Origin of the sequence: Mesorhizobium helmanticense (assembly GCF_003034915.1) — a bacterium.
Classification (GTDB): domain Bacteria; phylum Pseudomonadota; class Alphaproteobacteria; order Rhizobiales; family Rhizobiaceae; genus Mesorhizobium; species Mesorhizobium helmanticense.
In genome coordinates, this window is record NZ_PZJX01000024.1 from 167804 (window position 1) to 224628 (window position 56825).

General features: G+C 63.5%; 51 protein-coding genes and 1 pseudogene (2 of these 52 running past the window's edge). 24 read left to right on the forward strand and 28 right to left on the reverse strand.

The features are described 5' to 3' along the window. On the forward strand, positions 1 to 603 hold the final stretch of the coding sequence (locus tag C9427_RS10550) for an NAD(P)/FAD-dependent oxidoreductase (protein WP_107649108.1). The gene continues 744 nt to the left of window position 1, outside the view; 603 of the gene's 1347 nt are visible here — the last part of the coding sequence; its start codon lies beyond the left edge, outside the window; the stop codon is at positions 601 to 603. Positions 604 to 706: 103 nt separating this feature from the next. On the opposite strand, the gene C9427_RS10555 is transcribed toward C9427_RS10550, so the two are convergent. From C9427_RS10555 to C9427_RS10565, 3 genes are read right to left on the reverse strand one after another with little or no spacing between them, the layout of a single operon-like run. Then, the gene (locus C9427_RS10555; protein ID WP_107649109.1) at positions 707 to 2158 is read right to left on the reverse strand and encodes a S8 family serine peptidase; all 1452 of its coding nucleotides are present in this window, start codon (positions 2156 to 2158) and stop codon (positions 707 to 709) included. Beyond that, positions 2148 to 2816 (reverse strand): anti-sigma factor, encoded by a 669-nt coding sequence (locus C9427_RS10560; RefSeq protein WP_107649110.1) that lies wholly within the window; start codon positions 2814 to 2816, stop codon positions 2148 to 2150. Before C9427_RS10560 ends, C9427_RS10555 begins: the two co-directional genes overlap by 11 nt. After that, positions 2813 to 3379 carry a sigma-70 family RNA polymerase sigma factor gene (locus C9427_RS10565; protein ID WP_107649250.1) on the reverse strand — a complete coding sequence of 189 codons (567 nt, stop codon included), beginning with the start codon at positions 3377 to 3379 and terminating at the stop codon, positions 2813 to 2815. Before C9427_RS10565 ends, C9427_RS10560 begins: the two co-directional genes overlap by 4 nt. Before the next feature lie 257 nt (positions 3380 to 3636). Between C9427_RS10565 and C9427_RS10570 the strand changes: the two genes are divergently transcribed. Beyond that, positions 3637 to 4083, forward strand: a complete 447-nt coding sequence (locus C9427_RS10570; RefSeq protein ID WP_107649111.1) for an SRPBCC family protein — start codon at positions 3637 to 3639, stop codon at positions 4081 to 4083. Positions 4084 to 4165: 82 nt separating this feature from the next. Next, positions 4166 to 5170 (forward strand): zinc-dependent alcohol dehydrogenase family protein, encoded by a 1005-nt coding sequence (locus C9427_RS10575; protein ID WP_107649251.1) that lies wholly within the window; start codon positions 4166 to 4168, stop codon positions 5168 to 5170. A gap of 71 nt (positions 5171 to 5241) precedes the next feature. On the opposite strand, the gene C9427_RS10580 is transcribed toward C9427_RS10575, so the two are convergent. From C9427_RS10580 to C9427_RS10605, 6 genes are all read right to left on the reverse strand, one after another. Further along, positions 5242 to 6081, reverse strand: coding sequence for an alkaline phosphatase family protein (locus C9427_RS10580; RefSeq protein ID WP_107649112.1), 840 nt, complete (start codon positions 6079 to 6081; stop codon positions 5242 to 5244). Positions 6082 to 6168: 87 nt separating this feature from the next. Next, a complete protein-coding gene (locus tag C9427_RS10585; RefSeq protein WP_107649113.1) occupies positions 6169 to 7824 on the reverse strand; it encodes an ABC transporter ATP-binding protein in 1656 nt (551 codons plus the stop codon). Continuing rightward, complete coding sequence (locus C9427_RS10590; RefSeq protein ID WP_107649114.1) at positions 7824 to 8648, reverse strand: ABC transporter permease; 825 nt, start codon at positions 8646 to 8648, stop codon at positions 7824 to 7826. The genes C9427_RS10585 and C9427_RS10590 overlap by 1 nt, the downstream gene beginning before the upstream one ends. 10 nt (positions 8649 to 8658) lie before the next feature. Further along, positions 8659 to 9618, reverse strand: coding sequence for an ABC transporter permease (locus C9427_RS10595; protein WP_107649115.1), 960 nt, complete (start codon positions 9616 to 9618; stop codon positions 8659 to 8661). Positions 9619 to 9634: 16 nt separating this feature from the next. Then, entirely contained in the window at positions 9635 to 11221 is a 1587-nt protein-coding gene (locus C9427_RS10600) for an ABC transporter substrate-binding protein (RefSeq protein WP_107649116.1), read from the reverse strand. 154 nt (positions 11222 to 11375) lie between these two features. Further along, positions 11376 to 13361 carry a CocE/NonD family hydrolase gene (locus tag C9427_RS10605; protein ID WP_107649117.1) on the reverse strand — a complete coding sequence of 662 codons (1986 nt, stop codon included), beginning with the start codon at positions 13359 to 13361 and terminating at the stop codon, positions 11376 to 11378. 182 nt (positions 13362 to 13543) lie between these two features. Between C9427_RS10605 and C9427_RS10610 the strand changes: the two genes are divergently transcribed. Further along, a complete protein-coding gene (locus C9427_RS10610) occupies positions 13544 to 13798 on the forward strand; it encodes a BrnT family toxin (RefSeq protein WP_107649252.1) in 255 nt (84 codons plus the stop codon). Beyond that, positions 13785 to 14096 (forward strand): BrnA antitoxin family protein, encoded by a 312-nt coding sequence (locus C9427_RS10615; protein WP_107649118.1) that lies wholly within the window; start codon positions 13785 to 13787, stop codon positions 14094 to 14096. Before C9427_RS10610 ends, C9427_RS10615 begins: the two co-directional genes overlap by 14 nt. Positions 14097 to 14120: 24 nt before the next feature. On the opposite strand, the gene C9427_RS10620 is transcribed toward C9427_RS10615, so the two are convergent. Genes C9427_RS10620 through puuE form a run of 4 tightly spaced genes read right to left on the reverse strand, consistent with a single transcriptional unit; the run spans position 14121 to position 17513 of the window. After that, positions 14121 to 14714 (reverse strand): nucleoside deaminase, encoded by a 594-nt coding sequence (locus C9427_RS10620; RefSeq protein WP_107649119.1) that lies wholly within the window; start codon positions 14712 to 14714, stop codon positions 14121 to 14123. Then, positions 14714 to 15217, reverse strand: coding sequence for an ureidoglycolate lyase (locus tag C9427_RS10625; protein ID WP_107649120.1), 504 nt, complete (start codon positions 15215 to 15217; stop codon positions 14714 to 14716). The genes C9427_RS10620 and C9427_RS10625 overlap by 1 nt, the downstream gene beginning before the upstream one ends. Further along, entirely contained in the window at positions 15214 to 16077 is an 864-nt protein-coding gene (locus C9427_RS10630; protein WP_107649121.1) for a bifunctional allantoicase/(S)-ureidoglycine aminohydrolase, read from the reverse strand. Before C9427_RS10630 ends, C9427_RS10625 begins: the two co-directional genes overlap by 4 nt. A gap of 11 nt (positions 16078 to 16088) precedes the next feature. Next, the gene (puuE, locus tag C9427_RS10635; protein ID WP_107649122.1) at positions 16089 to 17513 is read right to left on the reverse strand and encodes an allantoinase PuuE; all 1425 of its coding nucleotides are present in this window, start codon (positions 17511 to 17513) and stop codon (positions 16089 to 16091) included. Positions 17514 to 17709: 196 nt separating this feature from the next. Between puuE and uraH the strand changes: the two genes are divergently transcribed. From uraH to xdhC, 4 genes are all read left to right on the forward strand, one after another. Beyond that, entirely contained in the window at positions 17710 to 18084 is a 375-nt protein-coding gene (gene uraH / locus C9427_RS10640) for a hydroxyisourate hydrolase (protein ID WP_107649123.1), read from the forward strand. A gap of 3 nt (positions 18085 to 18087) precedes the next feature. After that, positions 18088 to 19569 (forward strand): xanthine dehydrogenase small subunit, encoded by a 1482-nt coding sequence (xdhA, locus tag C9427_RS10645; RefSeq protein ID WP_107649124.1) that lies wholly within the window; start codon positions 18088 to 18090, stop codon positions 19567 to 19569. Further along, positions 19569 to 21920 carry a xanthine dehydrogenase molybdopterin binding subunit gene (xdhB, locus tag C9427_RS10650; protein WP_107649125.1) on the forward strand — a complete coding sequence of 784 codons (2352 nt, stop codon included), beginning with the start codon at positions 19569 to 19571 and terminating at the stop codon, positions 21918 to 21920. Before xdhA ends, xdhB begins: the two co-directional genes overlap by 1 nt. Before the next feature lie 61 nt (positions 21921 to 21981). After that, positions 21982 to 22965, forward strand: coding sequence for a xanthine dehydrogenase accessory protein XdhC (xdhC, locus tag C9427_RS10655; RefSeq protein WP_107649126.1), 984 nt, complete (start codon positions 21982 to 21984; stop codon positions 22963 to 22965). A gap of 69 nt (positions 22966 to 23034) precedes the next feature. Here the strand turns inward: xdhC and C9427_RS10660 are convergent, their stop codons facing one another. The 3 genes from C9427_RS10660 to C9427_RS10670 are packed head-to-tail and all read right to left on the reverse strand — an operon-like array spanning position 23035 to position 26239. Beyond that, a complete protein-coding gene (locus C9427_RS10660) occupies positions 23035 to 24300 on the reverse strand; it encodes an LLM class flavin-dependent oxidoreductase (protein ID WP_107649127.1) in 1266 nt (421 codons plus the stop codon). Then, positions 24297 to 25259 (reverse strand): LLM class flavin-dependent oxidoreductase, encoded by a 963-nt coding sequence (locus tag C9427_RS10665; protein ID WP_107649128.1) that lies wholly within the window; start codon positions 25257 to 25259, stop codon positions 24297 to 24299. Before C9427_RS10665 ends, C9427_RS10660 begins: the two co-directional genes overlap by 4 nt. 59 nt (positions 25260 to 25318) lie before the next feature. Then, complete coding sequence (locus C9427_RS10670; RefSeq protein ID WP_107649253.1) at positions 25319 to 26239, reverse strand: LysR family transcriptional regulator; 921 nt, start codon at positions 26237 to 26239, stop codon at positions 25319 to 25321. Between the two features lie 132 nt (positions 26240 to 26371). On the opposite strand from C9427_RS10670, the gene C9427_RS10675 reads away from it, so the two are divergent. The 4 genes from C9427_RS10675 to C9427_RS10690 all read left to right on the forward strand — a co-directional run bounded on the left by C9427_RS10675 (position 26372) and on the right by C9427_RS10690 (position 30762). Then, positions 26372 to 27589 carry a urate hydroxylase PuuD gene (locus C9427_RS10675; RefSeq protein WP_107649129.1) on the forward strand — a complete coding sequence of 406 codons (1218 nt, stop codon included), beginning with the start codon at positions 26372 to 26374 and terminating at the stop codon, positions 27587 to 27589. Position 27590: 1 nt separating this feature from the next. Next, positions 27591 to 28904: a guanine deaminase gene (guaD, locus tag C9427_RS10680; RefSeq protein WP_107649130.1), complete on the forward strand. Its 1314-nt coding sequence runs from the start codon at positions 27591 to 27593 to the stop codon at positions 28902 to 28904. A 92-nt stretch (positions 28905 to 28996) separates the two neighbouring features. Beyond that, positions 28997 to 29500, forward strand: a complete 504-nt coding sequence (locus C9427_RS10685) for a heme-degrading domain-containing protein (RefSeq protein WP_107649131.1) — start codon at positions 28997 to 28999, stop codon at positions 29498 to 29500. Further along, positions 29497 to 30762 carry a glycerate kinase type-2 family protein gene (locus C9427_RS10690; RefSeq protein ID WP_107649132.1) on the forward strand — a complete coding sequence of 422 codons (1266 nt, stop codon included), beginning with the start codon at positions 29497 to 29499 and terminating at the stop codon, positions 30760 to 30762. The genes C9427_RS10685 and C9427_RS10690 overlap by 4 nt, the downstream gene beginning before the upstream one ends. A 9-nt stretch (positions 30763 to 30771) precedes the next feature. On the opposite strand, the gene C9427_RS10695 is transcribed toward C9427_RS10690, so the two are convergent. From C9427_RS10695 to C9427_RS10710, 4 genes are all read right to left on the reverse strand, one after another. Further along, positions 30772 to 32256, reverse strand: a complete 1485-nt coding sequence (locus tag C9427_RS10695; protein ID WP_167434308.1) for a UdgX family uracil-DNA binding protein — start codon at positions 32254 to 32256, stop codon at positions 30772 to 30774. Positions 32257 to 32258: 2 nt separating this feature from the next. Further along, a complete protein-coding gene (locus C9427_RS10700; RefSeq protein ID WP_107649133.1) occupies positions 32259 to 33494 on the reverse strand; it encodes a putative DNA modification/repair radical SAM protein in 1236 nt (411 codons plus the stop codon). Positions 33495 to 33588: 94 nt separating this feature from the next. Continuing rightward, a complete protein-coding gene (locus C9427_RS10705) occupies positions 33589 to 35010 on the reverse strand; it encodes a glutamine synthetase family protein (protein WP_107649134.1) in 1422 nt (473 codons plus the stop codon). Between the two features lie 14 nt (positions 35011 to 35024). Then, positions 35025 to 36407 carry an aspartate aminotransferase family protein gene (locus C9427_RS10710; RefSeq protein ID WP_107649135.1) on the reverse strand — a complete coding sequence of 461 codons (1383 nt, stop codon included), beginning with the start codon at positions 36405 to 36407 and terminating at the stop codon, positions 35025 to 35027. Between the two features lie 163 nt (positions 36408 to 36570). Between C9427_RS10710 and C9427_RS10715 the strand changes: the two genes are divergently transcribed. Beyond that, positions 36571 to 37023, forward strand: coding sequence for a hypothetical protein (locus C9427_RS10715; protein WP_107649136.1), 453 nt, complete (start codon positions 36571 to 36573; stop codon positions 37021 to 37023). Positions 37024 to 37034: 11 nt separating this feature from the next. Here the strand turns inward: C9427_RS10715 and C9427_RS10720 are convergent, their stop codons facing one another. Both C9427_RS10720 and C9427_RS10725 read right to left on the reverse strand, forming a co-directional pair. Beyond that, positions 37035 to 38009, reverse strand: coding sequence for a WD40 repeat domain-containing protein (locus C9427_RS10720; protein ID WP_107649137.1), 975 nt, complete (start codon positions 38007 to 38009; stop codon positions 37035 to 37037). Between the two features lie 249 nt (positions 38010 to 38258). Continuing rightward, on the reverse strand, positions 38259 to 39326 hold the full coding sequence (locus tag C9427_RS10725; RefSeq protein WP_107649138.1) for a CobW family GTP-binding protein: 1068 nt from the start codon (positions 39324 to 39326) through the stop codon (positions 38259 to 38261). Positions 39327 to 39886: 560 nt separating this feature from the next. Here C9427_RS10725 and C9427_RS10735 point away from each other — a divergent pair. Next, complete coding sequence (locus C9427_RS10735; protein ID WP_008872554.1) at positions 39887 to 40357, forward strand: MarR family winged helix-turn-helix transcriptional regulator; 471 nt, start codon at positions 39887 to 39889, stop codon at positions 40355 to 40357. 39 nt (positions 40358 to 40396) lie between these two features. Here C9427_RS10735 and C9427_RS10740 read toward each other — a convergent pair whose 3' ends face one another. After that, positions 40397 to 41266, reverse strand: a complete 870-nt coding sequence (locus tag C9427_RS10740) for an AraC family transcriptional regulator (protein WP_107649255.1) — start codon at positions 41264 to 41266, stop codon at positions 40397 to 40399. Between the two features lie 29 nt (positions 41267 to 41295). Between C9427_RS10740 and C9427_RS10745 the strand changes: the two genes are divergently transcribed. The 5 genes and pseudogenes from C9427_RS10745 to C9427_RS34760 all read left to right on the forward strand — a co-directional run. Beyond that, the gene (locus C9427_RS10745; protein WP_107649139.1) at positions 41296 to 41703 is read left to right on the forward strand and encodes a DUF2000 family protein; all 408 of its coding nucleotides are present in this window, start codon (positions 41296 to 41298) and stop codon (positions 41701 to 41703) included. A 236-nt stretch (positions 41704 to 41939) separates the two neighbouring features. Beyond that, positions 41940 to 42824 (forward strand): DMT family transporter, encoded by an 885-nt coding sequence (locus tag C9427_RS10750; protein ID WP_107649140.1) that lies wholly within the window; start codon positions 41940 to 41942, stop codon positions 42822 to 42824. 66 nt (positions 42825 to 42890) lie between these two features. Then, positions 42891 to 43913, forward strand: coding sequence for a LacI family DNA-binding transcriptional regulator (locus C9427_RS10755; protein WP_097574511.1), 1023 nt, complete (start codon positions 42891 to 42893; stop codon positions 43911 to 43913). Beyond that, positions 43910 to 44893 carry a 2-hydroxyacid dehydrogenase gene (locus tag C9427_RS10760; RefSeq protein ID WP_107649141.1) on the forward strand — a complete coding sequence of 328 codons (984 nt, stop codon included), beginning with the start codon at positions 43910 to 43912 and terminating at the stop codon, positions 44891 to 44893. The genes C9427_RS10755 and C9427_RS10760 overlap by 4 nt, the downstream gene beginning before the upstream one ends. A gap of 31 nt (positions 44894 to 44924) precedes the next feature. Beyond that, positions 44925 to 45104, forward strand: a pseudogene (locus C9427_RS34760) (hypothetical protein); the annotation flags it as partial. Positions 45105 to 45112: 8 nt separating this feature from the next. On the opposite strand, the gene C9427_RS10770 reads toward C9427_RS34760, so the two are convergent. Continuing rightward, positions 45113 to 45886 (reverse strand): gamma-glutamyl-gamma-aminobutyrate hydrolase family protein, encoded by a 774-nt coding sequence (locus C9427_RS10770; RefSeq protein ID WP_107649142.1) that lies wholly within the window; start codon positions 45884 to 45886, stop codon positions 45113 to 45115. 358 nt (positions 45887 to 46244) lie between these two features. Between C9427_RS10770 and C9427_RS10775 the strand changes: the two genes are divergently transcribed. Beyond that, positions 46245 to 47354 (forward strand): TRAP transporter substrate-binding protein, encoded by a 1110-nt coding sequence (locus tag C9427_RS10775; RefSeq protein ID WP_107649143.1) that lies wholly within the window; start codon positions 46245 to 46247, stop codon positions 47352 to 47354. Positions 47355 to 47510: 156 nt separating this feature from the next. On the opposite strand, the gene C9427_RS10780 is transcribed toward C9427_RS10775, so the two are convergent. The 4 genes from C9427_RS10780 to C9427_RS10795 form a co-directional block, all read right to left on the reverse strand. Continuing rightward, positions 47511 to 48539 (reverse strand): zinc-dependent alcohol dehydrogenase family protein, encoded by a 1029-nt coding sequence (locus C9427_RS10780; RefSeq protein WP_167434316.1) that lies wholly within the window; start codon positions 48537 to 48539, stop codon positions 47511 to 47513. A gap of 19 nt (positions 48540 to 48558) precedes the next feature. Then, the gene (locus tag C9427_RS10785) at positions 48559 to 50343 is read right to left on the reverse strand and encodes a TRAP transporter large permease (protein WP_167434309.1); all 1785 of its coding nucleotides are present in this window, start codon (positions 50341 to 50343) and stop codon (positions 48559 to 48561) included. Beyond that, positions 50340 to 50945, reverse strand: coding sequence for a TRAP transporter small permease subunit (locus C9427_RS10790; RefSeq protein WP_107649144.1), 606 nt, complete (start codon positions 50943 to 50945; stop codon positions 50340 to 50342). The genes C9427_RS10785 and C9427_RS10790 overlap by 4 nt, the downstream gene beginning before the upstream one ends. Positions 50946 to 51200: 255 nt before the next feature. Then, a complete protein-coding gene (locus tag C9427_RS10795; protein WP_107649145.1) occupies positions 51201 to 52106 on the reverse strand; it encodes a branched-chain amino acid ABC transporter permease in 906 nt (301 codons plus the stop codon). A gap of 154 nt (positions 52107 to 52260) precedes the next feature. Here C9427_RS10795 and C9427_RS10800 point away from each other — a divergent pair, with 154 nt between their 5' ends. From C9427_RS10800 to C9427_RS10810, 3 genes are all read left to right on the forward strand, one after another. Further along, positions 52261 to 52872 (forward strand): CGNR zinc finger domain-containing protein, encoded by a 612-nt coding sequence (locus C9427_RS10800; protein ID WP_107649258.1) that lies wholly within the window; start codon positions 52261 to 52263, stop codon positions 52870 to 52872. Next, positions 52865 to 53404 (forward strand): hypothetical protein, encoded by a 540-nt coding sequence (locus C9427_RS10805; protein WP_107649146.1) that lies wholly within the window; start codon positions 52865 to 52867, stop codon positions 53402 to 53404. Before C9427_RS10800 ends, C9427_RS10805 begins: the two co-directional genes overlap by 8 nt. A 221-nt stretch (positions 53405 to 53625) precedes the next feature. Further along, positions 53626 to 56825 carry the 5' portion of an indolepyruvate ferredoxin oxidoreductase family protein gene (locus C9427_RS10810; RefSeq protein WP_107649147.1) on the forward strand. It continues 280 nt past the right edge of the window, so the window shows 3200 of its 3480 coding nt (coding positions 1-3200); it begins with the start codon at positions 53626 to 53628; the stop codon falls past the right edge of the window.

Below are 56825 nucleotides of genomic sequence, written 5' to 3' on the forward strand. Positions count from 1 at the left end.
CCTGAAATCTATTCAGGTGCGGCGGCTGACGACAACATCGCCTTCAGGCGCAGGCAGGATGGCGGATACACGCTCGCCCCGGCAGGCAGCAATTTGCTTTACCTGGGGCCTGACGCATTCCGACATGCCACCAAATACCTTCCTGCTCTCCGCGCCAATCCGTTTGGAACACGCTATTTTCCGTTCGCTCCGCCAGGCTACCCCGACGGCTGGTCGACGCCGCGCGAATGGGCACCGGATTCCCTGAGCCCTTTCGAGAGAATGCGGGTTCTCAATCCAGCCGCCCAGCCCGCAGGTCTCCGCTCGGTTGAGCGCAATTTCAGACGCCTTTTTCCGCAGTTCGAAACAGTTCGCTTGAAGGCCGGCTGGGGCGGCATGATTGACGCTATGCCCGACGTTGTCCCTGTCGTGGATCAGGTACGGGCGGTTAGCGGTCTTTTCGTCGCGACGGGAATGAGTGGTCACGGCTTCGGTATCGGTCCTGGAATCGGTCGTGTCGTCTCCGACATGATTCAAGGAAACGAAATTGGGCACGACCTCAGCCGCTTCCGACTGTCACGCTTCTATGATGGAAGTCCTGTCCGATTAGGTCCGGCCCTCTGAGCTGGTCGCGCGAAATCCATGTTCATGGCCATGCCAATGGGCGCCTGAATCCCACCCATCCAAGGGTGACTGCAATTTCGATTTTAATGCACGCTGCCCTCGATCATTCCTTCGCAGCTTCCGCAGCCCTGGTGTCCAGCAGCCCATAGCCGAAATCATTGTCGCGGCCCTCCGGCCCTAGATCCCTGGCGGTGTCGGCCAGCGCCTTCTCGATCTCGTCGGCCGAACGGTCGGGCGCGACATGGATTAGATTGGCAATCGCGCCTGTCACAATGGCTGCGGCAAACGAGGTGCCGGTGACCACATCCGAGCCGGCGCCGCTCGGCGCCACCATCTCGACGCCGGGGGCGGAGATGAAGACATAGGCGCCGCGATTGGCCTGCGGCATCAGCCCGTCCTTGGCGTCGGTGGCGGTCACCGCGATGACGCCGTCGAAGGCGGCCGGATAGCCATAGGGCGCCTTCGGCCCGTTATTCCCCGCGGCGGCGACCAGCACCATGCCGAGTGTCCTTGCATTGCGGCAGGCGATGCCGAGCAGGTCGTTCTTCGGGCCGACGAAGCTCATATTGATGATGCGCACATCCTGGCTTGCCGCCCAGTCCAACGCCGACAGGATGACGTCCATGGTCGACTTGCCGCCCTCGAAGGCGCGGGCATGGTAGATCTTGGCGCCCGGCGCCATGCCCTTCAGGGCACCGACGCCAGCGATCAGCCCGTCGATCGAAGTGCCGTGGTCGCGTTTCTCGGTCGGCACATCGGGCATGGCGTCGAACTGGTCGGCGATGACGCCGCTTAGTGCCGGATTGGTATCGTCGATGCCGGTGTCGATGACGGCGATGCGCACATTCTCGCCGCTAGCCGCTTTCGCGTCGAGCGCGATGCGCTCGAAGGCATAATTGACGATGCTGGCCGCCTGCTGCAGCGAATAGACATGGTTGGGTTCGCGCCGCAGGGTGCGGCCGTCGGCGGCAAGCTGCGCTAGCACGACGCCGACCGGCCGGCCGTCGGGAATGCCGAAGCGCACCAGCGTTGTGCCGAGCAGCCGCGACTGGCGCTCGGAGCGCACTTCGAGGCCGAACGAGGCGGCGATCTGCTGGACCGCGCCGGCATCGCCATCGACCGTCACCAGCACTTCGTCGGGCACGAAATCGCCGACGACGGCGCGCGGCGGCTCGGTCGCGACCAGATCGGTCGGCGAAACAATCGGACCGCCCGTTACGGCTGCCGGAATCACCGGCGCATCGGCGGGTGGCGTCGGCGATGGTAGAGCGCTCGCCGGATCGCGGCGCGGGTCGGGCGTCGGCAAGGGAGTGCCCGCCGCCGGATTGGGGAACAGGTCGACGATCAGCGCCGGAAGAAAGATGGCGCCTGTCGCGGTGGCACCGGCATCGGGCTTTTCGCCTGTGCCGTCCTCTGTGCAATCTGCGCCGGCCGCGTTCGTCCGGTCGAGGCAGTCGGTTTTCGTCTGCGGCTGGGTGCTCTGCGCAAAAACGGGCGTGGCGGCGATCGCCGCCAGCAGAAATCCAGCAAATCCGATGACCGCTCTAGCCGCCACTGGCCGGTTTCCTTCCCTCGATCACAGCATCCGCGAAAGGCTGGGCGGCAATAAGGCCGAGCACCTTGCCGTAGTCGGCGGCGGTCGTGGCCGGGATGGCGATGCGGAAGACGCCATCCGCGGTCGGCCCGCCTGATATTTTCAGCTCATTCTGGTCGAGAAAGGCCGAGATGTCGGACATCTTCGCGTCCGGCTTGAACTTGACCAGCGCGAACGGCATTTTCGCCAGATCGTCCTGCGCGCCGGCGATCTCGAAATCGCTGCCCTTGCCGCCGGGCGGCACAAGCGACTGCACCATGACCAGGGCAAGCAATGCCGCCGCCGCGGCCCAGGCGACGCCGGCGGGCACTGCCGTGAAGCGGGCCCACACCTGCGCCAGGAAGGACGATGCGGCTGGCTGGCGCGCCGGCCCAGCTTCGGCATCAAGCGCCTTGGCGAAGCGGCTCAGCGCATCGGCCGGCGGGCGGATTGCCTCATTGGCGGCGGCCGTGCCGGAGAATTCGGCTTCCGCCTCGCCCAGTGCCGCGAGTGCTGCCGGATCGCTCGCCAGCCATTCCTCGACGGCTTCGAGATCCGAGCCTTCCAGCGAGCCGTTCAGGTAGAACGGCAGCAGCGTTTCCATCTCGTCGCGGCGCGACATCTTTTCAGCGGCGCTCATGGCCAACCCCTGTCGTAACCGGCGGCCTTCAAGGCTTCGCCGAGTTTCTTGCGGGCATAGAACATCCTGGTCTTGACGGTGGCTACCGGTATACCGAGCACCTCGCCGATCTCGGCCACCGACTGTCCATGGTAATAGGCAAGGTCGATCACCGTGCGGTGTTCTTCCGGCAAGGCATCGACGAAGCTCCGCAAAGCGGCGCCCTTGTCTTGCTTCATGGTGACGACTTCCGGCGTATCGGCGCTGTCGGGCACCTGGGCCGCGTCATCGTCGTCGATCCAGTCCTCCTTCTTCTTGCGCAGGACCGACAGCGCCTTGAAGCGCGCAATGCCGAGCAGCCATGTCGAGACTTCCGAGCGTCCCTCGAAGCCGGGCGCCTGGCGCCAGAGTTCGAGGAAGACCTCGTTCGCGATATCGTCGGCCATCATTTCCGATCCCGTCTGGCGCGCCACGAAGCGGTAGACCCGCGCGTGGTGGCGCATGAACAGGAGCCGCACGGCGGCACGGTCGCCCTTCGCGACCCGGTCGACAAGCGCGCGATCGGTCTCCGTCGCCGCCGTCATGGCCGGTCGAGCCGCCTGGCTCCTGCTTGCTCTGTCGTTGATCGGCCCAAAAAGGTTCATCCTCCGCCAAGGAATTGCGAAAGCTAGCCGAAGAGTGGTGAGGTTGCCAGAGTGTACCGTTCTCCCCGTTTTTAGGGGTCTCGGATGGCGGCCGTCAGCAACGCAGGAATTCCCGACAGCTTTGTAACTCACCGGTCCGCTGCCGGGCGATTAAGGTCCAGATCGCAAACCACAACCCAGCTTGAAGGACCGATGTCATGACCAACAACAGCTTTACGACAACTATTCTCGTGGATCAGTCGCCGATGGCGGCGTTCGATGCGATCAACCGTCCACGCGACTGGTGGGGCAAGGAGATCGAAGGTCGCACCGACCGTCTCGGCGAGGAATGGACCTATCGCTACAAGGATATGCACGTCAGCAATCAGAAGACGACGGAGTTCATGCCTGGCCAAAGAGTCGTTTGGCACGTCGTCGATGCCCAGATGAATTTCCTCAACGACAAGAGCGAATGGAAGAACACAGACCTGATTTTCGACATCGCCCAGAAAGGCGACAAGACCGAAATCCGGTTCACCCATGCTGGCCTCGTTCCCGCGGTCGAGTGCTTCGACATTTGCACGAATGCCTGGACCGGCCTGATTGCCGACAGCCTGAAAGGGCTGATCGAGAACGAGCAAGGACTTCCCGACACCGTGGAATGAACTCATGCACATGGGCTTTGACCCAATTCGGCGATCCGCGGCGACCGCTCATGAGGCCTCGCGCGGTTGGAAGGAGCTTTTCATGAGACTGATTAGGCTGAAAGCGCCGGGAGGCCTGGAAAATCTCAAGCTGGTCGAGGAAGATGGTCCGCAACCAGGGCCGGGTGAGTTGCTGGTCAGGATCCGGGCGTGTTCGTTGAATTTCCACGACAGCATGGTGGTGCTGGGGAAGAAACCCTGCGCCGATGGCCGTATCCCGCTGTCCGATGGCGCTGGCGAGGTGATTGCGGTCTCGGACGATGTCGATGAGTTCAACGTCGGAGATGCCGTCGTCAGCACATACTGGCCCGATTGGCTGGCAGGCGATCCGGCGCCTGCCAACAAGAGGGGCGAATTGGGAGACGATGTCGACGGCTATGCCCGCGAGTATGTGTGCACGCCCTCACATGCTTTCACGAAAGCACCGGCAGGCTTCACGCACAGGGAGGCGGCAACGCTTACCTGTGCCGGGGTCACTGCCTGGAGAGCCCTGATGGTGTGCGGCCAGGTGAAGCCTGGGGATACGGTGCTGGTCCTTGGGACAGGCAGTGTCTCTCTGTTTGCGCTGCAATTCGCAAAACTTGCAGGTGCTCGTGTCGTCGCCACCTCTTCATCGCAAGAGAAGCTGGAAAGGCTTCAGCGGCTTGGAGCCGACATTGTCGTCAACTACAAGGCGATGCCGGATTGGGGCCAGAAGGTGCGGGATCTGATGAACGGACGCGGCGTCGATCACGTGATCGAGGTCGGCGGACCTGGCACCTTGGCGCAGTCGATAACAGCTTGCAGGATGGGCGGCCACATCGCCCTGATCGGCGTCCTGACCGGTTTTGCCGGACAAGTGTCGATCCCGGCACTGTTTTCCAATCAGATCAGGATCAGCGGTATCTCCATTGGCAGCAAGGCAGACCAGGAGGACATGATCCGGGCGATAGAGGCCAATCGTTTGAAGCCTGTTGTCGATCGCACTTTCCCGCTGCAGGGAATCACCGATGCTTTCAGCTACTACGGGTCCCAAAAGCACTTCGGTAAGGTTTGCCTCGACCTTTGACACGCCATGCGCGCGTCGCTGGTCATCTCTGGCTTCCGTTCGGCGTCGCGGATCGAAGGCAGCAGCCTCGATCAGTCAAGAAACGGCTTGGCCTTCATCGTCGCCGGCACCGGCACGCCGAGACGCTTCAGCACCGTCGGTGCGAGTTGCAGCTGGTCGAGCAATGTGTCGGCCTGAGAACCCTCGCCCGCCCCAAAATAATACAGCGCGAAATCCTGCATCTCGTCATCATGGCCGCCATGATGGCCACGATCCGTCTGGCCGTGATCGGCGGTGACGATCACCTCATAGCCGGCTTCTCGCCAGCCCGGCAGAAAGGCGGCCAGCATGCCGTCCATCGCATAGCAGGCATGGTCCATCTCATGGCAGTCATGGCCGAAGCGGTGACCCATCGAGTCCAGCGTGCAGGTGTGCAGGATGCCGTAGTCGATGCTGTGGCGCCTGGTCAGCATGGTCAGCGTCGCGAACAGGTCGACGTCGCTCGGCGTCATCTGGTTGCGCAGATTGTAGCCGGTCATGGTGTGGAAGCGGCCATGCGTGATCGGCCCGCCCGGCTCGTCGAACTCCATGTCCTCGACCAGATCGAACGGATAGGCCCGGAAGAATTCCGACCAGTAGGAATGGGTGACCGCGCCGGTCTTGCCGCCGGCCTTGGCAACTTCCGAAAAGATATCCGGTTGTTCGACACGGAACCGGTTCTCATTGGACAGGATGCCGTGCACTTGCGGCGCTACCCCGGTGTGGATCGAGGCGTAGCAACAGGCCGAGGTCGACGGCAGCACCGAGCGCATCTTCCAAACGCGCGCCTCGCCCGACTGCACCCAGCCTTCGAGATTGCCCATCAGCCGTCGCCAGTTCCGATAGGGCACGCCGTCAAGGATGATGAGCAGGAGTTTTGTATCGAGCGCCACGGTGGCTCCATGTGGGTCTTGCCAGAGAAATCAGCACCGGGAGCAAGCCAATCGGCAGCTCCGAATGTGCCGAGAGGAGCCTGGATCCTAGTTCCCCGCGCTCGCCATGCGTCGTCCCTTGATCGCCTTTTCCAGCCAGCCGATCTCCATTTCGGGAACGGAGGACAGGAGAAGGTCGGTATAGGCGTCGAAGGGCGGCGTCAGCACCTTGCTCTTGGCGCCATAGCGCACCACTTCGCCGCGATACATCACCGCGATCGAATCGGCGATCGACTTCACCGTCGCCAGGTCATGGGTGATGAACAGATACGCAACGCTTTCCTCCTTCTGCAGTTCGAGCAGTAGTTCGAGGATGCCATGGGCCACCAGCGGGTCGAGCGCCGAAGTCACCTCGTCGCAGATGATCAGTTTTGGCTTGGCGGCGAGCGAGCGGGCAATGCAGACGCGCTGCTTCTGGCCGCCGGAGAGCTCGGCCGGGTAGCGGTCGATGAAACCCTTGCCCATCTCGATCTTGTCGAGCAGGTCGGCGACGCGTTTGTCACGCTCGCGGCCGCGTATGCCGAAATAGAACTCCAGCGGTCGCCCGATGATGGTGCCGACGGTCTGGCGCGGATTCATCGCCACGTCGGCCATCTGGTAGATCATCTGCAGCTGGCGCAGATCCTCCTTTGGCCGGTCGGCAAGCTTGTTGGCAAGCGGCCTGCCATCGAAAGTGACGGTGCCTTCCTCGGGCGGCAAAAGCCCGGTGATGGCCCGCGCCAGCGTTGACTTGCCGGAACCGGACTCGCCAACGACGGCCAGCGTCTGGCCGGGATAGATGTCGACGGAAACGTTCTTCAGCACCTTGATATGGCTGCGGCCATAGGCGGCGGTAACGTTCTTGACCGACAGGAACGGCGTTGTGCCGGGTTGCTGCTCCTGGTGTTCGATCTCGTGCACCGACACCAGCGCATTGGTGTATTCCTGGCGCGGTTCCTTGATGATCTGGCGCGTGCCGCCCCATTCGACCAGCCGGCCATGGCGCAGCACCATGATCTCGTCCGACACCTGGGCGACGACGGCAAGGTCGTGGGTGATGTAGAGCGCCGCCACATGGGTATCGCGGATGGCATCCTTGATCGCCGCGAGAACGTCGATCTGCGTCGTCACGTCGAGCGCCGTGGTCGGCTCGTCGAAGACGATCAAATCGGGCTCCGAGCAGAGCGCCATCGCCGTCATCACGCGCTGAAGCTGACCGCCGGACACCTGATGCGGAAAGCGCTCGCCGATCGTTTCCGGGTTCGGCAGGCTGAGCTTCCTGAACAGGCCCACGGCGCGTTTCTCGGCCTCGGCTCGCGTCGCCGTGCCATGCAACAGCGTGGCTTCCACCACCTGGTCCATCAATCGATGCGCCGGGTTGAAGGCCGCCGCCGCCGATTGCGCGACGTAGCAGACCTCGCGGCCGCGCAATTTGCGAAAACCCTCCTTGCCGCCCTTCAGGATGTCGCGGCCATTGAGGATCACCTCGCCGCCGGTGATGCGCACGCCACCGCGGCCATAGCCCATCGACGACAGGCCGATCGTCGACTTGCCGGCGCCGGACTCGCCGATCAGGCCGAGCACCTTGCCTTTCTCGAGCGTCAGCGAGACGTCGTGGACCAGCACGATGTTCTTGGGCGCCTCGCCCGGCGGATAGACCGTGGCTTCGATGCGCAGATTGCGGATGTCGAGCAGGAGGCCGGATTTCGCTTTGCTGTCAGCCATCACCCGCGTCCTCCCTTCAGGCTCGTCGTGCGGTTGAGCACCCAGTCGGCGACCAGGTTGACCGAGATCGCAAGTGCCGCGATCGCTGCCGCCGGGATCAGGGCTGCCGCTATGCCGAAGACGATGCCGTCCTTGTTCTCCTTGACCATGCCGCCCCAGTCGGCGTCAGGCGGCTGCACGCCAAGGCCGAGGAAGGACAGCGTCGACAGGAACAGCACCGCATAGATGAAGCGCAGGCCGAGTTCCGAGACCAGCGGCGACAGCGCATTGGGCAGGATTTCGCGGAAGATGATCCATATCTCATTTTCGCCGCGCAGCTTGGCCGCCTCGACATAATCCATGACGTTGATGTCGACGGCGACGGCCCGTGAGAGGCGATAGACGCGGGTCGAATCGAGAATGCCCATGACCAAGATCAGCGTCACCAGATTGGTCGGCAGCACCGAGAGCACGACGAGAGCCATGATCAGCGTCGGGATCGACATCAGGAGATCGACAAGGCGCGACAGGAGTGTGTCGAACCAGCCGCCGAAAACCGCCGCCGCGAAACCGAGGATGGAGCCGAGCGAGAAAGACAGCGCGGTCGCCAGCACGGCGATGAACAAGGTAATGCGGGCGCCATAGATCATGCGCGACAAGAGATCGCGGCCGAGATTGTCGGTGCCCAGCCAATGGGTCGCCGACATCGGCTCCCAGACATCGCCGACGATCTCGCCATTGCCGTGCGGCGCGATCCATGGCGCGAAGATCGCCGCCAGCACGAACAGCGCCGTCAGCACGATGCCGATCAGCGCCGGGATGGGGATGCGTTTTATATCGAGCATGCCCGCCCCCTCACTTCGGATGTCTGAGACGCGGATTGGCGACGATCGCCGCTATGTCCGCAATGATGTTCAGGCTGATATAGACGGTGGCAAAGATCAGGCCGACCGCCTGCACCACCGGCACGTCGCGCTTGGTGACATGGTCGACGAGATATTGCCCCATGCCGGGGTAGACGAAGATAACCTCGACCACGACGACGCCGACGATCAGGTAGGCGAGGTTGAGCATGACGACATTGATGATTGGCGCAATGGCGTTGGGAAAGGCATGCTTGCGGATGACATTGAAGGCTGAAAGCCCCTTCAACTCCGCCGTCTCGACATAGGCCGACTGCATCACGTTGAGGATCGCGGCGCGCGTCATGCGCATCATATGGGCGAGCACCACCAGCGTCAGCGCCGCGGCCGGCAGCGCTATCGCCTGCATGCGCTCGCCGAAGGGCATGCCGTCATAAACGGTCGAGATGCCGGGAAAGATCTGCCACTTCACCGCGAAGAAATAGACGAGCACGTAGCCGATGAAGAATTCGGGAAACGAGGTCGAGGCGAGCGCCAGGCCAGAGATCAGCTTGTCGACCCAGCCGTTGCGGTAGCGCACGGCGATCAGGCCGAGGATGATCGCCAGCGGCACGGCCACGATCGCCGCCCAGAAGGCGAGGAACAGCGTGTTCCACAACCGTCCCTTGATCGATGTCGCAATGTCCTGGCCGCTCGACATGGCGGTGCCGAGATCGCCGGTCAAGACGCCGCCAAGCCATTGGAAGTACCTGACATAAGCCGGCTGGTTCAGCCCCAGTTGCTCGCGCAGATTGGCGAGCGACTCCGGCGTCGCCGACTGTCCGAGAATGGCTTGCGCGACGTCGCCCGGCAGGATCTGGGTGCCGGCGAAGATCAGGACCGAAACGGCCAACAGGAGAAGGATGCCCAGCGCAACGCGCTGGGCCACCAGTTTCACGATGGGTGAGGACATATCCGCAAGGCCAGGCTCAGGCTTCGAGCCAGCACTTCGCCAAAGCGTAGCCGTTCATCAGTTCCTGATGAGGGTCGTCGACCCAGCCGCCGACCTTGGCACCCGTCGCGTCGATGAACTGGTTGAACATCGGCAGGATCAGGCCGCCCTCGTCGCGCACCATGACAGCCATGTCGTGGTACATCTGCTTGCGCTTGGTCTCGTCGAGCTCGGCGCGCGCCGCCAGCACCATCTTGTCGAAGTCCGGACGCTTGAACCGCGTGTCGTTCCAGTCGGCCGACGACAGATAGGCGGTCGAATACATCTGGTCCTGGGTCGAGCGGCCGCCCCAGTAGGAGGCGCAGAAGGGCTGCTTGTTCCAGACCTCGTTCCAGTAGCCGTCACCGGGTTCGCGCTTGAGCTCGATCTTGATGCCGGCCTTGGCGGCGCTCTGCTGGAAGAGCTGGGAGGCGTCGACAGCGCCGGGGAAGGCGACGTCCGAGGTCCTGAGCAGCACGGTGCCGTCGTGACCCGACTTCTTGTAGTGGAACTTGGCCTTGTCTGGATCGTATTTGCGCTGCTCGATCTCGCTGAACAGCGGATAGGACGCGTTGATCGGGAAGTCGTTGCCGAGCGAGCCGTAGCCACGCAGGATCTTGTCCAGCATCTCCTCGCGGTCGATCGCCAGCTTCAGCGCGGTGCGCAGGTCGTTGTTGTCGAAGGGCGCGGTGTCGCAATGCATGATGAAGACGTAGTGGCCGGGGCCGGCATGGTTGCGGATGGTCACGCCCGGCAGACGCTTGATCAGGTCGACGATCTTCGGCTCGACGCGGTTGATCATGTTGACCTGGCCGCCCTGCAGGGCTGACGTGCGCGCCGTGGCATCATTGATGACGATGACTTCGATCTGGTCGGCATGGCCCATCTTGTCGCCCTGCCAGTAATTGGCGAAGCGCTCGCCGCCATGGCGCACGCCAGGCTCGTTGGTCACGATCTTGTACGGGCCGGCGCCGATGCCGGCATCGGGCTTGTCCTTGCCGCCGTTCGGCTGGACGATCAGGTGGTAGTCGCTGAGCAGGTAGGGAAGGTCGGCGTTCGCCTCCTTCAAGGTCAGCACGACTTCCTTGCCGCTGGCCTTGATGGTCTCGATGCCTTTCATGTAGCCGAGCGCGCCGGACTTCGACTTCTCGTCTGAATGGCGTTCGAGCGTGGCGGCCACGTCCTCGGCGGTCACCGTCTTGCCATTGTGGAACTCGACGCCGTCGCGGATCTTGAGCGTCCACACCTTGGCGTCGTCCGACGAGCCGATCTCCTCGGCGATGCGGTTCTCGAGCTTGCCCTCGGGCGATAGCTCGACGATCATTTCGCCCCAGCATTTGCCGAACGCGAACGGCACCTGCGTCATCATCAGCGCCGGGTCGAGGCTGTTGGTGGATTCGCCGCCGACAAGGCCGGCCTTCAGTGTGCCGCCCTTGACCGGACCGGCTGCGCGGGCTGCGCTTGAAAGCAGTGAATTGGCGAAGCTGGCGGAGACGCCGAGCGCGGCGGCGCGGCCGAGAAAGTCACGACGGCTGAGCTTGCCGAACGCGACGCGCCGGCTGAGATAGTCCAGTTCATTCGACATGTTGAGTTCCTCACTCTGTTGGTACGACCTTACGGTCGTTTTTCTTGTTTCTTGTGAGGAGAATAATGACCGCAAGGGAAAGCGGTAAGCAAGACCGAATGCGACATGCCGTGGCGTAAATCGTACGTCGCAATTGGACCAACCCGATAAGCGCTCAGACAAGGCTGCGCGGTATTTTCTCCTCGGAATCGCGCTCGAAAACCAGGGTTTCGCCCTCATAGGCCTCGATTCTGGCACTCACGACAAAGTTTTGCGCGTCAGAGCGCATTTCGGCGGATGTTTCGGTGCGCACCGACCATCCATTTCGCGACAGGGTCTGCGTCCAGTGGGTCTTGCCCGATGCTGACAAGGGATCGTCAGGATGGATCGTCCAGGTCTCGCGGGCGGTGCTGCCATTGGCAAGGCCGTGGGCGAGATCGCGCACTTCGCCGAAATCGTCTGTGATGGAGAGCGTGACGATCCCTGTCTTCTCGTCGCGATCGACATGGCGCTCGGAATTGGCGGGCCGAACCGTTTCGGTTGCCCAGGGCGAAGCACCTTCGGGGGGCGGGAAACTGACTTCATCGCCCTTCGCCAACGGGCGCAGCGGCAGCATCAGCGTCGCCGCCGACAGGTCAAGGCTTGCAGGCTCTGGCGAGGGCCAGATCATCGGCCAATAGGCGTTGGAGACGGCAATGCGCAGCCGGTGGCCGGCCGGCACGCGGTAGCCGCATTGGTCGAGCACGACCCGCGCCGAGACGGTCTCGCCTGGCACCAGCGCCTCGGGGAATTCATGTGAATTGCGATGCGTCAGGTTGAGCACCCCGTAGGAGATCAGCTCCGAAGCGCCGTCGGGATGCACGTCGCACAGCCGCACGGCGATGTTCGCCTGGCGCCGATCCGAGGCAACCCTGACCAGAACCTCCGGCGCGCCTAGAATGTCGATCGCTTCTCTCAGCGCCGGCTGGTCGAAACACACCGACAGCGCATCGTCGGGCCGCTGGTCGCCGGGCAGTTCCGGGCCGAAGGTGAAGGGGAAATATTCGCCGCCGGCAAGGCCGCAGTTCTGCGGCGAAGCGACGATGGCCGGCTTGTTGCCTGCGGGGATGAGCTCGATCTTCCGCGTCTTGATGGCGGGCGACGGCCATTCCTGTTCCGCAACCCAGCGGCCCGGCCGCTCCGGATGCCAGCGCGCCGGGCGCACGCTATCCATCACATAGGCCCGGTAGGCCGGGTCGGCCTCGACGCCGGTGTCGATGCCTTTCAGCCAGCGATCCCACCAGCCCAAGGCCTCCTGCAGGAAACCGATGGCCGGCGTGGGTGCCGCGTAATGCGGGTATTTGTGGATCCAGGGACCGACGATGCCCTTGACCGGCGCCTCGATGTTGGTCACGAGGTGGGAAATCGTGTTGCGGTAGCCGTCATGCCAGCCGCCGATCGACAGCACCGCCGCCTTGACGGCGGAAAAATCCTCGCAGATCGACCCGCGCTTCCAATAGGCGTCGCGATGCTGGTGCTTCAGCCACAGCGGCATCAGGAAAGGCTGGTTCTCCAGCCGGGTCAGCCACAAATCGCGCCATCTGTTATCGCCGGCGAGCAGCGGGTCCGGCGGCCGCGACGAATAGGACAGCATGGTCGAGGCCCAGCCGAAATTTTCGATCAACAGGCAGCCGCCCTTGTAATGGATGTCGTCGGCATAGCGGTCGACGGTCGAGCAGATGCTGATCACCGCCTTCAGCGCCGGCGGCTGCTTGGCCGCCACCTGAAGGCAGTTGAAGCCGCCCCAGGAGATGCCCATCATGCCGACATTGCCGTTGCACCAGGGCTGGGCCGCTGCCCAGGCGATGACATCGCAGGCGTCCTGCAATTCCTGCTCGGAATATTCGTCGTCCATCAGCCCTTCGGAATCGCCATTGCCGCGCATGTCGACGCGGATCGAGGCGTAGCCATGGCCGGCAAAATAGGGGTGCGTCAGCTGATCGCGAAAGATCGTGCCGTCGCGCTTGCGGTAGGGTAGATGTTCGAGGATCGCCGGCACCGGATCGTCGCCGGCATCTTCCGGCATCCACACCCGCGCCGACAACCGGCAGCCGTCCGGCATGACGATGCCCATATCGGGAAATTCGACGACCTTGCGGGGAAATTCGGTGACGGTTTTCATGCGGGTCTCTCCAGGATGTCAGTGACGCATGAAGCGCGCATGTCATGAAGTCAAACCGGCGACGGTCTGTGTCGCCGCGACGACGATTTGGCTGTGCCACGCTCGACGTCCATCTTGCGCCGTTCCGTTAATTTATGTATTACGTTTATTCACTTGGATCCGGCGAACTAAGGATGTCTCGCCTGAGAATCGTCTGGGATGAGCCGAAGCGTGTGACTAACCTCGAAAATCGGGGTCTCGACTTTGCCAAACTCGATATTGAGTTTTTCGCGACCGCGACCGTCCTCCCAGCCAAAGCCGGTCGGCTCAAAGCGATTGGCGAATTCAAGGAGACCGTTCTCGCCGTTGTTTTCAAGCCGCTTGGTTCCGAAGCGATTTCGGTGATCTCGATGCGTCGTGCCAGCCGAAAGGAAAGGTCAGTCTATGAGCAATCCTAAATCTCCCATTCGACCGCTCACCGATGAGGAGGAAGCGGAAATTCAAAAACAAATTGCTGCTGATCCCGACGACGCAGAGGCGACCGACGAACAACTGGCGCAAGCCAGGCCTTTCGCGGAAGTGCTTCCGGAACTTTTCGAGAGCATCAGGCGTGCGCGTGGCCGGCCGGCCGTGGAGAAGCCCAAGCAAGTTGTGTCCATACGCCTGGATCAGGATGTCGTCAGCAAATTCAAGGCCACAGGCAAAGGCTGGCAGGCCAGGATAAATGAGGTGCTGAAGAAGGCGAAGGTAGGTTAGGCGACGGCCAACATCCGAACTGCGTCAATTCAGCGGAATGTCGTTCTCGGCCTTGCTCGCCTGATAGGCGCCGGACAGCTCGTCATAGAGCGCGGAGATTGTCCCGATCCGCCCTTCCAACCGCAGGCGCTCGGCCTCCGGCAGCGCCCGAACCATCCTGCGGATGGAAAAACTCTTCCAATAGGCGTTCTCGGCATTGTAGCCGCCGGGGTCGAGGGTGAAGACCTCCTTCAGGATCTTCAGATCGTGCGGAATGGCGAAGCTGTCGCGCGAATCCTCGTGGCTGAAAAGGTAGTAGAAATTGTCGAAGCCGGTCCAGGTGATCGCCGACAGGCAGAGCGAGCAAGGCTCGTGGGTGGCAAGGAAAATGGCGTCCTTGGTGTCGACACGCTCGGCCTTGGGCATCTCGTAGAAGCGCTTCAGGCAATGCACCTCGCCGTGCCAGAGCGGGTTTTCGATCTCGTTGTTGGTTTCGGCCAGCACCAGCGAACGATCGTCCTTCCTCAGGATCGCCGCTCCGAACAGCTTGTTGCCATGGGCGACGCCATCGGCTGTCTTCGGCACGATGTCGTGCTCGATGACGTCGAGCAGGCGGTTGATCAGCGATATGTCGGTCACTATGCAATCCTGTCGGGAAGATGGATTTCGTAAGGGTGCGAGAAATGACACTCTTCGAGGTTGGAGCCGTCGCCGCCACGATCGACGATCAGGAAATCCTGGGGCTCACCGATCGGCGTCAGCACACTGTGCCAGAGGTTGCGCCGATAGTTGATGCCTTGCCCGGGCGCGGTGATGAAGGCGTGCGGCTCGCCTGGGCCATCCTTGCCGTCCTGGCAGACCACGACCAGGAAAGGGCGCGGCGACAGCGGGATGAAGGCCTGGCTGCCGAAGGGATGGCGCTCGACCATGGTCAGCTTCAGCGGCAAATCATAGGGCGTGCCACGCACCATGGAGATCAGCACGCGGGCATTCGGCCCCCGGGCCTCGGCGGTGGCGAGATCGTGGTAGCGCTCGGCCTTGCCGCCATTGATCGGGTAGTGGTTGTCGCCGCCCATGTCGATGACGTCGCCGAATTCGGCGAAGCTTTCGCGGGTCAGCGGCCGGGCGACGATGCGGGTCATCGCGCGCGACCGCCGATGCCCGCCCCGCCAAGCTTGGCGTGCCGGTTGACGTCCTTGTAGAGCAGATAGCGGAACTTGCCTGGACCGCCGGCATAGCAGGCCTGCGGGCAGAAGGCGCGCAGCCACATATAGTCGCCGGCCTCGACCTCGACCCAGTCCTGGTTGAGGCGGTAGACCGCCTTGCCTTCCAGCACATAGAGGCCGTGCTCCATGACATGGGTCTCGGCGAAGGGGATGACCGCGCCCGGCTCCAGCGTGACGATGGTGACATGCATGTCATGGCGCATGTCTTCAGGATCGACGAAGCGCGTCGTCGCCCAGCGCCCCTCGGTGCCGGGCATCGGGCTCGGTGCAACATCCTGCTCGTTGGTGAAGAAGGCTTGCGGCGTATCGATGCCGTCAACCGCCTCATAGGCCTTGCGCACCCAGTGGAAGCGCACAGCCGCCCCGCTCTCATTGCGGACGGTCCAGCCGCTGGCCGGCGGCAGGAAAGCATAGCCGCCCGGCCTCAAGTTATGCTTTTTGCCGGCAAGCGAAACGCTGAGCTCGCCCTCGACCACGAACAGCACGGCTTCGGCGCCGGCATCCAGTTCCGGCCGGTCGCTGCCGCCGCCGGGAGCGATCTCGACGATGTATTGCGAAAAGGTCTCGGCAAAGCCGGACAGCGGGCGCGCGATGATCCACACCCGGGTCTTGTCCCAGAACGGCAGGGCGCTGGTGACGATGTCCTGCATCACCCCCCTGGGAATGACGGCATAGGCCTCGGTAAAGACGGCGCGGCCGGTCAACAGCTCGCTCTGGCCGGGATGGCCGCCATGCGGCGCGTAGTAGGTTCGCTCGGGCGTCTTGATCGTATCCATGGGTTTCAAACCTATTGCGGCAGCATGTCTCTCAGCCGAAGCAGCGCGATGCGCTCGACCTGTTTGCAGGCGGTGTCGAATTCGGCGCCGCGGCTGTTGCCGATGCGCGCCTCGAACTCCGCCAGGATTTCTTCCTTGGTCTTGCCTTTCACCGCGATGATGAAGGGGAAGCCGAAGGTCGCGACGTAAGCGGCGTTGAGCTTGGAAAACAACTCGCGCTCCTTGTCGGTCAGCGCATCGAGCCCGGCGGACGCCTGCTCTTTCGTCGACTCTGCCGTCAGCCGCCTGGCCTTTGCCAGTTTGCCGGCAAGGTCGGGATGGGCGTTGAGCACGGACAGCCGCTCGGCCTCCGTCGCCGCGCGGAAGACCCGGCAGAGCGCATTATGCAGGCCTCCGGCACTGTCATGCGCCGCGCCTAGTTCCAATTCGTAGGCGCGCTCGGCAATCCACGGTGAATGCTCGAATACGCCGCCAAAGGCCTGGACGAAGGCCTCGAATTCCATTTTCGAAGGACGCAACGCCGGCGGCTGGTATGGGTGTGTCTCTTGCCAATGCTTGGCGATGTCGATGCGCCGCGCCAGCCAGACCTTGTCGTGCGATTTGACATAGTCGACGAAGCGCTTCAGCGCCGCGACCCGCCCCGGCCGGCCGACGAGCCGGCAGTGCAGCCCGATATTCATCATGCGCGGCCGCCCTTCTTTGCCCTCGGCATAGAGCGTGTCGAAACTATCCCTGAGATAGGCAAAGAACTGGTCGCCGGAGTTGAAGCCTTGCGGCGTGGCGAAACGCATGTCGTTGGCGTCGAGCGTATAGGGGATGACGAGCTGCGGTTTCTTGGCGCCATCATGCTCGAGCCAGTAGGGCAGCTCGTCGTCATAAGTATCCGACACATAATCGAAGCCGCCCTCCTCGGCCACCAGCCGCACCGTATTGACTGAGGTGCGGCCGGTATACCAGCCGGTCGGGCGCGCGCCGGTCACCTCGTAGTGCAGCTTGATCGCCTCTTCGAGGTCGCGGCACTCGTCTTCCGGCGCATGGTCTCGGTAGTCGATCCATTTCAGCCCGTGCGAAGCGATCTCCCAGCCGGCCTCCTGCATTGCGGCGACCTGGTCCGGCGAGCGTGCCAAAGCGGTGGCGACGCCGTAACAGGTCACCGGCACTTGCGCCTCGGCGAACAGGCGATGGAGCCGCCAGAAACCGGCGCGGGCGCCATATTCGTAGATCGATTCCATGTTCCAGTGGCGCTGGCCGAGCCAGGGGGCCGCACCGACGATCTCGGACAGGAAGGCTTCCGAGGCCTTGTCGCCATGCAGCACGCAGTTCTCGCCGCCCTCCTCGTAATTGACGACGAACTGCACCGCCACATGCGCGCCGCCGGGCCATTTCGGATCGGGCGGATTGGCTCCGTAGCCGCGCATGTCCCGTTCGTAACGCATTGTCGCTCCTGCCGGATGGTCGAGGTGAAGATATCGAAAGGAGCGCCCGCGCATTCCCCCGAAAATTTTTGAAAGTGCTTTTTGCCGCGATCCGCTCGACCGGGACTTATGCATGGCCTTTAATGGGCGCACAATTCATCACTATGTTCGATTGTACCGGGCCAATTCGTTCATATCGGAAACAGGAGACGGCTAGGTGGCAGAAACGTCGAAAGCCGATGGCGGGCGTCTGACGACCCATGTCCTCGACACCGCGACCGGCCGACCGGCGGCAGGCCTGTCGATTGCGCTCTACCGTCTCGACGGCGCCACGCGCACCCATCTGAAGACGGTGGTCACCAATAATGACGGCCGCTGCGACGCGCCTTTGCTTGCCGGCGCCGATTTCCGCACCGGTGAATACGAACTGGTCTTCGCCGCCGGCGACTATCTGCGCCGGCAGGGAACAAAGCTGCCGGAACCGGCCTTTCTCGACAGGGTGCCGATCCGCTTCGGTATGGCCGAACCGGTGCACTATCATGTGCCGTTGCTGATCTCGCCCTACGGCTATTCGACCTACAGGGGGAGCTGAAACATGGCCAGGCTCAAGACCCGTAACGAGATCCGCTTCATCCTGAACGGTGAGGATGTGGCGCTGACGACTGTCGCGCCTGACACGACCTTGCTTGACTGGCTGCGGCTCAACCGCTCGCTGCGCGGCACCAAGGAGGGCTGCGCCGAAGGCGATTGCGGCGCTTGCACCGTGCTGGTCGGGCGGCTTTCCGCCGGCAGGCTGGTCTATGAAAGCGTCAATGCCTGCATTCGTTTCCTCGGCTCGCTCGACGGCACCCATGTCGTCACCGTCGAGCATTTGCGCGGCGAGGCTGGCAAATTGCACCCCGTGCAGCAGGCGATGGTCGATTTCCACGGCTCGCAATGCGGCTTCTGCACGCCGGGCTTTGTCATGTCGCTCTATGCGCTCTGGATGAAATCGCCGGCGCCATCGGATGCGGCAATAGAAAAGGCGTTGCAGGGCAATCTCTGCCGCTGCACCGGCTATGAAGCGATCGTGCGCGCGGCACGCGCCATCTCCAGCTACGGCAAGGCGGCCAAGGATCCGTTGGCGGCGGAGCGCAAGGCAATCATCACCAGGCTTACGGCAATGAAGGACGGTGCGCGCGTCGAGATCGGTGCCGGCAAGCAGCGGATGGTCGTGCCGGCCAATGCCGACGATCTGGCAAGCGTGCTCGACAAGGAGCCAGGCGCCACCATCGTTGCCGGCTCGACCGATGTCGGGCTGTGGGTCACCAAGCATATGCGCGACATCTCGCCGGCGGTCTTCATCAACAATCTCGACGGGCTGTGCACGATTTCCGAGAACAAGGGCGTGATATCGATCGGCGCCGGCGTCACCTACAGCGACGCCTTCGTGCTGCTGTCAAAGCGCATCCCGGCGCTTGGGCCGCTGTTCGACCGCATCGGCGGCGAGCAGGTGCGCAACATGGGCACGATCGGTGGTAACATTGCCAACGGCTCGCCGATCGGCGACACGCCGCCGCCGCTGATCGCGCTCGGAGCGCGGCTCACGCTGCGGCGGGGCAAGAAGCGGCGGACGATCCCGCTCGAGGATTTCTTCATCGCCTATGGCAAGCAGGACCGGCTATCAGGCGAATTCGTCGAGGCCGTGCATGTGCCGGTGCCGGCCAAGGGCACAAAGTTTGCCGTCTACAAGCTCACCAAGCGCCGCGACGAGGACATCACCGCGGCCCTCGGCGCATTCCTGCTGACACTAGCCAGGGATGGTACGGTGGCCGATATCCGCATCGCCTATGGCGGCATGGCGGCAACGCCGAAGCGCGCTTCCGCGGTCGAGAAGACGCTGCTCGGCAAGCCCTGGACCGAGGAGATGGTGCAGGCGGCGATAGCCGAATACGCCAACGACTTCACACCGCTTACCGACATGCGGGCCTCCGCCGAATACCGGGCGCTGGCGGCGAGGAACCTTTTGCTGCGTTTCTTCGCCGAAACCAGCGGCACCAAGGCGCCGATCCAGGTGACGCGGTACGAGGCAGCCTGATGAACAAGCACGCGACCCCCGACCTCAAGGCGCAGAAGATCAAGGGCGGCGTCGCCACCGACCAGCGCCATGATTCCGCGCACAAGCATGTCAGCGGCACGGCCGTCTATATCGACGACATGCCGGAGCCGGCAGGCACGCTGCATGGCTGCCTCGGCCTTTCCAATGCAACGCATGCCACCATCACGAAAATGGACCTGTCGGCGGTGCGCGCCGCACCCGGCGTGGTCGACGTGCTGACGGCCAGGGATGTTCCCGGCGAAAACGACATTTCGCCGACCGGCCGCCATGACGAGCCGGTGCTTGCTGACGGCGAGGTGCAATTCCATGGCCAGCCGATCTTCTGTGTCATCGCCGAGACGCGTGAACAGGCGCGCCGCGCCACCAGGCTGGCCAAGGTCGAGTACAAGGAATTGCCTTTCGTCACCGACATCGGCGAGCTCGATCCCCGCAAGGACAAGCTGGTTACGCCGCCGCTGACGCTCAGGCGCGGCGATGCCGCCGCGGCGATCACGGCGGCGCCGCGCCGGCTCAAGGGGCAGATGCGCATTGGCGGCCAGGAGCATTTCTATCTCGAAGGCCATATCGCCATGGCCATTCCCGGCGAGGACCAGGACGTCACCATCTATTCCTCGACCCAGCATCCGAGCGAAGTCCAGCATATGGTCAGCCACGCGCTCGGCGTGCAGAGCAATGCCATCACCGTGGAAATCCGCCGCATGGGCGGCGGCTTCGGCGGCAAGGAAACGCAAGGCAACCAGTTCGCCGCACTCGCGGCGATCGCTGCGAAACGGCACCACCGCGCGGTAAAAATCCGCCCCGACCGCGACGATGACATGATCGCAACCGGCAAGCGCCACGACTTCCTCGTCGACTACGAGGTCGGCTTCGATGACGAGGGCAACATATCAGGCGTCGACTTCATGTTCGCGGCGCGCTGCGGCTTCTCGTCGGACCTGTCCGGCCCGGTCACCGACCGCGCGCTGTTCCACTGCGACAACACCTATTTCTGGCCGGCGGTGCATGCGCAATCGGCGCCGCTCTACACCAACACCGTGTCGAACACCGCCTTTCGCGGCTTCGGTGGCCCGCAAGGCATGGTCGGCGCCGAGCGTGTCATCGACGAGGTCGCCTTTGCCGTCGGCAAGGACCCGCTCGAGATCCGCAAGCAGAATTTCTACGGCACCTCGGATCGCAACATCACGCCCTATCACCAGACGGTCGAGGACAACATCATCCATCGCATCGTCGCCGAGCTGGAGGCCAGCTCGCATTATGCACGTCGTCGCCGGACCATCGAAGCCTTCAATGCGAACAGCCGCTGGGTTAAACGCGGGCTGGCGCTGACGCCGGTCAAGTTCGGCATTTCCTTCACCGCCACGCATTACAATCAGGCTGGCGCGCTGGTGCATGTCTACACCGACGGTTCGGTGCATCTGAACCATGGCGGTACCGAGATGGGGCAGGGTCTCTACCTCAAGGTCGCGCAAGTGGTGGCGGAAGAGTTCCAGATCGATCTCGACCAGGTCAAGATCACCGCAACGACGACCGGCAAGGTACCGAACACCTCGGCCACCGCTGCCTCGTCCGGCTCCGATCTCAACGGCATGGCGGCGCAGAACGGCGCCCGCCAGATCAAGGACCGGCTGACCGAGTTCGCCGCCGAAGAATACCAGGTGCCGCGCGACCAGGTGCTGTTCCTGCCCAACCGGGTACGCATCGGCAATCAGGAGATCGCCTTCGCCGACCTCGTCAAGCAGGCCTATATGGCCCGCATCCAGCTTTCGGCGGCGGGTTTCTACAAGACGCCGAAAATCCACTGGAACCGCGACAAGGGCCAAGGCCGTCCCTTCTATTATTTCGCCTATGGCGCCTCCTGCTCGGAAGTCTCGGTCGACACGCTGACCGGCGAATATGTGGTCGAGCGCACCGATATTCTGCACGAGACCGGCCGCTCGCTGAACCGCGCCATCGACCTCGGCCAGATCGAGGGCGGCTTCATCCAGGGCATGGGCTGGCTGACGACGGAGGAACTCTGGTGGGACGCCAAGGGCCGGCTGCGCACCCATGCGCCGTCGACCTACAAGATCCCCTTGGCCTCCGACCGGCCCAAGATATTCAACGTCACGCTGGCCGACTGGCCGGAGGCGCATGAACCGACCGTGCATCGCTCCAAGGCCGTCGGCGAGCCGCCGTTCCCGCTCGGCATGTCGGTGCTGCATGCGCTGTCGGACGCGGTGGCCAGCGTTGCCGATCACAAGATATGCCCGCGCCTCGACGCACCGGCGACGCCGGAACGGGTACTGATGGCGATCGAGCGACTGAAAGCGGAGGCCAAGGCGAGGACCTGATCCGGTCAAACGTGCAAATCCAGCCTGAAAAGCCTATATTTCCCCTTCGGGAACGTGAGCCATGAACTCGAAAGTGCAAAGCCTGAAAGACTTCCTTGCTGGGCAAGGTCGCCTTGCGCTGGTCGAGGTCGCCGGCACAAAAGGCTCGACGCCGCGCGAGAAGGGCGCCTTCATGCTGGTCTCGGCATCGGCGATATCAGGCACGATCGGCGGCGGCCAGCTCGAATACATGGCGATCGACAAGGCACGGCAGCTCCTTTTCTCCCCCCTCGAGGGGGAGATGGCCGCGAAGCGGCCAGAGGGGGTCGTCTCAGAAGGCACCGCCAAAGCGTCGAGCGCTGCCGCGGCGACCCCACCCGACGGCTTCGTCGCCACCCTCCCCTCAAGGGGGAGGGATAGCCGCGCCACGCTCGAGGTTCCGCTCGGGCCGGAGATCGGCCAGTGCTGCGGTGGACGTGTCGAAGTGCTGATCCGGCTCGTCGATGCGGCGCTGGCGCGGGAACTTGTCACAGCGGCCGAAACCGAGGAGGCCAACCTGCCGCACGTCTACCTCTTCGGCGGCGGCCATGTCGGCCAGGCGCTGGCGTCGGCGGCGGCCCTGCTGCCGGTGCATGTCGTCGTTATCGAGACGCGGGCCGAGGCGCTGGAGGGCATGCCGGAAACGGTCGAAACAAGGCTGGCGCCGATGCCCGAAGCGGTCGTGCGCGAAGCGCCGGCGGGAGCCGCCTTCGCCATCCTAACCCATGACCACGCGCTGGATTTCCTGATCGTCGCCGAGGCGCTGAAGCGCGGCGACACCGCCTATGTCGGCATGATCGGCTCGAAGACCAAGAAGGCGACCTTCAAAAACTGGTTCCTGAAGTCGGCGGAAGGCACCGAGGCGGAGTTCGCCCGTCTCGTCTCGCCGATCGGCGGCGATGCCGTCAAGGACAAGCGCCCGCAGGTGATCGCAGCACTTGCCGCCGCCGAGATGATGAAGGCATTGGTTTTCCACACGACATCAAGGCCAGGCCCGGCTTTTCGCGGGAAAGCGATGGCCGAGTAACCTCAACTATTTAACCGGCGTCGTTTCCCCAAGCGAAGGGCAAGAACGTCGGTGCGTGCAGAGCTTGCCCTATGCTGGTCGTTTCAGACCGAGATTCTCGCGCAGAGTGCGGCCTTCATACTCCGTGCGGAACAGCCCGCGCCGCTGCAGTTCCGGCACGACGAGCGCGGCAAAGGCGTCGAGTTCGCCCGGGAACCAGGACGGCATGACGTTGAATCCGTCGGCAGCGCCGCCTTCGAACCGTGCCTGCAACTCGTCCGCGACCTGCGCGGCTGTCCCGACGATGCGCCAGTGGCCGCGTGCGCCGGCGAAATGACGGGCAAGCTGGCGGATGGAAAGACCGTCGCGGCGTGATTGCTCGACAACCAGCGCCTGTCGGCTTTTCATGCCCTCTGTCTCAGGCAACTCCGGCATCGGTCCGTCAATCGGATAGCGTCCGAGATCGGAGATGCTGAGATAGCTGGAGAGCAGCGCGACGCCGACATCGTCGGGGATCAGCTCCTGCAGTTCCTCATATTTCTCGCGGGCTTCCGCTTCCGTTTCGGCCACCACCGGGGAAACGCCCGGCATGATCTTGATGTCGTCCGGCTCGCGCTCATAAGCCGCCAGCCGCCCCTTGAGATCGTCGTAGAAGGCCTTGGCTTCCTCGAAAGTCTGCGCCGCTGTGAACACCACATCGGCGGTGCGGGCGGCGAGGTCGCGGCCGACGTCCGAGGCGCCGGCCTGAACCATCACCGGCGCGCCTTGCGGCGAGCGCGGCAGATCAAGCGCGTCCCTTACCGAAAAGCTCTGGCCGTCATGGTTGAAACCATCCGCGCCCGTGCCGCGCCAGAGGCCGGTAACGACCTCGGCGAATTCCCGCGCCTGCTCGTAGCGGTCGGCATGGGGCTTGAGGCCCGTCGAGCCGAAATTGGCGGCTTCGATGGGGCTGGCCGAGGTGACCAGGTTCCAGCCCGCCCGCCCGCCACTCAGATGGTCGAGCGACAGGAAAGTCCGCGCCAGCCCGTAGGGCTCGTTGTAGCTGGTCGACGCCGTGGAGACGAGGCCGATGCGTTCGGTCTGGACCGCGAGCGCCGAAAGCAGGCTGATCGGTTCGAAGCCGATCGAGCGCGAGGTCTGGCTGGCTATGCCGACATTGGCTTCGCGCAGGCCGGCGGCGTCCTCGCAGAAGATCATATCGAACTTCGCCGCCTCCGCCGTGCGCGCCAGCTGGATGTAGTGGTCGATGTCGACACCCGCCGTCACATGCGCCTTGGGATGGCGCCAGGCGGCGATATGGTGGCCGGTTGCCCACAGGAAGAGGCCGAGCTTCATCTGGCGTGAGGTGTCGGTCATCGGTCGCCTCCGGCAAGTCCGAGATGCGAGCGCAGCGTCGCGCCACAATAGCCCTGTCGAAACACGCCGCGGCGACGCAGGTCCGGCAGCACGCGGTCGACGAAATCGCGGAGCGCCGAAGGCAGAGGCGGCATCAGGATGTTGAACCCGTCGCAGCTTTCCGTCCGGAAAAATGCATCGAGCCTGTCGACGACGACATCGCCCCCGATAGTGATCAGCAGCTTGACCGCCTCCGGTTCACGTCCGCAGGCCACGACACGGCGCTTCAGATCGTCGTGGCGCAGCTTGACGTCCTCCGCCGCTCCTTCGTCCAGCAGGATGACATCGGCGGTGCGGGCGGCGAAATCGAGGTCGGCCTCCCACAGGCCGGATAGCACGAGCACCGGCCTGTCCTGCGGTGAGCGCGCCACATTGAGCGGCCCGCGCACCGAGAAAAACTCGCCCTTGTGGTCGAGCAGATGCATCTTTTCCGGGTCGTGGAACCGGCCATCGCTTTTGTCGAACAACAGCGCGTCCGCCTCCCAGCCATTCCACAAACCCTGAACGACGCCAATATATTCACCTGTGCGGCGACGAAAATCGACAGGGGAAAACCCGTCCGGCCGGCTGAAATTGGCCGCCTCGCGCGGATCCTGGGCCATGGTCGCACTCCAACCGGCCCGGCCGTGGCTGATGATGTCGAGCGAAGCAAAACGGCGCGCCAGATTATAGGGCTGGTGGGCGGCCGTCGATGCCGTTGCGACGAGGCCGATCCTGCTTGTCACCGTCGCCAGGGCGGCCAGCAAGGTCGTTGCTTCGAACGGGCTTCTCGATCCGCCTTTGCCAGGCACGCGATCGGCAAGGACAACCATGTCCAGCCCAGCCGCTTCCAGCTGCCGGACAAAGCCGGCTATGTAGCTGAAATCCGGACCGGCCTGTCCGGGCGCGGAAGTGATGTTGAGCGAAACGGCGAGATGCATGACGCGAACCTAAGTCCGCCTTCGCGCAAGGCAAGCCCATAGAGTGGGCCAGCTGCCCTTCACTTGCCGGCCAGAATATCCTTGATCAGCCGCTGGCAGCGCTCAGCCATGAAGTCGAGCAGCAGCCGCACCTTAGGGTCCTGCAGCTTCTTGTGCGGGTAGACGGCGGCGAACTGCACCGGCGTCGGCGGCGCATTGGCCAGGATCACCTTCAGCCGCCGGTCGCGGATGAACGGCTCGACCTCGAAACGCGGCTTGTTGATGATGCCGCGGCCCGACAGCGCCCAGCCGGTCAGCACATCGCCATCGTCGGTGTCGTAGGGACCGTGCACCTCGAATTTCCGCGGGCCGTCCGCGGTCTGCAGCGTCCACACATATTCGCGCGCGCCGGAATAGCGCAGCATCAGGCAGTCGTGCTTCTTGCCGATAAGCTCCTGCGGCTCGGCTGGTTCGCCGCGCGCCTCCAGATATTTCGGCGCCGCCACCAGCACCCGTTCGCATTCCATGATGCCGCGCATCCTGAGGCTGGAATCCTCGATGATTCCCAGCCGGAAGGCGACGTCGATGCCTTCCTTCATGATATCGACATTGTGATCGGAAAGCCTGAGCCGTACCTCGATATCCGGGTATTTGTCGTGAAAATCGGGAATGCCCGATGCTACCAGCCGGCGGCCAAGACCCAAGGGCGCCGTGACGCGAATGGTACCGCGCGGCTGGCCGGACAGTGCCGACACAGCGGCTTCCGCCTCGGTGATCGCTTCCAGCACCTGCTTGGCGCCCGAGTAAAAAACCGTGCCGTGCTCGGTCGGCATCAATTGCCTGGTCGTGCGGTTGAACAGCCTGACGCCGAGGTGTTTCTCCAGCTCCTTGATGCGGTTGGAGGCAACCGCCGGCGAGATGCGCATATCGCGGCCCGCCGCCGACAGATTGCCGAGTTCGACGACGCGAACGAAAACGGCGATGTTGTCGAGATAGGCCATATGGAACATCTTCGCCGGTTTGCGGTGATCAGCCTAGTATTTTCCATTTTTTTTTGAAAGTCATCGTGCGCCTCGCCCCTTTCCGTTTGCGCTCCACACCGTAAAGTCAGCCAATCGGCAGGGACGACTTCAATGATGGATTTCGCGATTTTCTGGGACTGGCTGAGTTTCGCCGTGCGCTGGCTGCACGTCGTCACCGGCATCGCCTGGATCGGCTCGTCCTTCTATTTCGTCGCGCTCGATCTCGGCCTGCGCCAGCGTCCGGGCATGCCTGCCGGCGCCTTTGGCGAGGAGTGGCAGGTGCATGGCGGCGGCTTCTACCACATCCAGAAATATCTGGTGGCGCCGGCCGAAATGCCCGAGCACCTGACCTGGTTCAAATGGGAGTCCTACGCCACCTGGCTGTCGGGCTTCGCCATGCTGTGCGTCGTCTACTACGCCGGCGCCGACCTGTTCCTTATCGATCCGAATGTGTTGCCCATGTCGGTGCCCACGGGCATCCTGTTGTCACTGGCGACCATCGGCGTCGGCTGGGTGGTCTACGATCTGCTGTGCCGCTCGCCGCTCGGCAAGAGCGACACCGGCCTGATGCTGGTGCTCTACGGCGTGCTGGTGTTCATCGCCTGGGGGCTTACCCATCTGTTCACCGGCCGCGCTGCCTTCCTGCATCTCGGCGCCATCACCGCCACGATCATGTCGGCCAATGTCTTCATGGTCATCATCCCCAACCAGAAGATCGTCGTCGCCGACCTGATCGCCGGTCGAAAGCCCGATCCGAAATATGGCAAGATCGCCAAGCAGCGCTCGCTGCACAACAACTACCTGACGCTGCCCGTTTTGTTCCTGATGCTGTCGAACCACTATCCGCTGGCATTTGCTACTGAGTTCAACTGGGTCATCGCCTCACTGGTGTTCATCATCGGCGTGCTGATCCGGCACTATTTCAACACCGTCCATGCGCGCAAAGGCAACCCGACCTGGACCTGGCTCGCCGCCGCCATCCTGTTCGTCATCATCATCTGGTTGTCGACGGCGCCGAAGGTGCTGACTGGCGAGCCCAAGGCATCGGCAGCGGCGCAAGTCTACATCGCATCGGCGCATTTCCCCGCCGTGCGCGACACCGTGCTTGGTCGCTGTTCGATGTGCCACACGCAGGAGCCGGTCTATGAAGGTGTCTACCACACGCCGAAAGGGGTGATGCTGGATACCGATGCGGCCATAGCCGAGCATGCCCGCGAAATCTATTTGCAGGCCGGCCGCAGCCACGCCATGCCACCTGCCAATGTCACAGAGATCAGCGACAAGGAGCGGGCGCTGCTGGTGACCTGGTTCGAAGGCGCGGGAAAATAGCATGATTTCCATACTTTTGCGCGGCCGCACGCTGTCCTTCCTGCGCTGGCCCGAGACCATCGACGATCATTCCGCCTGGCGCTACGAGGACGATGGCGGCCTGCTCATCCGCGACGGCCGGATCGTCGCTGCCGGCGCCTATGCCGAGGTCGAGAAACAGGCCGGCCAAGGGGTCAAAAAAATCGACCACAGGCCGCATTTGCTGTTGCCGGGCTTCATCGATGCGCATGTGCATTTTCCGCAGATGCAGGTCATCGCATCCCATGGCGCCGAGCTGCTCGACTGGCTGAACACCTATACTTTTCCCGAGGAAACGAAATTCCGGAACGCCCAGCATGGCCGCCGCATCGCCAGGCTGTTCCTCGACGAGATGGTGCGCCATGGCACGACGACGGTCGCCGCCTATTGCTCGGTGCACAAGGCTTCGGCCGAGGCTTTCTTTGCCGAATCGCATCACCGCAACATGCTAAACATCGCCGGCAAGGTGATGATGGACCGTAACGCGCCTGAAGGCGTGCTCGACACGCCGCAATCGGGCTATGACGACACCAAGGCGCTGATCGAGGAATGGCATGGCAAGGGGCGCCAACTTTATGCCATCACGCCGCGCTTCGCCATCACCTCGTCGCCCGAGCAGTTGGAGATGGCGGGCACGCTCTGCCGCGAACATCCCGATCTGCATATGCAGACGCATTTGTCGGAAAACCACGCCGAGATCGCCTTTACCCGAGAACTTTACCCGCAATTGCGCGACTACACCGACGTCTACGAACATTACGGACTGCTTGGGAAAAAGAGTCTGCTTGGCCACTGCATCCATCTGTCGGAACGCGAGGCCGATGCGATTTCGGATGCGGGGTCGATTGCGGTCTTCTGCCCGACGTCGAACCTGTTCCTCGGCTCCGGCCTGTTCGACTATCAGCGCCACCGCAGGCGTGACAAGGCACTCCGCATCGCCGCCGCCACCGATGTCGGCGGCGGCACCAACTACTCGATGCTGCGCACCATGGATGAGGGCTACAAGGTCATCGCGCTGAACGGCGAGAAGCTCAACCCGTTCCAGTCCTTCTGGCAGCTCACCCGCGGCAACGCCGAGGCGCTGTCGGTCTTGGAAAAGGTCGGTACGCTGGACCAGGACACCGACGCCGACATCGTCGTGCTCGACGCGCGCGCCACTCCGGCGATGCGGCTCAGGATGGAAACCATTGAGACTCTGGCGGAGGAACTGTTTCTGCTGCAGACGCTGGGCGACGACCGCGCCGTGCGCGAGGTCTATGTCGCGGGCCGGGCGGCGAAGAGCGACATGGCGACTTAGCGCGCTCCCTACTGATCGCCTGGCACTACTCATCGCTTGACCGGGCGGCAGCCATCGGTCAAAGCGTGCAGCGAAATTGACAGGGGAACGACATGGCCGTTGCGGATGACATCGCTCTGATCAAGAAACAGGAAGCCACGCTCGTCTTTCCGGCCTTCGACGAGGCCGTCGCCTTCAAGATCGGCTCGGCGATCCGCGATCGGGCGCTCAGGCAAGACCTGCCCATCATCGTCGATATCAGAACCTTCGACCGGCCGCTGTTCTATGCCGCCATGCCTGGCTCCAACGCCTCCAATCCGGATTGGGCGCGGCGCAAGATCAATGTGGTGCGACGCTACCTCAGAAGCACCTATCGCATGGTTCTGGAGCAGCAGCGCCCCGAGCGCAGCTTCAAGGTCGGCGAAGGGCTGGATATTGCAGATTATGTGCTTGCCGGCGGCGGTTTTCCCATAAATGTCAAGGGCGCCGGCGTCATCGGCGTGATCGCCGTCTCCGGTCTGCCGGAGCGCGAGGACCATGGCGTTGTCATCGACGCATTGTGCGAGCATCTCGGCATTGACGGGCGCGATTTGGCATTGCCGCCGGAAGCAAAATGACAGAGATCGACCCCAAACTTTTCCTCACCGCCATCTTCAACGCCGCTGTCGCCGCCGCCGATCCCGAGCGAACCATAAGGGATCATTTGCCGGCAAAACCAAAGGGGCGCACCCTCGTCATTGGCGCTGGCAAGGGTTCGGCGCAGATGGCGGCGGCTTTCGAGAAAGTCTGGGATGGGCCGATAGACGGGCTGGTCGTCACCCGCTACGGCTATGGCGCGAGATGCGAGCGTATCGAGATCATCGAAGCGGCGCATCCAGTGCCGGACACCGCAGGCCTGGAAGCCTCGCGTCGGCTGCTGGCGAAGGTCCAGGGCTTGACCGAGGACGACCTGGTCGTGGCGCTGATTTCGGGTGGCGGCTCGGCGCTGCTGCCTTCGCCAGCAGACGGCCTGACGCTGGCCGACGAGATTGCCGTCAACGAAGCGCTGCTCGCCTCCGGCGCGCCAATCGCGGCGATGAACACCATTCGCAAGCATATTTCCACCATCAAGGGTGGCAGGCTGGCGGCGGTGGCATATCCAGCCAGGGTTGTATCGCTGGTCGTTTCCGACATTCCCGGCGACAATCCGGCGCTGGTTGCCTCCGGCCCGACCGTGCCGGATGCCGGCAGCCGCGAAGACGCCCTGGCCTCGATATCGGCCTATGGCATGAAACTGCCGGCCTCCGTCATGACGCATATCAATTCGCCGGCTGCCGAAGCGCCCCGCGCCGACGATCCGCGCTTCGCGCGCAATGAAGTGCATTTGATCGCCTCGGCCGGTGTCTCGCTGGAGGCGGCGGCAGGGGAAGCCAGACGCCAGGGCATCGAGGCGGTCATCCTGTCCGATTCCATCGAGGGCGAAGCGCGCGAGGTCGGCGGCGTCCATGCCGCCATCGCTCGAGAGGTGGCGACGCGCAACCGGCCATTTCCGAAGCCGGTGCTGATCCTGTCCGGCGGCGAGACCACGGTGACACTGCGGGCAAAGGGTAAGGGCGGCCGCAACTCGGAGTTCCTGCTTGCCTTCGCCATCGGCATCAGTGGCGCACAAGGCATCCATGCACTAGCTGCCGACACCGACGGCATCGACGGCTCGGAGGACAATGCCGGCGCCTTTGCCGACGGCTCCACGGTTTCACGCATGCGGGCGGCGGGCGTCGACGCCAAGGCCATGCTTGCCTCCAACAATGCCTGGACCGCCTTCAATGCCGTAGGCGATCTGTTCGTACCCGGTCCGACCGGGACGAATGTGAATGATCTCCGGGCGATACTGATCAGGTAGTTCGTCCCCTCAGGCGGCCATCAGCCTCTTCACCCGCTTCATATCCTGCAAGAAGCGCTCACGTTCGGCTTCCTTGTCGGCCGGCTCACGGATGCGCAGGATGAAGGACGGGTGGATAGTGATGAACACGCGCAGGCCATCCTCGCGCTGCATCACCTCGCCACGCATTTTTGTCACCGGCACCGCGTTGCCGAGCAGTGATTGCGCCGCCGTTGCGCCGAGGGCCACCACCAGATCCGGCTTGATCAGCTGCAATTCCCTGTCGATCCACCAGCGGCAGGCCCGCACCTCGCCAGCATTCGGCTTGGAGTGGATGCGGCGCTTGCCGCGCGGCTCGAACTTGAAATGCTTGACCGCGTTGGTGACATAGACTTTCTGACGGTCGACACCTGCGTCGTCTAGGATGGCGTCGAAGACCTTGCCCGCCGGGCCGACGAACGGTTTGCCGGCAAGATCCTCCTGATCGCCCGGCTGTTCGCCGACGAAAACCACCTTGGCGTCATCAGGTCCTTCGCCGAACACGGTCTGCGTCGCGTTGCGCCAGAGCGGGCAGCGCCGGCAACCCTCAGCCGCCTCGCGCAATTCGGAAATCGAGCTTGCGTCATCATCCTCGGGTGCCTTGTCTGGCTCGCGCCTTGGCCAGTGCTTGGCCTGAATCTTGGCGTGGTGCGGCGCCGGCGTGGTTGGCATTCTGGCAATCATATCCTTGGCGACCTTGTCCGCTCCCGCGATCAGCTCTGGAATGAGCGAGGCCTCGGGAAGGTTCCGCCAATATTTCTTCGGCATCTCCTTCTGCATCGCTTTCACCTTCAGCCGTGCCGGATTGAAGATGTTTTCGAAATAGGTACGCCACAGCGCCTCGGTATCGTCCTGCGCCGGCGCATCGCCCTTGGTCGCACCTGGCCCGATCGCCAGCCTTTCACCGTCCCAGTCGGCGGAAGCATGCGGCGTCAGAATGGTCCAGCGCATGCCGGTGAAGCGCTTGACGAAGAAAGCCGCGTTGCGCTCGACGATGAAATGATCGGGCTCGAACCAGGCGACATAGCGCTCATCGGTACCCTCGCCGATGCTTCGGAAGCGAACAAAGGCGCGCATCTTGTGGATGTCGCGACGCACCGCCTTTTCCATGGTCTCGAGGCGCCTTGTATCGCCATCCGACGCGATGGCAAGCAGCTTCGGCTCCAAGCGGAGCCGCCACACAAAGCGGTATAGGAAAGCGAAACGGCCGGGGTCGGAGTGGCAGAAGGCCGTTTCCGCCCGTTCGATGAATTCGCGCGGCACGACAAGCCGCGCCTCCGAAGGAACAGCCGGTAAACTGTTCTGGCGCTGAGCGGAGCCTGTTGTGACCTGCCAACTGATGTCCTCAGGCCGGGTCCCGCTCAGCGCCAGTTGCCGTGCCGCGTCGCGCCATCCGGCGAAATCGGTCTGGCTGTCGAGCCACACAATATGCGGGGCAAGATCGAGCTCGTCGGTTCGGATGGTGGGTCTCTGCATGGTCAAAACAACGAGAGCTGTTCGCAGGAACGCACGATCTTGTCGCGCAGGCCCTGTTTGTCTGTGAGTGCGCCCGGCGACCAGCCCTCAGCGATGATGAATGGCCTTAGCTTGGCGATCGAATGGCACAGGCGCCCGACATCCTCGAGCCGGAGCCGCCGGTGGTGGCGGGTCGCCAGGATTTTAGCGATCACCTTCGTGCCGAGACCTGGAATGCGTAGCAGCGCCTCGCGGTCGGCGCTATTGATGTCGACTGGAAACCGTCCGCGATTGCGCAGCGCCCAGGCGAGCTTTGGGTCGATGGCAAGGTCGAGCATGCCATCGCTGCTCCCCGCCAGGATTTCCGGCTGTGAAAATCCATAGAAGCGTATCAGCCAGTCGGCCTGGTAAAGCCGGTGTTCGCGCATCAGCGCCGGTTTCTGCAAGGGCAGGGATGATGACGAATCCGGGATCGGACTGAAGGCGGAATAGTAGACGCGCCGCAGATGGTAGCTGCCGTACAGCCGCGCGCTGGCCTGCAGGATGCCGTCGTCGGAGGTCTTGTCGGCGCCGATGATCATCTGCGTCGACTGGCCGCCCGGCGCAAAGCGCTCGCGCTTTTTGGTCCTTAGCGTCGGCTCGGCTTTTTCTTCCATCTTCCGGCGCAGCCTGGCCATGGAGAGTCGGATCGTTTCCGGCTTCTTTTCCGGCGCCAGTTTCCTCACGCCTTCGTCTGTCGGCAGCTCGACATTGATCGACAGCCGGTCGGCATAAAGACCTGCCTTTTCGATCAGTTCCGGCGAACTTTCGGGAATGGTCTTGAGGTGGATGTAGCCGGAGAATTTCTCGTCAAGCCTGAGCCGCCGCGCCACCTCCACCATCTCGCCCATCGTTTCGTCCGGTGAGCGGATGACGCCCGAGGACAGGAACAGGCCTTCGATGTAGTTGCGCCGGTAGAAATCCATCGTCAGCCTCACCACCTCGTCGATAGTGAAGCGGGCGCGGCGCACATTCGAGGACGAGCGGTTTATGCAGTAGCTGCAGTCATAGATGCAGAAGTTGGTAAGCAGAATCTTCAGCAGCGAAATACAGCGGCCGTCCGGCGCGTAGGAATGGCAGATGCCCATGCCTTCGGTGGAACCGATGCCACCGGATTTCAGCGAATCGCGCTTGGCCGACCCGGACGAAGCGCAGGAGGCGTCGTACTTGGCTGCATCAGACAGGATTGCAAGCTTTTCGCGGACAGGAAGCGCTGACATATGTTCATGGTATGTTCTAAAGCGCGGCTACGCAATCACATTTGACATAGGGCGCGAAAAGTGATCGCTACCCGTCCAGTCAGGTCGTCCGGAACTACACTTCGTGCAGATAGAGATGATAATCCAATTCGCTGACCGTGCGTGCCACGCGCAGATATTCGGACTGCTTGATCGCCACGAAGGTCCGGTGGAGGTCTTCGCCGAGCGCGCCCTTCAGGAAGCTTGATGCCCGTGCCGCCTCGATCGCGGCGCGCCAGTCGACCGGCATGCTGGTCTGGGTTTCGGACGACTCATAGCCGTTGCCGGTGGTTTCGGGGCCGGGATCGAGGCCTTCATCCAGCCCCTTGACGATGCCTGCCAGCACCGTCGCCGCCACCAGATAGGGATTGGCGTCGACGCCCGACGGCCGGTGCTCGATGCGCCGGTTCTTGGCGTCACCCGCCGGCACGCGCAGCGCCACCGAACGGTTGTTGACGCCCCAGGTCGGCGCCACCGGGGCGTAGGATTGCGAAACGAAGCGTCGCCATGAATTGGCGTGCGGCGCAAACACCAGCATCGATTCCGCCATGGTCTGGATGAGACCACCGAGGCCCTGCAGCAACGGCAGCGACCAGCTTTCGCCGCCGGCTTCGGCAAAGACGTTGCGGCCCTGCTTGTCCTGCAGCGAGACGTGGAAATGCATGCCGGAGCCGGCATATTTCTCGATCGGCTTGGCCATGAAGCAAGCGGTGACGCCGTGACGGCGCGCTTGTGCCCGCACCAGCCGCTTCAGCATGACGAGGTCGTCGGCCGCCCGCATCACATCCTTGCGGTAGTTGAGCGTCAATTCGTACTGGCCCGGTGCATATTCGGAAATAACCGTCTCGGCCGGAATGCCTTGCGTCTTCGCTGCGGCATAGATGTCGGAAAACAGTGGCTCCATGCCGTGCAGATGGTCGACGGAATAGACTTCCGTCTTGGCCGAGCGCCGGCCGTCAAGCACGGCATGCGCCGGCTGCACTTTACCGTCGCCATCGCGGTCGTTGGCGAGCAGGAAGAATTCGAGCTCGAAGGCGCCGGCCGGATAGAGGCCTTTGGCCGCCAGTATGTCGACCTGCCTGGCCAGCGCCAGCCGTGGATCCGACGACATCGGCTGGCCGTCGAGATGGTACATGGCCATCAGCACCTGGCCGCGTGGCGGCTGTGTGCCGTAGAGCGGCACCAGCGTGCCGGGGATCGGCCAGGCCCTGAGATCGCCGTCGCCGGTCGTCCAGATCAGCCCGGTCTCGTGCACGTCCTCGCCGGTGATATCGAGGCCGAGGATCGAGATCGGCATATGCCGGCCGCCTTCGAAGATGCTCATCAGCTCGTGCCGGCGCACGATCTTGCCGCGGCCGACACCGTTGGCGTCGGTCAGCACGATATCGAAGGCTTCGATTTCCGGATGTGCGTCAAGAAAGGCTTTCGCTTCGGCGGGCGTGGAACCCGAAGGCGAGGTGATGATGGAACTCAAGTCCGGCTTGCGTGCTTCTCTCATGCCGCAAGCTTGTCTCACGCCGTGAGCCTTGCCGCAACTGCCGCGAAGGCGGTGATCAGCCGGTTCACCTGGGCCGCACTCGTCGCCGGCGAGATCAGCATCATGTTGTGGAAGGGCGCAATCAGCACGCCGCGATTGACCAGCGCGACATGGATCGCCGCTTCGAGCTCGGGCGCGTGCGCCGCCTCCGCTTCGCCGCCATTTCTCAGCGGGCCGGGCGCGCAGATGAACTCGACACGGGCGCCGACACGCCCGACATGCCAGGGCAGGCGGTAGCGATCGATGACGGCGGTCAGTCCGGCGTCGAGCCGCCGCGCCAAATGATCCATATGGCTGTAGGCCGCGTCGGTCATCACCTCTTCCAGCGTGGCGCGCATCACTGCGAATTGTAGCGGATTGCCCGACAGCGTCGTACCCATGCCTGAATAGCCGGGCTCCTTGGTCCTGACATAATCGGCATAGCGTGTGGCGACGTCTTCGCTCATCCCCCAGACGCTCGCCGGAACGCCGCCGGCGATTGGCTTGCCCAGCACAAACAGGTCCGGCTCCAGCCCGTACGCCTTGGTGTAGCCGCCGGGACCGGTCGAGATCGTGTGGGTCTCGTCGATCAGAAGCAGCGTACCAGCCGCACTTGTGAGCCGCCGCAGCGCATCGTGGAAGCCGCGTTCTGGCAGCACCATGCAGGAATTGGTCAGCACCGGCTCGGTGATGACGCAGGCGATATCCCTGGTCCGGAGCGCGGCCTCGAGCGCCGGCAGGTCGTTGAACTCGATGATTTCGGTCGCCCTTGTCAGGTCGCGAAATTCACCGGCCAGTCCGGGCCGGTTGGCCGGCTTGCCGTCGACCAGGCGCACCATGGTCTCGTCGACGGAGCCGTGATAGCAGCCGTTGAAGACCAGGATCTTCTCGCGGCCGGTGACGGCGCGGGCAACGCGCAGCGCAAAGCGGTTGGCGTCGGTCGCCGTCGTGGCGATCTGCCAGCAAGGCAGGCCGAAGCGCTGTTGCAGCAGCGGGCCGATGGCAAGCGCATCTTCGGACGGCAGCATATAGGTCAGGCCACGTCCGGCCTGCGCGCGGATGGCGCGGGCGACCGGCGCCGGCGAATGGCCGAACATCGAGCCGGTGTCGCCAAGGCAGAAATCATCCAGCCGGTTGCCGTCGATATCGGTGATCGTGGCGCCTTTGGCGCTTTCGACCAGGATTGGAAACGGCGTCGGCCAGTCGTTCATCCAGTGCATCGGCACCCCGCCGAAGAAGCCGGGCAGGCCGTTGCCGACCTTAGCTGCCGATTTCGGCCGCGCCTGGCGGAAGACTGCAGCCTCTACCTTGCGCAGCTCAGCGATGCGGGCGGCGCTGATGCCGCCGGCCGCGGTCTTCGAATGATCGATCGTATCCATGAGGGTTCTCTTTCGTGCGTCATTCTAGCCAGTTGGCATCCGGTACCGCAATTGGGCGCGCGGCCCTGCAATAGTTCAGCGACCACGGTGAAGAGAACTGATGCTTGACCCCGGATCGTCTTCCGGCGTCAATGGGACAGGGTTCGTGGCTTGGGGGTAGAAAATGCGGGGAATCATCTGCGTAACAGTGCTGCTGTCGTCGGTCGGCACGGCCTTCGCGAGCGGCGGCATCTGGTGTTCCGCCGACGATACGGCCGTGGAATTTCAGGTCGAGGCCGGCGTTACAAGGGGCATGGGCGGGCCGACCTTCAATTTTCGCGGCGATCTCGAAGTCAAGGCGCGGCCGGCCGGCGACAGTCTGCGCAAGACGGTCTTTGAGGATTCAAACCTGGCGCAATACTGGCTCGACGGCAAGGAATTGCGGCTGAACATCTACCGCGAGCACCAGGTCGCAGACACCTACAATCATGTCGAACTGGCAATCCTGACCAAGACCAGCGACGAGGGCGTCTATGACGGCCAATATACGCTGGCTATCTATGACGCCGCGGCGGACGCGGACAAGGATGGCAAGCCGGTTGAACTCAAAGGCAAGGTATCCTGTGGAGCCGAATGACTTTTCTCGAACTAGGCGGAGATATCGATGACGCCGCAGTCGCCGGCGGCGCTGCCGAAGACGACGCGACGCTCTTGCTTGTCCCACATCATCGCGGTGATGGCGCCCTTGCCTGGCCGGCGCAGCAGCACTTCCTTGGCGTCGGCAAAGCGCACCGCCATCACCATGCCGTCGTCATAGCCGATGGCGACCACATCCTGGCTTGGATGGCAAGCGACTGATGTCACCATGGCGTTGCCGCGCGTGCCGAGCTCCAGCGGCGCCTTGCCCATCGGTCCGTCCTTGCTCGAAAACGGCCAGACGATCGCCGCCGGCGCGCCCGAGCTCGCCAGCCATTTGCCTTTGGCGCTCCACGACAGGCTTTTGACCTTGCCGGGGTAACCGCTCATGCGCATGTGCTTGCCGTCGGCGAGCTTCCAGCCATGCAGCGCGTTCTCCTGCATGGTGGTGACGAGGAAGGCGCCGTCCGGCGAGAAGGTGATGCCGGTATGGGCGCCGGCCCATTCGAGTTCCACTGGTTTGCCCTCTGCCGCGGGAAAATGCAGCGTCGCGCCATTGTAGCGGGCAACGCCGAAACGCATGCCCTTGGGCGAAAAGGCCAACCCCTCGACCGAGCGCGGATGCGCAAACTCCTTCGTCTTGCCATCGGCGAAGCGCACATAGGCAGTTTTGCCCGAGGCGAACGCTATGGCGCCTTGCGGCCCGGCGGCAACGCTGGTGATCCATTTCCTGCCGGCGCTCGCCAGTTCCGCCACCTCGCCGCCGGCTTTGACGGCAAACACCTTGCCGTCCTCGCCACCGGTGATCAGCCGGTCGTTGGCCCCATCATGGAAGGCGGCGAGCAGCCCGTCATTGGCCGGCACGGTTTTGTGGCCATGGTCGAGCCGGTGGATAGCGCCGTCGGCCAGCGCGAAATGCGGCACGTCGCCGAGGAAGACGGCGGCGATGCAGTGGCCTTCGAGATCAAGCGGAGCGACGGTGGGCATGCGAACTGGTCCATTCGAGATTGTTGCCTTGCCGGCCGTCTACGCCAGCGCGGCTAGGTGCGCTCCACCTTCTCCCCTTGTGGGAGAAGGTGGATTGGCGCGCAGCGCCAAGACGGTTGAGGGGTGTTGGACGGATCGCCGCCGGTGCCAAGCTGGAACACCCCTCATCCGACCGAGCTTCGCTCGGCCACCTTCTCCCACAAGGGGAGAAGGAAGAAGGGGCAGCGCTAACGTTATAAGGTTCGGAAATCAAGCCGCCTGGCAGGCCTCGAAACTCTTCTTCAGCCGCTCGCCGTCGAGTTCGCGGCCGATGAACACCAGCCGGCTCTCATGTTTCTCGCCATCCTTCCAGGCGCGCTGGTGGTCGCCCTCGATGATCATGTGCACGCCCTGGATGACATAGCGCTCGTCGTCGCCCTTGAGCGCGATGATGCCCTTCAGCCGCAGGATGTTCGGGCCTTCCATCTGGGTGATCTTCTCGATCCAAGGGAAGAATTTCTTCGGGTCCATCTCGCCGCCGCGCAGCGACACCGACTGCACCGTCACGTCATGGATGTCGGAAGCGTGGGCGTGATGGTGGTGCCCGTCATGATCATGGTGGTGGTGATCATGGCCATCGTGATCGTGATGGTCGTGATCATGATGATCGTGTTCATCATGCGCCTCGAGGAAATGCGGGTCGTTCTCCAGCGCCCGGGCAAGATCGAAGGCGCCACGATCGAGAACCTCCGACAGCGCCACGCCGGCGCGCGTCGTGCGGTGGATTCTGGCCGCCGGGTTGATGGCGCGGATCGTCGCCTCGACCTTGGCGAGCTCTTCCGGCGTTACCAGGTCGGTCTTGTTGAGCACGACGACATCGGCAAAGGCGATCTGGTCCTCGGCTTCCCGGGAATCTTTCAGCCGCAGCGGCAAATGCTTGGCGTCGACCAGCGCCACCACTGCGTCGAGCCTGGTCTTGGAGCGCACGTCGTCGTCCATGAAGAAGGTCTGCGCCACCGGCACGGGATCGGCGAGGCCCGTCGTTTCGACCACGATGGCATCGAAGCGGCCGGGCCGGCGCATCAGACCTTCGACGACACGGATCAGGTCGCCGCGCACTGTGCAGCAGACGCAACCATTGTTCATCTCGTAGATTTCCTCGTCGGATTCCACGATCAGCTCATTGTCGATGCCGATCTCGCCGAACTCGTTGACGATGACGGCATAGCGCTTGCCATGGTTTTCCGAGAGGATGCGATTGAGCAGCGTCGTCTTGCCGGCGCCGAGATAGCCGGTGAGAACGGTTACGGGTATCTGCGTCGTCTGTGCATCGCTCATGTTTGGGCCTCGAAAAGAGATTGTCGGTTCCATATAGGGTGTGTGCCTGGCTTTTGCACGCGGCAAACCGACAGCTAAACGGATCGCCGGCCCAAACGGATCGTATCGCGGCCGCGCCATCCATATCCATTTCAAGGCCTTCCCGACGAACGATCGGTGATGACCGGCCAGATGTTCTTTCCCGACGGCTTGAGCGATCAGATCCTTGCGATCGTCTCGCCCTACAACGACCGAATGCGCGAGACGGCGTAGCGCGACGGGCCGGACCCTTGTCGCAGGCCGTTTTGCGCGAGGCGGCGGATGCCTGTCAGGCCCCGCTGGTCGCGACGGTGAAGGCCGGCTGAGCTCCATCTGGGAGCCGCCCATGCTCAAGGGAAGGTCCTGCCGCCCAAGAAGTCGTTTGTCATCTAACTGAAATAAACATCTGGCATCACCACGGCGGACATCGCAATGCTTGCCGGCAAAGCTGTTTCTCGGCGCCGGATTCTTTTGATCGTCGATTGCCAACCGGCCGGCAGCTTCTATGCTGCTTGCACCGGTTCGGCCGAAGAGGGATGACCATGGCCAAAGCGGACAAGACTGCGACAATGAGCCGGCTGCATTCGGCGGCGCGGCTGGCGCGAACGGCACTCGCCGCGCGGCTTCTGGCGCACGGCTTCTATGCCGGGCAGGACCAGATCATGCTGGCGCTCGATCGCGAGGACGGCCAGACGCCCGGCAATCTCGCCGGCCGCCTCGGCGTGCGCCCGCCGACCATCACCAAGACCATCAACCGGCTGCAGGCGCAGGGCTTCCTGGAAAAGCGCGCCTCGGTGAACGATGCCCGTCAGGCGCATATCTTCCTCACCGATACCGGCCGCGAAATCATTCACGCCATCGAGAAATCGGTGAAAAAGACCGAAAAGCAGGCGCTGAAAGGCCTCGACAAGAAGGACCAGAAGGCGCTGTTCAAATTGCTCGCCCGCATCGAGGCCAATCTTTCCAACGAGGAGATGGTGCTCCTCGACGACGACACCGACCTCGACGACTGATCGAGGGCCTGCTGTCTGCACACTTTTGGGCGACCTGCATTAGCTCGCCATTGGCGATCGGCGGATCAGCGCCGACCAACGTCCCGGTGTGACGCCGAACGCCTTCTTGAAATGCCTGATAAAATGGCTCTGGTCGCTGAAACCGGCGGCGATGGCGATCTCCGCCAGCGGCTCGTTCGCCTCGATCATCCGACGCGCCCGTTGCAGGCGCCGCATGAGCAGGAAACGGTGCGGGCTGGTCGAGAAGGTGGCACGGAAGTGCCGTGACAGCCTGTAGCGGTCGAGCCCGGTGATCGCCTCCAGCTCCTCCGAGCGTACAGTGCGCCCGGCATTCTCCTCCAGATAGTCGCGCGCCAGGCTGGCGGCGCGCCAGGCCGTCTTTGCCATAGGCTTAGCCGGCTGGCCGGCGTGCCGCGCAAGGCATTTCGCGAGCTGCGCCATGAAATCGGCGACGAACAGCTCATCCAGTTCCCGGTCCAGCGGTGCCAGCGCCGAAAGCAGCGTCGTGCAGAAAGCGTGGTCGCTCACCACGGCCTCCCTGACGAAAGGCAGTGACGCGCCGCCGAGGCAGTCCAGCATCAGCGATGGCTCGAGATAGAGCATCCGGTAGCGCAAACCATCCTCGGTGCCGGCGCCGCCATCGTGCAATTCGTCGGGATGGAGCACGATGACCTGGCCAGGCAGGCTGTGCCGCATCGCGCCGCGATAGCGGAAGCGCTGCACGCCGGAGAGCGTCACCCCGATCGCATAGGTGTCGTGGCGGTGGAGATCGAAAGCGCTGCCATGGAACCGCGCCTCGATGCGCTCCATGCCGGCGGCGCCGGGCGCCGAGACGATGCAATCTTCGGCCGTGTTGGCGCACAAACGTTCAAGACCCTGGCGGGCCTGCTGGCCTAGATCGTGCGGCATCGCTTCAATCATGTTCTGGTGACTGTCTCATGTTCGATACGAAATTTGCAATCGTGCTCAGGGATGACCTTCCCGTCTGGCAGAAGCTCAATGTCACTGCTTTCTTGACCAGCGGCATCGTCGCACAATTTCCCGAGATCATCGGCGAGCCCTACCGGGACCGCACCGGCAATCTCTACAACCCGCTCTCGATCCAGCCGGTCATTGTGCTTTCGGCCGACCAGCCGACGCTTGCCGCGATCCACCGGCGGGCGCTGGAGCGCGCCGTGACGACGTCGCTCTATGTCGAGGAGATGTTCTCGACAGGCCACGATGTCGCCAACCGCGCCGTCTTTGCCGAATTCACGCCCGACGACGCCAAAGTCGTCGGCATCGCATTGCGCGCCGACAAGAAGCTGGTCGACAAGATCACCAAGGGCGCCCGCATGCACGCTTAGTACGTGCCCTTGGGCTTGACCTGAGGGGGGTGGAGCAAGGACTTGCAGCACATGAACTAAGCCTGTTGGCAGCTATTGTTGTGCCAGTTCCCTTTGCCTCGGCATCAGGCGACAATTGGCTTGCCGGCAGGTCACAATTGCCGCAAAGGTGAGGCTCTACCTCAGTACCCGGCCTGAAATTGAGTCCTTCCCCAAAACAAGACGAAAGCGCGACGCCTCCGGCGGCGATTCTCTGCATGCTTTCGGTCTATGTATTCTTCACCTTCCTCGACACGAGCAGCAAATATCTTGTCCTTGCCGGCGTCTCGGCGCTGATCGTCGCCTGGGTTCGCTTTGCCGTCCATGTCCTGCTGGTCGGCGCGTTTTTGCGCGGATGGCGCGAGCCGGCGCGCTTCCGCCCCGCCAACCTGCCGGCGCAGGTCGTGCGCGGTCTGTTCCTGTTCGGCTCGACGATTTTCAACGTTCTGGCGCTGCAGACCCTGCAGCTCGCGGAAACCACGTCGATCTATTTCTTCGGGCCGATGGTGATCACCGCACTCGCCGGTCCGCTGCTCGGCGAATGGGCGGGCTGGCGCCGCTGGCTGGCGATCCTGACGGGCTTCGTCGGGGTTCTCATCATCACCCGTCCCGGCGTTGGCGCCTTCGGCATCGGGCATGTCTTCGCCATCTGCTCGATACTGTCGAACTGTTTCTACGTCATCATGACGCGTCGCCTGGCGGCGACCGAAACCGCGGAGAGCCTCATCCTTTTTTCGGCGCTGGCGCCGGCCGTTGTGCTTTTGCCCCTGCTGCCATTCTCATTTTCCCTGCCCCATGACGGCTGGCATTGGTTCATCCTGCTGATGCTCGGCGTCTTCGGCGGCATCGGCCACTGGCTCCTGGTGCAGGCCTATCGGCTCGCGACCACCACGGCGCTCGCCCCCTATCCCTATTCGCAGATGATCTGGATGATCATTTCCGGCTGGCTCGTCTTCAACCAGTTTCCCGACCGCTGGACGCTCATTGGCGCCGCCGTCATCGTCGCCAGCGGCCTCTATATCGTCCATCGCGAACACCGGCTTCGCCTGCGCAATCACGCAGCACTGGACGCGGAGGCGGAAACGCTGGCGAAAAAACTTTGATTTGCTGCCGATCGATGGCATAAGGCCGCCTTTAAACAGTTTAAAAAACGATCGGGGAGCGAAGGGCTGGCACAGAAGATCAAGCTTTCGACGATCGCGGATGCGCTGGGCGTGTCCACGGCGACGGTTTCGCTGGCGCTGCGCGACAGCCCGCTGGTCGCCGGCGCCACCCGCGACCGCATCAAGGAGCACGCCCGCGCCATCGGCTATATCTACAACCGCCGCGCCGCCAGCCTGCGCACCTCGCGCTCGGGCATTGTCGGCGTCGTCGTCCACGACATCATGAACCCCTTCTTCGCCGAGATCCTGCGCTCGATCGAAAGCGAGCTCGACCGCAGCCGGCAAACCTTCATCCTGTCGAACCATTACGACCAGCTCGAAAAGCAGCGCACCTTCATCGACACGCTTTTGCAGCTCGGCGCCGACGGCGTCATCATGTCGCCAGCCATCGGCACGCCGGCCGCCGACATTCTGATGGCCGAGGAAAACGGCCTGCCGGCGGTGCTGATCGCGCGCACCGTCGAGGGCGCCGACGTGCCGGTGTTTCGCGGCGACGACGCCTATGGCACCGGGCTTGCCACCAACCATCTGATCTCGCTCGGCCACAAGCGCATCGCCATGATCGGCGGCACCGACCAGACCTCGACCGGCCGCGATCGCTACCAGGGTTATGTCAACGCCATGGAGGCGGCCGGGCTGGAGGTCAGGCCGTCCTGGCGCATTGCCGGCCCGCGCACCAAGCAGGCCGGCTTCGAGGCAGCAGGCCAGTTCCTGGCATTGAAGGACAAGCCGACCGCCGCCTGCTGCTGGAACGACCTCGTCGCCATCGGCCTGATGAACGGCATTGCGCGCGCCGGGCTGGTGCCCGGCATTGACATCTCCGTCACCGGCTACGACGATCTCGAGGAAGCGGCGATCGCCACCCCGGCGCTGACCACCGTCTGGAACGGCCAGCGCGAGGTCGGCCGCCGCGCCGCCAGCGCCTTGCTCGACAAGCTCAACGGACAGACGGTGCGGCCGTCGCAGGAACTGATCAAGCCGGAACTGCATGTGCGCCAGTCGACCGGCAAGCCGGTGGAGCGTGCATGACAAAGACCGAACAATCGCTGCCCGTCGCCATTCTGGTGCCGGGCCAATTCAACGACCATGCCGCTGGCCGCATCGACCGGACGTTGCGGCAGGTCAAGATCGAACGCGCCGACCCCTCGCTGGTCACCGATGATATGCGCCGGACGGTGCGCGGCATCGCCTCGTTCGGCGGCATCAATGCTGCCTTCATCGACGCGCTGCCAAACCTCGAGATCATCGCCAATTTCGGCGTCGGCTATGATTCGGTCGACACCCGCCATGCCGCGCAGCGCGGCATCATGGTCACCAACACGCCCGACGTGTTGACCGAGGAGGTCGCCGACACGGCGATCGGGCTTCTGATAAACACCATCCGCGAATTGCCGCGCGCCGAAACCTGGCTGCGCGACGGCAGTTGGGTGCGCGAGGGCAACTATCCCTTGAGCCGGCTGACCTTGCGCGGCCGCGCGATTGGCATTTTCGGCATGGGCCGGATCGGCCTCGCCATTGCCCGGCGGCTGGAGGCTTTTGCGCTGCCGATCGCCTATCACAACCGGCGCCGGGTTGAAGGCCTGTCCTATGACTATCACCCGACGCTGAAAGGCCTGGCCAGCGCGGTCGACACGCTGATCTCGGTGGCGCCAGGCGGCGCCTCGACCGAAAAGGCGGTCAATGCCGAAATCCTTCAAGCGCTCGGCCCGAACGGCGTTTTCATCAATATCGGCCGTGGCAGCACTGTGGACGAGGCAGCACTTGCCGCGACACTCGCCAACAAAACCATCGCCGCCGCCGGGCTCGATGTCTTCGCCGACGAACCGAACGTGCCTCAGCCGCTGCTCGACGCGCCCAACATGTCGCTGTTGCCGCATGTCGGCTCGGCTTCCGAGCACACCCGCCGCGCCATGGCGGATCTGTGCGTCGACAATCTGGTGTCCTGGTTCTCGCAAGGACGGGCGCTCACCCCCGTGCCGGAGACTGAAAAGGTCAAGGCGCGGCGCTGAGCAGGGGCCTGCCACACCTGTTAACGCTGGCCGCCGAATTTTACCCGGCATCGAGCGTGCGAAATTCTGGCGAGAGCAGGATGACGGCACAGTCATCTTCAGCACCGATGGCATCGACCCGATCGTCACTTTCTCGGTCGCCGACGGCGATGGCTACGAATCCTACGAGCCGGCCTTGCCGCTACTGTCGCTGGCCGCCACCGCTCCCTGATTTCTGGCTTACTCAGCCGCCGCCCTTGCACCGGCTCTCGCCGTCGCGTGCAGGCGCGCCGCGTCGCCGAAGGCGCGGAATATCTTGGCCGAGGCGCTGTCCGACTTGACCCAGTATTCGGGGTGCCACTGGACGCCGACGGCGAACGCACGGGCATCGCGAACCGAAACCGCCTCGACGGTGCCGTCGGCCGCGACCGCCTCGACCTCCAGCTTCGGGCCGAGCCGGTCGATTGCCTGGCGGTGCAATGAATTGACCTTGATGTCCCCGGCGCCGAACACGCCGGCGAGGCAACTTCCGGGCTTGATTGATATGGTCTGGTTGATGGCGAAGCGCTCATCCTGGTTGTCGCTCACTGCTGCGCGGTGGTCGAGTGAGCCTTCGCGCTCGTGGATCTCGGTGGCCAGCGAGCCGCCCAGCGCCACGTTCATCTCCTGGATGCCGCGGCAGATGGCAAGCAATGGCACGCCGCGCTCGATCGCCCTGCGGATCAGCGGCAGCGTGGTGGCGTCGCGGGCCGGATCGTAGGGACCGTTGGCTTCGCTGGCGTCGCCGCCATAAAGCGAGGGGTGCACATTGGATTTCGAGCCGGTGACCATGACGCCGTCGACCGAGGACAGCAGCTCGTCGAAGTCGAGCCGGTCGCCGAAGGACGGCACCAGCACAGGGAACACGCCGGCGCCCGAAAGCGCCGCTTCCAGATATTGCTGCGGGGCGGCATGCCAAGTGTAGTTGTCGAACTGGCGGACGTCGGTCGATACGGCGACGAGCGGCTGCTGCATTTTTGATCCGGGTTCCATTCAGTGCAAGGACATATTCTGCCTCTAAAATAGGCGATCCGAAGGCGCTTTGCCATGGCAAGTTTTGGCGTGTCGCATGGGCCACGGCATTAGAGCGACGTGCGTCCAATTGGACGCACAAGTACGCTCTAACGCTTTTGAAGCTACGCATCGTGCTTTCCGAAAATCGATTCCGATTTTCGGGCCGATGCGGTGCGTTAGACTATAGTTGCAGGAGCAGCGCTCGGTTCGGCTGCCGTGCTGGACTCGACTTCGCGCCCGTGTATTGTTTGCGCCAAGCCGGTCGGGGCAAAGAGGATTTCCCCAACGCCGGTCTGTTGATCCAAAAGGGAGGAAGTGCATGGATCGTCGATCGTTCATCCGCAAGGCCGGCTTAACCGGCGTGGGCGCCGCGGCCGCTACCGCAGCGCTTGCCGCGCCGGCAATCGCCCAGTCCAATCCGAAGGTGACGTGGCGGCTTGCGTCGTCCTTCCCGAAATCGCTCGATACGATCTATGGCGGCGCCGAGGTGTTTTCCAAGATGCTGTCGGAAGCGACCGACGGCAACTTCCAGGTTCAGGTCTTCGCCGCGGGTGAACTCGTGCCCGGCCTGCAAGTCGCGGATGCCACCACTGCCGGTACTGTAGAAGCCTGCCATACGGTGGCATATTATTACTGGGGCAAGGACCCGACATGGGCGCTGGGCGCCGCCGTGCCGTTCTCGCTCAATGCTCGTGGCATCAATGCCTGGCATTATCATGGCGGCGGCATCGACCTGTTCAACGAGTTCCTGGCCACGCAAGGGCTTTTCGGCCTGCCGGGCGGCAACACCGGCGTGCAGATGGGCGGCTGGTTCCGCAAGGAGATCAATACCGTCGCCGATCTTTCGGGCCTCAAGATGCGCATCGGCGGCTTTGCCGGCAAAGTGGTGCAGAGGCTCGGCGTCGTGCCGCAGCAGATCGCCGGCGGCGACATCTACCCCGCGCTGGAAAAAGGCACAATCGACGCCGCCGAGTGGGTCGGCCCCTATGACGACGAGAAGCTCGGCTTCTACAAGGTCGCGCCCTACTATTACTATCCCGGCTGGTGGGAAGGCGGACCGACGGTCCATCTGATGTTCAACAAGGCGAAATACGAAGAGCTTTCGCCGGCCTACAAGTCGCTGGTGCACACCGCCGCGCAGGCGGCCGACGCCAACATGCTGCAGAAATATGACTATCTCAATCCGGCGGCGGTGAAGCGGTTGGTGTCCGGCGGCGCCAAACTGCGTCCGTTCAGCCAGGACATCATGGCGGCCTGCTTCGAAAAGGCGAACGAGGTCTATGCCGAGATGGAGGCCACGAATGCGCCGTTCAAGAAGATCTGGGACTCCATCAAGGCCTTCCGCAAGGAGCACTATCTCTGGGCGCAGGTGGCCGAATACAATTACGACACCTTCATGATGGTCCAGCAGCGCAACGGCAAGCTTTAGGCGTTTCGATTGCTCTTCATTCAAAGAGACCCCGGGCGAGCTCGCCCGGGGTCTTTCCTTGTCCGGCGTCTGCGGCACAGTTTCCAACTTATGCCGCAGACGTCCATCGTCGAAGTTTTTGCGCCGCCAGCGCCGGAACTGATCGGTGAAAGCGGCTCAACGTCGCTGCGGCACCATCAGCACCTTGACCTCTCCGGGCGCGGGTGGGTTTGCGATCACGGCCGCGGCCTCCTCAAGCGGCACCTGCCTCGAGATCAACCTGTCGATCTCGATCGCGCCCGTGGCGATGAGCTCAGCCGCGCGGCCATGGGTGTAGGGATTGAGGAAGGAGCCCAGCACCTTCAACTCCCGGAACAAGAGGTCGAAGGGCTCGAACGCCGCTTTCATGCCTTGCGGTGTCACGCCGACGATGATGACCGTACCGCCGGCCCTGGCCAGCCGCATGGACTGTTCGACAGTGTCGCGCACGCCGGCGCATTCGAACACCACATCGACGCCGCCGGGCACCAGGCCCGACGGACCGGCGATCGCTTCGATGACATCGCCCGCGCCCGGATCGACCGTCGCCGTCGCTCCCAATTCCTCGGCAAGCGCGCGCCGCGAGGCCTGGCGTGTCGACAGGATGATGGTCCTTGCCCCGGCGAGCTTCGCCAGTTGCACGGTAAGCAGGCCGATCACGCCGCCGCCCAGCACGACAACCGAGGCGCCGGGCCTGATTTCGGCCAGGTCCACGCCATGTAGGCAGCAGCCAAGCGGTTCGCAGAACGCGCCATGCGTGGGTTTGAGGTCACCAGGCAGCAGGAAGGCCTGTTTCTGCGGCAGCAGGACATAGTCGGCGAAGCCGCCGTCACGATGGATACCGATGGCGCTGAGATTGCTGCACAGATTGACCCGGCCGGCCCGACAATGCGGGCAGCGCCCGCAAGCGATGTTGGGATCGCCGGTCACCCGGTCGCCGACGGAGTATCCCGATACAGCACCGCCCATCGCCTCGACGATGCCCGAAAACTCATGTCCCGGCGTCACCGGCGGTGTGCAGGGGAACTCGCCGTGGAACAGATGCCGGTCGGTGCCGCAGACGCCGCAGGCCTCAATCCGCACCAGGAGGTCATCTGGCCCAGGGACGGGCGCGGTGACCTCGCGCAGGACGATGTCGCCCACCGCCTCCAGGCGCACCGCCTTCATGATGCTCATCTGGCCCACCTCAATTGAAGCTTGGCGGCTGCGACAGATCGGTGGCCGGGGCCGCCGGTTTGGCAGGTGGTGCGTCGCCGAAATTCGGCGGCTGCGACAAGTCCGGTGCAGCCGGCGCGGCCGGGGCGGTGCCGCCATTGGCTGGCGGCGGTGTGCCGAGCGGCGACAGGCCGGTGCCAGGCGTTTCCGGCACCTGGTAATCGATGGTGCCGGGGTCGACCGGCGTGCCCTTGTAGCGCATCACCATTTGCGGAAAGGCTATGGTCAGCCCGATCATGATGACCTGGATGCAGACGAAGGGCACCGCGCCCCAATAGATCTGGCCCGTGGTTACCGGCGCGATCTGCTTGCCGGTGAGCCGATCGAGATAGGGCACGCGCGCTGCGACCGAGCGCAGATAGAATAGCGCGAAGCCGAAGGGCGGATGCATGAAGGAGGTCTGCATGTTGACGCCGAGCAGCACGCCGAACCAGATCAGGTCGATGCCGAGCTTGTCGGCTGCGGGCGCCAGCAGCGGCACGATGATGAAGGCGAGTTCGAAGAAATCGAGGAAGAAGGCGAGCAGGAACACAAGGATGTTGACGCCGATCAGGAAACCCACTTCGCCGCCAGGCAGCGAGGTTAGAAGGTGCTCGACCCAGACCTGTCCATTGACGCCGTAGAAGGTGAGCGAAAACACCCGTGCGCCGATCAGGATGAACAGCACGAAGGATGACAGCCGTGTCGTCGAGGCCAGCGCCTGCTTGATCACATCGAGTGACAACCGGCCTTTCATCGCCGCCATGGCCAGTGCGCCGACAGCGCCCATGGCGCCGCCCTCGGTCGGGGTGGCGATGCCGAGGAAGATGGTGCCGAGCACCAGGAAGATCAGCGCTAGCGGTGGGATCAGCACGATCACCACTTGCTGCGCCAGTCGCGACATCATGTTGATATTCAGCCGCTGGTCGGCGATCGCCACGATATAGATGAAGATAACGCCGATGGTGGCTCCGAGGATGTCGGCATTGTCGCCGTGCGCCGGCACCAGGTAGCGGTAGGCGGCGTATGAAACCACGAGCGAAGCCAGCACCGCCGCCAGCAAGGACAGCACACCGTGGCCGAGCGTGCGTGCTTCCAGTGGCAGGGCCGGCATCGACTTCGGCCGGACGATCGACATGATCAGGATGTACGAGGTGTAAAGGCCGGTCAGAACCAGCCCGGGGATCAGCGCTCCGGCATACATGTCGCCGACCGAGCGGCCGAGCTGGTCGGCGAGAACGATCAGCACCAGCGATGGCGGGATGATCTGGGCGAGCGTGCCCGATGCGGCGATGACGCCGGATGCCAGCCGCCGGTCATAGCCATAGCGCAGCATGATTGGCAGCGAGATCAGCCCCATGGCGATGACCGAAGCCGCCACCACGCCTGTGGTTGCGGCAAGCAGCGCGCCGACAAAGATCACGGCATAGGCAAGACCGCCGCGGATCGGCCCGAACAACTGGCCGATCGTGTCGAGCAGGTCCTCGGCCATGCCGGAGCGTTCGAGCACGATGCCCATGAAAGTGAAGAACGGAATCGCCAGCAGCGTGTCGTTCGACATCACCCGGCTGCCGTAGAAATTGTCCGGCAGCGCATAGAGCAGGGGCCAGGCGAGATTGATCGCTCCGCCCGAATAGGGCGTCAGCAGCACGCCAATGAAGAAGAACAGCAGGCCGTTGGCGGCGAGCGAGAAGGCGACGGGATAGCCGATCAGCAGGAAGATGACCAGCGAGGCGAACATGATCGGCGCCATGTTCTGGGCAATGAACTCGATCATGGGCGCACCTCTCCGGCGAGCGACTTCGCTTCGTCAGCGAGCGCCTTGGCTTCGAGTTCGGCCTGTTCATGCACCGATATGAACGGGTTGGGATCGTCCATGTCGCCGCGCATGATGGCGATCTTCTTGATGATCTCGGAGATGCCCTGGAGCGCCAGCAGGAAGAAGCCGGCCAGCAGGATGGCCTTGGCCGGCCAGATGATCAGCCCGCCGGAATTATTCGACATTTCGCCGCTGCGGAACGACAGCGACACATAGGGGACGAAATAGATCACCATCAACGTCACGAACGGCATCAGGAAGAAGAGGTGACCGAGAAGGTCGATCCAGTGCTGCACGCGGCGCGAAAACATGCCGTAGACGATGTCGATACGGATATGGTCGTTCTGCTTCAGCGTGTAGGCGGCGGCGAGCATGAAGGCGGCGCCGAACAAATACCACTGCAATTCCAGCCAGGCGTTCGAAGATATATCGAACACCTTGCGGATGATGGCGTTGGCGGCACTGACCAGTATCGAAATCAGGATCAGCCACGACACCCATTTGCCGATGAACTCGTTCACACGGTCAATGGTTCTGGATAGAGCGAGAAGCCCTGCCATGCATTCCTCCCTTTTCGCATCGGTCCGAAATCGGTGTCGATTTTCGGAAAGCACGATGCGTCACTCAAAGTATCAGCACACGCCGATTCCTTCTTCTTTTCGGGCGCGCCGCTGTGGCCCAACGGTATGCCGTGCGTGGCCCGGCGGGTCAACACGGTGCGGGCCGGGTAAACAATCTTGTGAGGTGGGATGGTGAGGTGGAATGGGCAAAAACGGCCGGCTGACGGAACGTCATGCATCCAAAGTCTATGCCGTTCAGGCAATCTTGCTCTGGTCGCGGCCGGCGCCGATCAGCACCAGCATGGCGACGAGGAACAGATACATCCAGGCGTCGCGCCACTCGACCGGGAAATAGCCGGCCCACAGTGATTCGGCCATGCCGAAGGCGGCGGCGCCGAGTGCCGCCCGTGGCGGCGAGAGATAGCCTCCCACCGCCGTCACGAACAGGATCTTGAGGCCGTAGACCAGGCCGGAGCCGAAGCTGATATTGCCGTAGTAGAGGCCGGCCATTATGCCGGCCAGCGCCGCGCAAAAGCCGCCGGCGAGCACCGCATGCCGGAACACCGCGCGCACGTCGACGCCGCACATGGCCGCGGTCCTGGGATCGTCGGACACGGCCCGCCAGCGCCGGCCGAAGCTCGAGCGCGCGAAGGCAAAGGTGGCGAGCGCGATCGCTGCCACGACCACAGCGCAGTCGAGCAACTGGATGAGCGTCAGCGTCGCCTTGAAGCTGGCATTCTGCGCAAAGACGATCGGCTGGGCCAGCATCGGCGGCAGCCACAGATCATGCGTATCGGCGGCGATACGGCTTGCCTCCGACAGGAGCAGCAATATGCCCAGTGTCGTCACTACGATTGCGTTGGGCGTGCGGTCGGCCAGCGGCTCGAAGACGCTGCGCGACAAGATATGGCTGATCAGCGCCGCATAGAGGAAGGCCGCGACGATGCCGAGGGCGACCGCCGCGAACAGGGTCAGCCACAGCGCTTGGTAGCCGAAGGCCGCGGTCAGGATCATCGTCTGCCCGCAAAAGGCGAACAGCGCGCCATAGGCGAGATTCGTGCGGTGCAGGATGCCGTTGGTCAAGACATAGCCGAAGGCAAGCAGCGCATAGAGCGCGCCCGAATGCAGCCCGTTCAGGACCTGCTGGAAGAAATACAGCATGCGCCATCCCAGAGCATGTCGCCCAAAAGTGCCAAGCGGTTTTGGGGCAACGACATGCTCGATAACAGATGGGCTGCGGCGATCCGCGCCCAATGAAGGTTTGCATCGTTGAATCTAACTTGTCAAATGCGATTCATCGGTTAGAAATATGCTCATGACGGTTTCCTGGACCCCGCACCGATTCACCGGCGGCCTTCTGGCGCTCGACACGGCGAACACCGTCGTGCTGCGTGGCGATCCCCGGAAAACCTTCGACCGGTTCAAGGATCCTGGCGAGATCGCCCGTTTCGCCGACGCGGCAAGCGGCTTTCGCGCCGCCGAGCTTGGCGGCAGGCGGTTGGCGACGCCGTCGCCGGTTGAAATCGCGCCGGTCGTGCTGTCGATCCGCGAGGCTACCGACCGGCTGTTTCGCGGTGCGGTGTCGAAGGGCGCGGTCGCCACCGCCGATCTGCCTGCCTTCCTTGGTGCCTGCGCCGATGGCCTGGCCGCCAGCCGCACCGAAATCGGTGCGGTGGGAAAGCCGTTCGGCGATCCGGCGACGCCGATCGCCTTCGAAGCGGCGCTGGCGGTTTCGGCGCTGTCGCTGCTGCGCGACGACACCATCGCAAGGCTGAGGATCTGCCCCAATTGCACCTGGCTGTTTGTCGACAGAAGCCGCAATTCCAGCCGTCTTTGGTGCGACATGGCGGTGTGCGGCAACCGTCAGAAGGCAAGCCGGCACTATCGCCGCCGCCGGACGGCGGCCAATGAGGTCGACAATGTCTAGAAATCGTTCGCGCTCGATCCTGCTGGCGGCCACGCTGATTGCGGCTGTTGGGCTCGGGGCTTGCCGCGACACCGGCAAGGACGGTGAAGGCAGGCTGTTCGAGATTTCCGGCAAGCTGTTCGTCTTCAACTACCGTCTCGCCAGGGCGACCTATGTCGTGACACTGCGGCCCTTGCAGCCGATGGGCGACGGCCAGGTCGCGGTCGCCAGCTTCCAGGATCCCGCCGGCGGCGCGCCATTGGTGGTCGAGCAGAAGGTCTGGCCCAAGCTCGACAAGGTGACCCTGGAAAGCCCGGCGCTGACCTGTGTCGTCAAGAACAAGCCCTATGCGATTGCCATCAGCATCAAGGGCTCCGATGGCGCGGTTTTGCAGAAAATCGATACCACATTGATGTCGACGGAGGACCAGTCGATCCTGCCCGACCGGCCGCTGGTCATCGACCAGCTCTATACGGCCAATCCCGACCTTGCCGGCCATCCCGATGGCAAATTGCCGGGCGAACCGAAGCCGGATTGCTCGAAGGGTATCTGACGCAGCTTCGCCGGTTCAGGCCAAAGCCGGAATTTTCGTGCGCCGGCTGGGCAAACCGTATGCGCTTTCTTATAGCATTGGGCGCGGACAGGATTGTTCGTTGCGCATTGCCTGGCAGCTTCGATTTTGTTTGACCTGCCCGGCAAGGGAAGAAACACTGCACCATCCAGCTCCGACGTTGGCTGCGCTTGCAAGTGTGGCCTCCGCAGAGGAAGTGCCTGATGACACTGCTTGAAGTTGCGCTCGACGACAAGTTCGACCTCGGAAAGGAGCGCATCTTCCTTTCCGGTGCGCAGGCGGTCATCCGCATGCTTCTGATGCAGCGTGAGCGTGACCGACAGGCTGGCCTGAACACCGCCGGTTTCGTTTCCGGCTATCGCGGCTCGCCGCTCGGCGGCCTCGACATGCAGCTGTGGCGGGCCAAAAAGCAGCTGGCGCAGTCCGACATCGTCTTCCAACCCGGCCTCAACGAGGAACTCGCCGCCACCGCCTGCTGGGGCTCGCAGCAGGCCGAATTGCTGGGCGAGGGCACGCATGACGGGGTCTTTTCGGTCTGGTACGGCAAGGGACCGGGCGTCGACCGTTCCGGCGACGTGTTCCGCCATGCCAACCTTGCCGGTTCGTCGAAGCACGGCGGCGTGCTTGCCCTGATGGGCGACGACCACATGGCCGAATCCTCGACCAATGCGCACGCCACCGAATTCCTGTTCGTCGACACGATGGTGCCGATCCTCAATCCGGCCGGCGTCCAGGAGATCATCGACTATGGGCTCTACGGCTTTGCCATGTCGCGTTTTGCCGGCACCTGGGCGGCGATCAAATGCGTCAAGGACAACATCGAATCGACGGCCTCGGTCGATGCCTCGCTCGAGCGGCTGAATATCGTCGTCCCGGATTTCGACATGCCGCCAGGCGGCCTCAACATCCGCAACGAGATCGACATGCTCGGCCAGGAGGAGCGGCTGCACGAATACAAGCGCGCCGCCGCTTCGGCGTTCATCCATGCCAACGGGCTGAACCGGATCGTCTATTCGGGCGGCCGCAGCCCGAAGCTTGGCATCGTCACCATCGGCAAGAGCTATCTCGACGTTCGCCAGGCACTGGAAGACATCGGCGTCGACGAAGCCGCGGCCAACCGCATCGGCATCAGGCTGTTCAAGGTCGGCTGCCCATGGCCGCTCGACCTGCAGCACATCGCCGATTTTGCCCGCGGCCTCGACACCATCGTCGTCGTCGAGGAGAAGCGCTCGCTGATCGAAGTGCAATTGCGCGAGAACCTCTATGGCGCCGCCGCGCGGCCGGTCATCGTCGGCAAGAAGGACGAGCGCGGCGACTGGCTGTTCCCGGCCAAGGGCGCGCTCGATCCCAACGATATCGCCATTGCGCTCGGCGAACGCATCCTGCGCACCATCGGTCCGTCCGAGGAGATCGCCGTGCGGGTGGCGAAACTGCGCCAGTTCCAGGCCATGCTCGCCGACACCAAGGATATAGCCTCTCGCACACCCTTCTTCTGCTCCGGCTGCCCGCACAATTCCTCGACCAAGGTGCCGGACGGTTCGCTCGCCGCCGCCGGCATCGGTTGCCATTTCATGGCGCTGTGGATGGACCGCAACACCGTCGGCTTCACCGCCATGGGCGGCGAGGGGGCGCAATGGGTCGGCCAGGCGCCGTTCTCGAAGCGCGACCACATCTTTCAGAATCTCGGCGACGGCACCTACAATCACTCCGGCGCATTGGCGATCCGTTTCGCGCTGTCGACAGACGCCAACATCACCTACAAGATCCTCTACAACGACGCTGTCGCCATGACCGGCGGCCAGCCGCACGAAGGCGGCCTGACCGTGGACATGATCGCCAGGCAGGTGCGGGCCGAAGGCGTCGAGCGCATCGCCATCGTCACCGACGAGCCGGACAAATATGGCGGAAAGGCGGAATTCCCCGCCGGCGCCACCATCCATCACCGCGACGATCTCGACCTCGTCCAGCGCGATTTGCGTGCGGTCAGGGGCATATCGGTGCTGCTCTACGACCAGACCTGCGCCGCCGAAAAGCGCCGCCGCCGCAAGCGCGGCACGTTTCCCGATCCCGACAAGCGCGTTTTCATCAACGAGCTGGTCTGCGAGGGCTGCGGCGATTGCGGCGTGCAGTCGAATTGTGTTTCGATCCAGCCGGTCGAGACCGAGTTCGGCCGCAAGCGCAGGATCGACCAGTCGAGTTGCAACAAGGATTTCTCCTGCGTCAACGGCTTTTGCCCGTCCTTCGTCACTGTCCACGGTGCCAGGATCAGAAAGGCCGAAGGCATTGCCGGTACCGCCGATCCGCTCGACGGCGTGCCGGCACCGGCCGAATTCCCGCTTGGCGAGCAAGGCTGGGCGGCGATCATCGACGGTGTCGGCGGCACCGGAGTCGTCACCATCGGCGCGGTGCTCGGCATGGCCGCCCATCTCGAGGACAAGGGCTGCGGCATGATCGACATGGCCGGCCTTGCCCAGAAGGGCGGCTCGGTGTTCACCCATGTCCGCATCGCCCGCAGCCCGGATGATATCCACGCGATCCGCGTCTCGGCGGGCAAGGCCGACCTTGTGCTCGGCTGCGATCTCGTCGTGTCGGGCGCCCAGAAGGTGCTCGCCGCGGTGCGCGAGGGCCACACCATCTTCCTTGCCAACACCGCCGAGATCATGCCCGGCGAGTTTACCCGCTCGGCCGATTTCTCGCTGCCCGTCGAGCGGCTGAAAAAGGCGATCCGCGCGGCCGCAGGCGATGACAAGGCGCATTTCTTCGACGCCACCCGCACCGCCGCGGCACTTTTCGGAAGTTCGCTTGGCGCCAACATGTTCATGCTCGGCTTCGCCTTCCAGCATGGCGGGCTGCCGCTGTCGGCCGAGGCGGTCGAAAAGGCGATCGAGCTCAACGGCGAGGCGGTGGCGATGAACGTCTCGGCCTTCCGCTGGGGCCGTCGTGCCGCCCATCAGCCGGATTTCGTCCGCCGCCTGATTGCCCAGCCCGGCAATGCGGCACAGACGGTCGCGATTGCCGGCACGCTCGATGACATCATTGCTCGCCGCGTCGCTTTCCTCACCGCCTATCAGAACGCCGCCTATGGCAAGCGTTATGCCGACAGACTGGCCGCGTTGCGCCAGGCCGAGGTGAGGGCGGTACCCGGTTCCGCCGATGTGACCGCGGCCGCCGCGAGGAACCTGTTCAAGCTGATGGCGATCAAGGACGAGTACGAGGTGGCACGGCTCTACAGCGACGGTTCCTTCGCCGCGGAACTGTCAAAGCAGTTCCAAAGCTATGAGAAGCTCGAATTCCATCTGGCGCCGCCGATCATGGGCAGGCGCGGCAATGACGGCAAGCCGCGGAAATCGAGCTTCGGTCCCTGGATGATGAAGGGTTTTCGCGTGCTGGCAGCGATGAAGGG

Bases quoted from the DNA above. Each gene is read 5' to 3' on its own strand.
- C9427_RS10720 (WP_107649137.1), bottom strand. From the start codon at position 38,009: ATGCCCACCGTCGCTCCGCTTGATCTCGAAGGCCACTGCATCGCCGCC.
- C9427_RS10745 (WP_107649139.1), top strand. From the start codon at position 41,296: ATGTTCGATACGAAATTTGCAATCGTGCTCAGGGATGACCTTCCCGTC.
- C9427_RS10690 (WP_107649132.1), top strand. From the start codon at position 29,497: ATGACAGAGATCGACCCCAAACTTTTCCTCACCGCCATCTTCAACGCC.
- C9427_RS10625 (WP_107649120.1), bottom strand. From the start codon at position 15,217: ATGACCCGCATCGTCGCCCGGCCGCTGACCCGCGAAAGCTTCGCCGAA.
- C9427_RS10735 (WP_008872554.1), top strand. From the start codon at position 39,887: ATGGCCAAAGCGGACAAGACTGCGACAATGAGCCGGCTGCATTCGGCG.
- C9427_RS10795 (WP_107649145.1), bottom strand. From the start codon at position 52,106: ATGCTGTATTTCTTCCAGCAGGTCCTGAACGGGCTGCATTCGGGCGCG.
- C9427_RS10770 (WP_107649142.1), bottom strand. From the start codon at position 45,886: ATGCAGCAGCCGCTCGTCGCCGTATCGACCGACGTCCGCCAGTTCGAC.
- C9427_RS10740 (WP_107649255.1), bottom strand. From the start codon at position 41,266: ATGCCGCACGATCTAGGCCAGCAGGCCCGCCAGGGTCTTGAACGTTTG.
- C9427_RS10575 (WP_107649251.1), top strand. From the start codon at position 4,166: ATGAGACTGATTAGGCTGAAAGCGCCGGGAGGCCTGGAAAATCTCAAG.
- C9427_RS10705 (WP_107649134.1), bottom strand. From the start codon at position 35,010: ATGAGAGAAGCACGCAAGCCGGACTTGAGTTCCATCATCACCTCGCCT.
- xdhB (WP_107649125.1), top strand. From the start codon at position 19,569: ATGAACAAGCACGCGACCCCCGACCTCAAGGCGCAGAAGATCAAGGGC.
- C9427_RS10595 (WP_107649115.1), bottom strand. From the start codon at position 9,618: ATGTCCTCACCCATCGTGAAACTGGTGGCCCAGCGCGTTGCGCTGGGC.
- C9427_RS10790 (WP_107649144.1), bottom strand. From the start codon at position 50,945: ATGGCAGGGCTTCTCGCTCTATCCAGAACCATTGACCGTGTGAACGAG.
- C9427_RS10805 (WP_107649146.1), top strand. From the start codon at position 52,865: ATGTCTAGAAATCGTTCGCGCTCGATCCTGCTGGCGGCCACGCTGATT.
- C9427_RS10785 (WP_167434309.1), bottom strand. From the start codon at position 50,343: ATGATCGAGTTCATTGCCCAGAACATGGCGCCGATCATGTTCGCCTCG.
- C9427_RS10695 (WP_167434308.1), bottom strand. From the start codon at position 32,256: ATGCAGAGACCCACCATCCGAACCGACGAGCTCGATCTTGCCCCGCAT.
- C9427_RS10800 (WP_107649258.1), top strand. From the start codon at position 52,261: ATGACGGTTTCCTGGACCCCGCACCGATTCACCGGCGGCCTTCTGGCG.
- guaD (WP_107649130.1), top strand. From the start codon at position 27,591: ATGATTTCCATACTTTTGCGCGGCCGCACGCTGTCCTTCCTGCGCTGG.
- C9427_RS10715 (WP_107649136.1), top strand. From the start codon at position 36,571: ATGCGGGGAATCATCTGCGTAACAGTGCTGCTGTCGTCGGTCGGCACG.
- C9427_RS10710 (WP_107649135.1), bottom strand. From the start codon at position 36,407: ATGGATACGATCGATCATTCGAAGACCGCGGCCGGCGGCATCAGCGCC.
- C9427_RS10685 (WP_107649131.1), top strand. From the start codon at position 28,997: ATGGCCGTTGCGGATGACATCGCTCTGATCAAGAAACAGGAAGCCACG.
- C9427_RS10760 (WP_107649141.1), top strand. From the start codon at position 43,910: ATGACAAAGACCGAACAATCGCTGCCCGTCGCCATTCTGGTGCCGGGC.
- C9427_RS10700 (WP_107649133.1), bottom strand. From the start codon at position 33,494: ATGTCAGCGCTTCCTGTCCGCGAAAAGCTTGCAATCCTGTCTGATGCA.
- C9427_RS10565 (WP_107649250.1), bottom strand. From the start codon at position 3,379: ATGACGGCGGCGACGGAGACCGATCGCGCGCTTGTCGACCGGGTCGCG.
- C9427_RS10675 (WP_107649129.1), top strand. From the start codon at position 26,372: ATGATGGATTTCGCGATTTTCTGGGACTGGCTGAGTTTCGCCGTGCGC.
- C9427_RS10665 (WP_107649128.1), bottom strand. From the start codon at position 25,259: ATGCATCTCGCCGTTTCGCTCAACATCACTTCCGCGCCCGGACAGGCC.
- xdhC (WP_107649126.1), top strand. From the start codon at position 21,982: ATGAACTCGAAAGTGCAAAGCCTGAAAGACTTCCTTGCTGGGCAAGGT.
- C9427_RS10660 (WP_107649127.1), bottom strand. From the start codon at position 24,300: ATGACCGACACCTCACGCCAGATGAAGCTCGGCCTCTTCCTGTGGGCA.
- C9427_RS10590 (WP_107649114.1), bottom strand. From the start codon at position 8,648: ATGCTCGATATAAAACGCATCCCCATCCCGGCGCTGATCGGCATCGTG.
- C9427_RS10600 (WP_107649116.1), bottom strand. From the start codon at position 11,221: ATGTCGAATGAACTGGACTATCTCAGCCGGCGCGTCGCGTTCGGCAAG.
- C9427_RS10725 (WP_107649138.1), bottom strand. From the start codon at position 39,326: ATGAGCGATGCACAGACGACGCAGATACCCGTAACCGTTCTCACCGGC.
- C9427_RS10605 (WP_107649117.1), bottom strand. From the start codon at position 13,361: ATGAAAACCGTCACCGAATTTCCCCGCAAGGTCGTCGAATTTCCCGAT.
- C9427_RS10585 (WP_107649113.1), bottom strand. From the start codon at position 7,824: ATGGCTGACAGCAAAGCGAAATCCGGCCTCCTGCTCGACATCCGCAAT.
- puuE (WP_107649122.1), bottom strand. From the start codon at position 17,513: ATGCGTTACGAACGGGACATGCGCGGCTACGGAGCCAATCCGCCCGAT.
- C9427_RS10750 (WP_107649140.1), top strand. From the start codon at position 41,940: ATGCTTTCGGTCTATGTATTCTTCACCTTCCTCGACACGAGCAGCAAA.
- C9427_RS10775 (WP_107649143.1), top strand. From the start codon at position 46,245: ATGGATCGTCGATCGTTCATCCGCAAGGCCGGCTTAACCGGCGTGGGC.
- C9427_RS10615 (WP_107649118.1), top strand. From the start codon at position 13,785: ATGAGCAATCCTAAATCTCCCATTCGACCGCTCACCGATGAGGAGGAA.
- C9427_RS10570 (WP_107649111.1), top strand. From the start codon at position 3,637: ATGACCAACAACAGCTTTACGACAACTATTCTCGTGGATCAGTCGCCG.
- C9427_RS10670 (WP_107649253.1), bottom strand. From the start codon at position 26,239: ATGGCCTATCTCGACAACATCGCCGTTTTCGTTCGCGTCGTCGAACTC.
- C9427_RS10780 (WP_167434316.1), bottom strand. From the start codon at position 48,539: ATGAAGGCGGTGCGCCTGGAGGCGGTGGGCGACATCGTCCTGCGCGAG.
- xdhA (WP_107649124.1), top strand. From the start codon at position 18,088: ATGGCCAGGCTCAAGACCCGTAACGAGATCCGCTTCATCCTGAACGGT.
- C9427_RS10560 (WP_107649110.1), bottom strand. From the start codon at position 2,816: ATGAGCGCCGCTGAAAAGATGTCGCGCCGCGACGAGATGGAAACGCTG.
- C9427_RS10630 (WP_107649121.1), bottom strand. From the start codon at position 16,077: ATGGATACGATCAAGACGCCCGAGCGAACCTACTACGCGCCGCATGGC.